48 protein-coding genes and 1 pseudogene (1 of these 49 only partly in view) are annotated in these 50778 nt (G+C 69.2%); 21 read left to right on the top strand and 28 right to left on the bottom strand.

What is annotated here, in order from left to right; translation table 11 throughout:
• The 5 genes and pseudogenes from QZV97_RS02110 to pbpG all read left to right on the top strand — a co-directional run.
• Positions 1–320 (top strand): annotated as a pseudogene (locus QZV97_RS02110) (ketol-acid reductoisomerase); the annotation flags it as partial.
• A gap of 83 nt (positions 321–403) precedes the next feature.
• Positions 404–1045, top strand: coding sequence for a phosphatidylserine decarboxylase (locus QZV97_RS02105; RefSeq protein ID WP_295637602.1), 642 nt, complete (start codon positions 404–406; stop codon positions 1043–1045).
• A 7-nt stretch (positions 1046–1052) separates the two neighbouring features.
• Positions 1053–1901: a CDP-diacylglycerol--serine O-phosphatidyltransferase gene (gene pssA, locus QZV97_RS02100; RefSeq protein ID WP_295637642.1), complete on the top strand. Its 849-nt coding sequence runs from the start codon at positions 1053–1055 to the stop codon at positions 1899–1901.
• 182 nt (positions 1902–2083) lie between these two features.
• A complete protein-coding gene (locus QZV97_RS02095; RefSeq protein ID WP_295637566.1) occupies positions 2084–3625 on the top strand; it encodes a 2-isopropylmalate synthase in 1542 nt (513 codons plus the stop codon).
• A 146-nt stretch (positions 3626–3771) separates the two neighbouring features.
• Positions 3772–4752, top strand: coding sequence for a D-alanyl-D-alanine endopeptidase (gene pbpG, locus QZV97_RS02090; protein WP_295637563.1), 981 nt, complete (start codon positions 3772–3774; stop codon positions 4750–4752).
• Positions 4753–4772: 20 nt separating this feature from the next.
• Here the strand turns inward: pbpG and QZV97_RS02085 are convergent, their stop codons facing one another.
• Complete coding sequence (locus QZV97_RS02085; RefSeq protein ID WP_295637560.1) at positions 4773–5540, bottom strand: IclR family transcriptional regulator; 768 nt, start codon at positions 5538–5540, stop codon at positions 4773–4775.
• Positions 5541–5700: 160 nt separating this feature from the next.
• Between QZV97_RS02085 and QZV97_RS02080 the strand changes: the two genes are divergently transcribed.
• On the top strand, positions 5701–6561 hold the full coding sequence (locus QZV97_RS02080) for a 2OG-Fe(II) oxygenase (RefSeq protein ID WP_295637557.1): 861 nt from the start codon (positions 5701–5703) through the stop codon (positions 6559–6561).
• A gap of 132 nt (positions 6562–6693) precedes the next feature.
• Positions 6694–6900, top strand: a complete 207-nt coding sequence (locus tag QZV97_RS02075; RefSeq protein WP_295637554.1) for a hypothetical protein — start codon at positions 6694–6696, stop codon at positions 6898–6900.
• Positions 6901–6961: 61 nt separating this feature from the next.
• Here the strand turns inward: QZV97_RS02075 and QZV97_RS02070 are convergent, their stop codons facing one another.
• The 5 genes from QZV97_RS02070 to QZV97_RS02050 form a co-directional block, all read right to left on the bottom strand.
• Entirely contained in the window at positions 6962–7495 is a 534-nt protein-coding gene (locus tag QZV97_RS02070; RefSeq protein WP_295637551.1) for a hypothetical protein, read from the bottom strand.
• Between the two features lie 125 nt (positions 7496–7620).
• A complete protein-coding gene (locus QZV97_RS02065; protein WP_295637548.1) occupies positions 7621–8973 on the bottom strand; it encodes a DEAD/DEAH box helicase in 1353 nt (450 codons plus the stop codon).
• A gap of 164 nt (positions 8974–9137) precedes the next feature.
• Positions 9138–9677 (bottom strand): cytochrome c, encoded by a 540-nt coding sequence (locus QZV97_RS02060; protein WP_295637545.1) that lies wholly within the window; start codon positions 9675–9677, stop codon positions 9138–9140.
• Positions 9664–10941: a sulfite dehydrogenase gene (gene soxC / locus QZV97_RS02055; RefSeq protein ID WP_295637542.1), complete on the bottom strand. Its 1278-nt coding sequence runs from the start codon at positions 10939–10941 to the stop codon at positions 9664–9666. Before soxC ends, QZV97_RS02060 begins: the two co-directional genes overlap by 14 nt.
• Position 10942: 1 nt before the next feature.
• Positions 10943–11764, bottom strand: coding sequence for a quinoprotein dehydrogenase-associated SoxYZ-like carrier (locus tag QZV97_RS02050; protein ID WP_295637539.1), 822 nt, complete (start codon positions 11762–11764; stop codon positions 10943–10945).
• A 174-nt stretch (positions 11765–11938) separates the two neighbouring features.
• On the opposite strand from QZV97_RS02050, the gene ettA reads away from it, so the two are divergent.
• The 4 genes from ettA (at position 11939) to QZV97_RS02030 (ending at position 18479) form a co-directional block, all read left to right on the top strand.
• Positions 11939–13606, top strand: coding sequence for an energy-dependent translational throttle protein EttA (gene ettA / locus QZV97_RS02045; protein WP_295637536.1), 1668 nt, complete (start codon positions 11939–11941; stop codon positions 13604–13606).
• 142 nt (positions 13607–13748) lie between these two features.
• Positions 13749–16499 carry a zinc-dependent metalloprotease gene (locus tag QZV97_RS02040; protein ID WP_295637532.1) on the top strand — a complete coding sequence of 917 codons (2751 nt, stop codon included), beginning with the start codon at positions 13749–13751 and terminating at the stop codon, positions 16497–16499.
• A 118-nt stretch (positions 16500–16617) separates the two neighbouring features.
• The gene (locus tag QZV97_RS02035) at positions 16618–17706 is read left to right on the top strand and encodes a histidine kinase (RefSeq protein WP_295637529.1); all 1089 of its coding nucleotides are present in this window, start codon (positions 16618–16620) and stop codon (positions 17704–17706) included.
• Positions 17703–18479 (top strand): LytTR family DNA-binding domain-containing protein, encoded by a 777-nt coding sequence (locus tag QZV97_RS02030; protein WP_295637526.1) that lies wholly within the window; start codon positions 17703–17705, stop codon positions 18477–18479. The genes QZV97_RS02035 and QZV97_RS02030 overlap by 4 nt, the downstream gene beginning before the upstream one ends.
• Here QZV97_RS02030 and QZV97_RS02025 read toward each other — a convergent pair.
• A complete protein-coding gene (locus tag QZV97_RS02025) occupies positions 18442–18630 on the bottom strand; it encodes a hypothetical protein (RefSeq protein WP_295637523.1) in 189 nt (62 codons plus the stop codon). The genes QZV97_RS02030 and QZV97_RS02025 overlap by 38 nt on opposite strands.
• Before the next feature lie 138 nt (positions 18631–18768).
• Positions 18769–19710 carry an ROK family protein gene (locus QZV97_RS02020; RefSeq protein WP_295637520.1) on the bottom strand — a complete coding sequence of 314 codons (942 nt, stop codon included), beginning with the start codon at positions 19708–19710 and terminating at the stop codon, positions 18769–18771.
• 134 nt (positions 19711–19844) lie between these two features.
• Here QZV97_RS02020 and QZV97_RS02015 point away from each other — a divergent pair, with 134 nt between their 5' ends.
• The 10 genes from QZV97_RS02015 to QZV97_RS01970 all read left to right on the top strand — a co-directional run bounded on the left by QZV97_RS02015 (position 19845) and on the right by QZV97_RS01970 (position 29929).
• Positions 19845–20825: a beta-propeller fold lactonase family protein gene (locus QZV97_RS02015; RefSeq protein WP_295637639.1), complete on the top strand. Its 981-nt coding sequence runs from the start codon at positions 19845–19847 to the stop codon at positions 20823–20825.
• Positions 20809–21600: a polysaccharide deacetylase family protein gene (locus QZV97_RS02010; protein WP_295637517.1), complete on the top strand. Its 792-nt coding sequence runs from the start codon at positions 20809–20811 to the stop codon at positions 21598–21600. Before QZV97_RS02015 ends, QZV97_RS02010 begins: the two co-directional genes overlap by 17 nt.
• 7 nt (positions 21601–21607) lie before the next feature.
• On the top strand, positions 21608–22582 hold the full coding sequence (locus tag QZV97_RS02005) for a sterol desaturase family protein (RefSeq protein WP_295637515.1): 975 nt from the start codon (positions 21608–21610) through the stop codon (positions 22580–22582).
• 31 nt (positions 22583–22613) lie between these two features.
• Positions 22614–23486, top strand: a complete 873-nt coding sequence (locus QZV97_RS02000) for an EI24 domain-containing protein (RefSeq protein ID WP_295637512.1) — start codon at positions 22614–22616, stop codon at positions 23484–23486.
• A gap of 14 nt (positions 23487–23500) precedes the next feature.
• Positions 23501–24313, top strand: a complete 813-nt coding sequence (locus tag QZV97_RS01995) for a molybdopterin-binding protein (RefSeq protein ID WP_295637636.1) — start codon at positions 23501–23503, stop codon at positions 24311–24313.
• Positions 24314–24526: 213 nt separating this feature from the next.
• Positions 24527–25942, top strand: coding sequence for a type I glutamate--ammonia ligase (gene glnA / locus QZV97_RS01990; RefSeq protein WP_295637509.1), 1416 nt, complete (start codon positions 24527–24529; stop codon positions 25940–25942).
• A gap of 183 nt (positions 25943–26125) precedes the next feature.
• Positions 26126–26626 carry a hypothetical protein gene (locus QZV97_RS01985; RefSeq protein WP_295637506.1) on the top strand — a complete coding sequence of 167 codons (501 nt, stop codon included), beginning with the start codon at positions 26126–26128 and terminating at the stop codon, positions 26624–26626.
• 43 nt (positions 26627–26669) lie between these two features.
• A complete protein-coding gene (gene glnL, locus QZV97_RS01980) occupies positions 26670–27755 on the top strand; it encodes a nitrogen regulation protein NR(II) (protein WP_295637503.1) in 1086 nt (361 codons plus the stop codon).
• A 49-nt stretch (positions 27756–27804) separates the two neighbouring features.
• Positions 27805–29292, top strand: a complete 1488-nt coding sequence (ntrC, locus tag QZV97_RS01975) for a nitrogen regulation protein NR(I) (protein ID WP_295637500.1) — start codon at positions 27805–27807, stop codon at positions 29290–29292.
• Positions 29293–29392: 100 nt separating this feature from the next.
• A complete protein-coding gene (locus tag QZV97_RS01970) occupies positions 29393–29929 on the top strand; it encodes a DUF3617 domain-containing protein (protein ID WP_295637497.1) in 537 nt (178 codons plus the stop codon).
• Positions 29930–29941: 12 nt separating this feature from the next.
• Here the strand turns inward: QZV97_RS01970 and xth are convergent, their stop codons facing one another.
• The 20 genes from xth to traE form a co-directional block, all read right to left on the bottom strand.
• Positions 29942–30712, bottom strand: coding sequence for an exodeoxyribonuclease III (gene xth, locus QZV97_RS01965; protein WP_295637494.1), 771 nt, complete (start codon positions 30710–30712; stop codon positions 29942–29944).
• A 350-nt stretch (positions 30713–31062) separates the two neighbouring features.
• Positions 31063–31665 (bottom strand): RES family NAD+ phosphorylase, encoded by a 603-nt coding sequence (locus tag QZV97_RS01960; protein ID WP_295637491.1) that lies wholly within the window; start codon positions 31663–31665, stop codon positions 31063–31065.
• Positions 31652–32296 (bottom strand): integrase, encoded by a 645-nt coding sequence (locus tag QZV97_RS01955; protein ID WP_295637488.1) that lies wholly within the window; start codon positions 32294–32296, stop codon positions 31652–31654. The genes QZV97_RS01960 and QZV97_RS01955 overlap by 14 nt, the downstream gene beginning before the upstream one ends.
• A 486-nt stretch (positions 32297–32782) precedes the next feature.
• Positions 32783–35557, bottom strand: coding sequence for a conjugal transfer protein TraG N-terminal domain-containing protein (locus tag QZV97_RS01950; protein WP_295637485.1), 2775 nt, complete (start codon positions 35555–35557; stop codon positions 32783–32785).
• Positions 35558–35581: 24 nt separating this feature from the next.
• Positions 35582–37021, bottom strand: coding sequence for a conjugal transfer protein TraH (locus QZV97_RS01945; RefSeq protein WP_295637482.1), 1440 nt, complete (start codon positions 37019–37021; stop codon positions 35582–35584).
• Positions 37022–37043: 22 nt separating this feature from the next.
• Entirely contained in the window at positions 37044–37880 is an 837-nt protein-coding gene (gene traF / locus QZV97_RS01940) for a conjugal transfer protein TraF (RefSeq protein WP_295637633.1), read from the bottom strand.
• Between the two features lie 29 nt (positions 37881–37909).
• Positions 37910–38251: a hypothetical protein gene (locus QZV97_RS01935; protein WP_295637479.1), complete on the bottom strand. Its 342-nt coding sequence runs from the start codon at positions 38249–38251 to the stop codon at positions 37910–37912.
• Positions 38252–38292: 41 nt separating this feature from the next.
• Positions 38293–40686, bottom strand: coding sequence for a type-F conjugative transfer system mating-pair stabilization protein TraN (traN, locus tag QZV97_RS01930; protein ID WP_295637476.1), 2394 nt, complete (start codon positions 40684–40686; stop codon positions 38293–38295).
• 4 nt (positions 40687–40690) lie between these two features.
• Positions 40691–41281: a type-F conjugative transfer system pilin assembly protein TrbC gene (gene trbC / locus QZV97_RS01925; protein WP_295637472.1), complete on the bottom strand. Its 591-nt coding sequence runs from the start codon at positions 41279–41281 to the stop codon at positions 40691–40693.
• A 40-nt stretch (positions 41282–41321) separates the two neighbouring features.
• Positions 41322–42308 carry a TraU family protein gene (locus tag QZV97_RS01920; RefSeq protein WP_295637630.1) on the bottom strand — a complete coding sequence of 329 codons (987 nt, stop codon included), beginning with the start codon at positions 42306–42308 and terminating at the stop codon, positions 41322–41324.
• A 32-nt stretch (positions 42309–42340) separates the two neighbouring features.
• Positions 42341–42970, bottom strand: coding sequence for a type-F conjugative transfer system protein TraW (gene traW, locus QZV97_RS01915; RefSeq protein ID WP_295637469.1), 630 nt, complete (start codon positions 42968–42970; stop codon positions 42341–42343).
• A complete protein-coding gene (locus tag QZV97_RS01910; RefSeq protein ID WP_295637466.1) occupies positions 42967–43218 on the bottom strand; it encodes a hypothetical protein in 252 nt (83 codons plus the stop codon). The genes traW and QZV97_RS01910 overlap by 4 nt, the downstream gene beginning before the upstream one ends.
• A gap of 135 nt (positions 43219–43353) precedes the next feature.
• A complete protein-coding gene (gene traF, locus QZV97_RS01905; RefSeq protein WP_295637463.1) occupies positions 43354–43905 on the bottom strand; it encodes a conjugative transfer signal peptidase TraF in 552 nt (183 codons plus the stop codon).
• Positions 43902–44231: a hypothetical protein gene (locus QZV97_RS01900; RefSeq protein ID WP_295637460.1), complete on the bottom strand. Its 330-nt coding sequence runs from the start codon at positions 44229–44231 to the stop codon at positions 43902–43904. The genes traF (QZV97_RS01905) and QZV97_RS01900 overlap by 4 nt, the downstream gene beginning before the upstream one ends.
• Before the next feature lie 35 nt (positions 44232–44266).
• The gene (gene traC / locus QZV97_RS01895; protein ID WP_295637457.1) at positions 44267–46819 is read right to left on the bottom strand and encodes a type IV secretion system protein TraC; all 2553 of its coding nucleotides are present in this window, start codon (positions 46817–46819) and stop codon (positions 44267–44269) included.
• Positions 46820–46826: 7 nt separating this feature from the next.
• Complete coding sequence (locus QZV97_RS01890) at positions 46827–47417, bottom strand: TraV family lipoprotein (protein ID WP_295637454.1); 591 nt, start codon at positions 47415–47417, stop codon at positions 46827–46829.
• A complete protein-coding gene (locus tag QZV97_RS01885; protein ID WP_295637451.1) occupies positions 47414–48169 on the bottom strand; it encodes a DsbC family protein in 756 nt (251 codons plus the stop codon). Before QZV97_RS01885 ends, QZV97_RS01890 begins: the two co-directional genes overlap by 4 nt.
• A 43-nt stretch (positions 48170–48212) precedes the next feature.
• On the bottom strand, positions 48213–49565 hold the full coding sequence (locus QZV97_RS01880; RefSeq protein ID WP_295637448.1) for a TraB/VirB10 family protein: 1353 nt from the start codon (positions 49563–49565) through the stop codon (positions 48213–48215).
• The gene (locus tag QZV97_RS01875) at positions 49562–50413 is read right to left on the bottom strand and encodes a type-F conjugative transfer system secretin TraK (RefSeq protein WP_295637445.1); all 852 of its coding nucleotides are present in this window, start codon (positions 50411–50413) and stop codon (positions 49562–49564) included. The genes QZV97_RS01880 and QZV97_RS01875 overlap by 4 nt, the downstream gene beginning before the upstream one ends.
• On the bottom strand, positions 50400–50778 hold the 3' portion of the coding sequence (traE, locus tag QZV97_RS01870) for a type IV conjugative transfer system protein TraE (protein WP_295637442.1). It continues 188 nt past the right edge of the window; the window shows 379 of its 567 coding nt (coding positions 189–567); the start codon falls outside the window, past its right edge; it ends in the stop codon at positions 50400–50402. The genes QZV97_RS01875 and traE overlap by 14 nt, the downstream gene beginning before the upstream one ends.

Here is a 50778-nt window from a genome sequence, read left to right as displayed (position 1 = left end):
TGATCGTCGACCTCATCTACGAGGGCGGCATCGCGAACATGAACTACTCGATCTCGAACAACGCCGAGTACGGCGAGTACGTGACGGGGCCGAAGATCGTGACCGACGAGACCAAGGCCGCGATGAAGCAGACGCTCAAGGACATCCAGACCGGCGAGTACGCCAAGAGCTTCATCCTCGAGAACCGCGCCGGCGCGCCGACGCTGCTGTCGCGTCGCCGCCTCACGGCCGAACACGACATCGAGGTCGTCGGCGAGAAGCTGCGCGCGATGATGCCCTGGATCAAGGCGAACAAGCTGGTGGACAAGAGCCGCAACTGAGCCGCGAGCACGCCGGATCGAGGCCGCGACGCCGTGAGGCGCGCGGCCTTTTTCGTCGAGTCGCTGCGGTATCCTTCGCGCCCATGGACTATCCGCATCCCATCCTTGCCAAGGAAGGCTGGCCTTTCATTGCCATTGCCTTCTTCGTCGCCGTCTTCGCCTCGTTCTTCCTGCCTGCCGTGCTGGCCCTGCTGTGCTGGCTGGCGCTGGCTTTCGTCGTGCAGTTCTTCCGCGACCCGCCGCGTGCGGTGCCGAGCGAGGCGGGCGCCGTCTTGTCACCCGCCGACGGCCGGATCGTGAAGATCGAGAAAGTGCGGGATCCCTATGCGGATCGCGACGCGCTGCTGATCAGCGTGTTCATGAACGTCTTCAACGTGCACAGCAACCGTTCCAGCGTCGACGGCACGGTGCAGAAAGTCCAGTACTTTCCAGGCAAGTTCGTCAACGCCGATCTGGACAAGGCGTCGACGGAGAACGAACGCAACGCGATCGTGATCTCTGCGGGCGGGCACACGATCACGCTGGTGCAGGTGGCCGGGCTGGTCGCCCGGCGCATCCTGTGTTACGTCAAGACCGGCGACGTGCTGACGCGCGGTCAGCGCTACGGCTTCATCCGCTTCGGCTCGCGCGTCGACGTCTACCTGCCTCCCGAAGCGACGCCGCGTGTCGCGGCGGGCGATACGGTGTCCGCGACTTCAACGGTGCTGGCAATCCTGCCGGGCTGACGTGACCATGCACGACGGAACGCACGACGACCGCGGCGGCGATGCCGCGCACGATGACGTCGACGAGCCGCCCGTGCCGCGTCCGCGACGCAAGGGCATCTACATCCTGCCGAACCTGTTCACGCTGGCAGCACTGTTCGGCGGCTTCTACGCCATCGTGATGGCGATGAACGACCGCTTCGAGCAGGCGGCGATCGGTGTGTTCTGCGCGATGGTGCTCGACAGCCTGGATGGGCGCGTGGCGCGGATGACCAACACGCAGAGCGCCTTCGGGGAGCAGATGGACAGCCTCTCGGACATGGTGTCATTCGGCGCGGCGCCGGCGCTGATCGTCTACGAGTGGGCGCTCAAGGGACTCGGGCGCTGGGGCTGGATCGCGGCCTTCGTCTATTGCTCGTGCGCGGCCTTGCGGCTCGCCCGGTTCAATACCAACATCGGCGTGGTCGACAAGCGCTTCTTCCAGGGCTTGCCCAGCCCGGCCGCGGCGGCGCTGGTGGTGGGGTTCATCTGGCTGATGGACGATGCCGGCTTCAAGGGGAGCGGCGGCACCGACTGGCTGGCTTGGCTGGCGTTCGCGTTCACCCTGTATGCCGGCCTGACGATGGTGACGAACGTTCCTTTCTACAGTTTCAAGGACGTGAGTTTCAAGCGGACCGTGCCTTTCATCGTGATCGTGGCGATCGCGCTGTTCATCGCGGTCATCAACCTGCATCCACCGCTGGTGTTGTTCAGCCTGTTCATCTGCTACGGCGTGTCGGGGTATGCGGTCTATGCGTGGCGGAAGACCCAGGGCAAGCCGGTCAGCGTGATCGCGACGTCGACCACGGAGCCCGACGAAGAAGGCTTGCATCGCTGACGCGCCGCCGCCCGGCCGTGCTATATTGAAACCATGTTGTTTCGTGCCCAGTCCTCGCTGCTGCTACTTCTAGGAGTGCCCTGCGCGCGCTGACTGCACACGTCCCACGTCCTGCATCCACGGCCCGCGCGCATCCCGCCCGGGCCGTTTGTTTTTGTTCCTGCCAATCGCTGGAGAGTCCCATGTCCGACAAGCTGATCATCTTCGACACGACCTTGCGTGACGGCGAGCAGTCGCCCGGTGCCTCGATGACCAAGGACGAGAAGCTGCGCATCGCGCGTCAGCTGGAGCGCCTGCGGGTCGACGTGATCGAGGCCGGATTCGCGGCGTCGAGCAATGGCGACTTCGAGGCCGTGAAGGCGATCGCCGATGTCATCAAGGAGTCGACGGTGTGCTCGCTGGCACGCGCCAACGACCGAGACATCTCGCGAGCCGCCGAAGCCCTGCGGGGCGCCAGTCGCGCGCGCATCCACACCTTCATCGCGACCAGTGAACTCCACATGGAGAAGAAGCTGCGCATGACACGCGAGCAGGTGCTGGAGCAGGCCCGGTTGTCGATCCGCTTCGCGCGCAATCTGCGCGACGACATCGAGTTTTCGCCCGAGGACGGCTATCGCAGCGACCCGGACTTCCTGTGCCGCGTGCTCGAGGCCGTGATCACGGAAGGTGCGACGACCATCAATATCCCCGACACCGTCGGCTACGCGGTGCCCGAGCTCTATGGGCAGTTCATCCGCCACCTGCGCGAGCGTGTGCCCAACTCGGACAAGGCGGTCTGGTCGGTGCATTGCCACAACGATCTGGGCATGGCGGTTGCCAACTCGCTGGCCGGCGTCAAGCTGGGTGGTGCGCGCCAGGTCGAGTGCACCATCAACGGCCTGGGCGAGCGCGCGGGCAACTGCTCGCTGGAGGAGGTCGTCATGGCGGTGCGCACGCGCCGCGACCACTTCGGCCTCGACGTGAACATCGACGCCACACAGATCGTGCCGGCCTCGCGGCTGGTGTCACAGACCACCGGCTTCATCGTGCAGCCCAACAAGGCCGTGGTCGGCGCGAACGCCTTTGCGCATGCCAGCGGGATCCACCAGGACGGCGTGCTGAAGGCCCGCGACACCTACGAGATCATGCGCGCCGAGGACGTGGGCTGGAGCGCCAACAAGATCGTCCTGGGCAAGCTCAGCGGTCGCAACGCCTTCAAGCAGCGCCTGCAGGAGCTCGGCATCGAGCTCGAGAGCGAGAGCGACATCAACGCGGCCTTCGCGCGCTTCAAGGACCTGGCCGACCGCAAGAGCGACATCTTCGACGAGGACATCATCGCCCTCGTCGGTGACGAGAGCGTCACGCACGAGCAGGAGACCTACCGCCTGCTGTCGCTCGAGCAGCAGTCGGCGACCGGAGAGCGACCGCACGCACGCGTGGCCTTTACCGTCGGCGACAGCGAGTTCCACGCCGAGAGCGACGGCAACGGCCCGGTCGACGCCAGCCTGAAGGCCATCGAGTCGAAGCTGCAAACCGGCGCGGAAATGCTGCTCTATTCGGTCAATGCCATCACCAGCGGCTCGACAGAATCCCAGGGCGAGGTCACGGTCAGGCTTCAGCACGGTGGACGGGTCGTGAACGGCGTGGGAGCCGATCCCGACATCGTGGTGGCGTCGGCCAAGGCCTATCTGTCGGCCCTGAACAAGCTGCACAGCAAGAACGAGCGCGTCGCCGCCCAGGGCTGACACCTGAGGCATTCTTCACGTGGAATTGAGGAAGAGCGCGTAAGTTTTTGATCTTGCGCGCTTTTTTCCTTTACCCTAGACTCCGGCCCGATCGGGTGGGGGACCACGTGTTGAATCTGTTTCCAGTGTTCAGATGGCGTTTGGCGATGGCCGGCTTGATGGCCGTGCTGGCGCTCGGGCTGGCGACCCCCAGTGCCGACGCAGCCACCAAGCGCAAGAGCGCGTCCATCTCCAGCGGCAAGCCCAAGGCGAAAGCCAAATCCAAGACCAGGCGGATCGTGATCGCCCGGCCTTCGGTCGGTGAACTGGTCGGCTTGCGCCGGACCGAGGATCCGCTGGACCTGCGCTCCAGCGTCGCGCTGGTGGTGGACCAGGACACGCAGGAAGTCCTGCTGAACAAGAACTCGCAGGCCGTGCTGCCGATCGCCTCGCTGACCAAGCTGATGACCTCGGTCGTCGTCCTCGAGTCGGGCGCTCCGCTCGACGAGATGCTGTCGATCACGCAGGACGACGTGGACATGGAGAAGGGCAGCGGCTCGCGCCTGGCCGTCGGCACGCGCCTGACCCGCGAAGAGATGCTGCACCTGGCGCTGATGGCCTCGGAGAACCGTGCTGCCCATGCGCTGGGCCGCCATCATCCGGGTGGCATGGCAGCCTTCGTGTCGGCGATGAACGCCAAGGCGGCGCTGCTCGGCATGGGCGACACCCGCTACGTCGAACCGACCGGCCTGTCGAGCCGCAATCAATCGAGCGCGCGCGACCTCGCCGCGCTGGTCGGGGTCGCCTACGAGCATCCGCTGATCCGAGAACTCTCGACCTCGCACGAGTACAGCGTCGCCGTCGGGCGCCGCACACTGCAGTACCGCAACACCAATCGCCTCGTGCAGAACCCGTCCTGGGATATCGGCCTTCAGAAGACCGGCTACATCGTCGAGGCCGGCCGTTGCCTCGTGATGCAGGCACAGCTCGCAGGCCGCAAGCTGATCATGGTGTTCCTCGATTCCACCGGCAAGTACTCGCGGCTGGGCGACGCCGAGCGCGTTCGCCACTGGATCGAAGCCGCCCCGGCCCCGGAGATCGCACCGCCGGCCGTGCGCGGCGCGGCCGCGCTGCAACTCGCTTCCTGAGTTGGTCGATCGCCGCGGCTTCAGCCGCGGTGCCCCAGCGCCGATGAAATCTGGGCGGCCGTCGCGCGCAGTCGCTCGAGCCAGGCCTCCTCGAGGCGGTCGGCGGGCGCCGAGATCGACAAACCCGCGATGAGCTTGCTCTGGTCGTCGAAGATGCCGGCGGCCATGCAGCGCACGCCCAGTTCCAGTTCCTCGTTGTCCCGGGCGCTGCCGTACTGCAGCACCTTTGCCAGTTCGCGCTCCAGCACCGCCAGGTCGGTGATGCTGTTGCGGGTGTGGCCGGCCAGGCCCGTGCGCGTGGCGTAGGCGCGGACGCGCGGCGCATCGTCGTGAGCGAGAAAGAGCTTGCCGACCGAGGTGAGGTGCAGCGGAGCGCGTCCGCCGACCGCGCGCACGACCTGCATGCCGGAGCGCTCGCTGTAGGTGCGCTCGATGTAGACGATCTCGTCGCCCTGGCGCATCGACAGGTTGACCGGCTGATGAGTCAGCTTGTGGAGCTCCCGCATCGGTCCCAGCGCCGCGTCGCGCACGTCCAGGCGAGCCTTCACCAGGTTGCCCAGTTCGAGCAGTCGCATGCCCAGCCGGTAGCTGCCGGCCTCGGGTCGGTCGACGAAGCGGCCGATCGCCAGGTCGTTGAGGATGCGATGCGCGGTCGACGGATGCAGGCCGGTCTGTTCGCTCACATGCTTGAGCGACACCGGGTCGGGATGGGCAGCCAGCACGTTCAGCAGCGAGAACATGCGCTCCATCACCTGGATCGTCGGGGTCTGGCCCTCAGTGCGTTTCATAGCGTGGATTCTCGCTCGGTTCGGGTGCTTCCTGCATCGTGAACCTGAGGCCCGGCGGCGGCGGCCTGCTTGTATCGACTTGAATCCGCCGGCCGGTGGGCCTCGGTCTTGCCTGGGCGCGCTGGTACGCTTGGCGCCCGTTCGTCCCACCGACTCCGTCATGAGCGCTACCTCCACCCAGCATGTCACGCCGGCGCTGCGCGACTGGATCATCGAGCAGGCGCGTGCCGGGCATCGGCCCGAGGCGCTGCTCGAGTCGATGAAGTCCAGCGGCTGGAAGGAGGACGTGGCGCTCGACGTCCTGGAGTCCGTCCTGTCCAGTCTGCTGAAGGAGCACGCGCAGAGCCCCAGCCTGCCGCCGCCGAACGTCGTGCCGGAGCCGGCGCTCGCCGCTTCGCCGGTCGCGCTCTGGGCGCACGACCGCGAAGTGCAGGTCGTGATGGCGATGCGCGATCCGCGTGTCGTGGTGTTCTCGAACCTGCTGTCGGACGAGGAGTGCGACGAGATCGTCGACCTCGCGCGCGTGCGGCTGGCACGTTCGCACACGGTGGATACCGCGACGGGCGACAGCGAGATCAACGCGGCCCGCACCAGCGACGGCATGTTCTTCAACCGCGGCGAGCACGCCGTCGTCGCCCGTTTCGAGGCGCGGCTCGCGGCGCTGGTCAACTGGCCGCTCGAGAACGGCGAGGGCCTGCAGATCCTGCACTACCGGCCTGGCGCCGAGTACAAGCCGCACTACGACTACTTCGACCCGGCACAGCCCGGCACGCCGACCATCCTCAAGCGCGGCGGCCAGCGCGTCGCCACCATCGTGACCTACCTGAACACGCCGCTGCGCGGCGGCGGCACGACGTTCCCGGATGTCGGTCTGGAGGTCGCGCCGCTGAAAGGCCACGCGGTCTTCTTCAGCTACGACCGCCCGCATCCGGTGACGCGCAGCCTGCATGGTGGTGCGCCGGTGCTCGAAGGCGAGAAGTGGGTTGCCACCAAGTGGCTGAGGGTCGGGCGCTTCGACTGACCGGGCGGGCTGCGCGGACGCGTCCTGATTGACAGCCGGCTGACCGGCGCGGCGGATGGTCGGCACGCTCTTGTCCGCGGACGTTGTGCAGGCGAGCATCCCGCTCGTCACTGCCTCTCGAGGAGTTCGTTCATGAACAAGCTGATCGCCGGTCTCGTTGCTTCGATGTTTGCGCTGGGTGCCTACGCCCAAGCCGCTGCCCCGGCGGCGCCGGCCGCTCCGGCGGCGCCTGCGGCGCCGGCAGTTGCCGCCAAGGTCGACAAGAAGGCCGACATGAAGGTCGAGAAGAAGGTCGCCAAGAAGAAGAAGGCCAAGAAGGCCGCCAAGCCCGCGGCCTGACGTCGCGGCCCTGCGGCCGGCCCGAGAAACCCGGCTGCGGCCGGGTTTCTCGTTGCCCCGATCAGCCCTGAGGCGCGCCGGCCTGCGGCGGCGGCACGTGCACCGTCGTGTCGATGCGGGCAAAGGGCCGGGAACGCTGGATGCGTTGCCAGCGGCGCTCGTCCCAGCTGTGCGGTCCTTCGAGCAGCCAGTGCTCCAGCACCGGTTGAAGCTCGTCGCGTGGTACGCGGCCATAGCTGGGAGCGCGCCGGACGAGCGCGAAGCCGCGGCGCGCCAGCAGGTGGCCCGGCAGCCGTGCCGACAGCGAGTCGGCCCAATAGATGCAGGCCTTGGCGGCCCAGAAGGACTGGCGCTCGAAGTTCACCCGACCCGCGAAGCCTGTCTCGGGTGGAAAGACGATGAACTCGTCGTCGAGCTCGACCAGCGCGAACGACAGATCTCCGGCGCTTTCGGTCTCGACCGGCTGCACGAACACGATGCGGCGGATGTCCGGAGCACTCACCCGGTCCACTTCGGCGTCATTGCGCAGCACCAGGATGTCGGTGCCGGACCATGCCGTGCTCCATTGGGTCGACAGGTCGAAGGCAGATCGCATCGCCTGCACTCTAGGAGCGCGCCGACCGACACACTGTGTCGAGGCGCGTCCAAATGCAATGCCTGTGTGCGTTGGCGAGAGTCGCTTGCCAACGCCGCCGCGCCGTTGCTGCGCGGCGCCGTGGCTCAGCGGCTCCGGCCGCGTCCCCCGCCGCCACCGCCACCGCTGCGCGGGCGGCCACCACCGGCGCCGGCCGGCCGCGCGCCGCGATCGCCGCCGCGGCCACCACCACCGCCGCCCGGCCGGGCGCCGCCGCCGCTGCGACCCGCGCCGGACCGCAGGCCGCCGTTGAGCGTCTGGCGGCCGATCTGGATCGGCTGCGCGACCGCCCCCGGATCCGGCTCGTAGCCCGGCACCACCTCGCGCGGGATGCTGCGCTTGATCAGCTTCTCGATGTCGCGCAGGAAGCCGAACTCGTCGACGCACACCAGCGAGATCGCCTCGCCCTGCGCGCCGGCGCGGCCAGTGCGGCCGATGCGGTGCACGTAGTCCTCGGGCACGTTCGGCAGCTCGAAGTTCACGACGTGGGGCAGCATGTCGATGTCGATGCCGCGCGCCGCGATGTCGGTCGCCACCAGCACCTGCAGGTCGCCGGCCTTGAAGTCGGCCAGCGCCTTGGTGCGCGCGCTCTGGCTCTTGTTGCCGTGGATCGCCATCGCAGTGACGCCCTGGTCGTTCAGGTAGTCGGTCAGGCGGTTGGCGCCGTGCTTCATGCGGCAGAACACCAGCACCTGGTGCCAGTCCTGGCGCTTGATCAGGTGCGCCAGCAGTTCCTTCTTCTTGTCGCGGTCGACCGGGTGCAGCTTCTGCGCGATGGTCTCGGCGGTCGTGTTGCGGCGCGCCACCTCGATGACCTGCGGGCTGTTCAACAGCCGGTCGGCCAGGGTCTTGATCTCGTCGCTGAAGGTGGCGCTGAACAGCAGGCTCTGCTTGGCCTTCGGGACGATCGCCAGGACCTTCTTGATGTCGTGGATGAAGCCCATGTCCAGCATGCGGTCGGCCTCGTCGAGCACGAAGATCTCGATCTTGCCGATGTCCAGCGTGCCTTGCTGGTGGTGGTCGAGCAGGCGGCCGGGCGTGGCGACGAGGATGTCGACGCCGCGCTTCAGGCGGTCGACCTGCGGCTGCATGCCGACGCCGCCGAACATCACCATCGACGTGAGCTTGGCGTGCTTGCCGTAGACGCGCACGCTTTCCTCGACCTGGGCCGCGAGCTCGCGGGTCGGGGTCAGGATCAGCGCGCGGATCGGGCTCTTGCCGCGCGCGTCCTTGACGGCCGGCTTGGCCATCAGGCGGTGCAGCATCGGCAGCACGAAGCCGGCGGTCTTGCCGGTGCCGGTCTGGGCGCCGGCGAGCAGGTCGCCGCCCAGCAGGACGGCGGGAATCGCCTGTTTCTGGATCGGTGTCGGCGTGTCGTAGCCGACGTCGGCAATGGCTTGCAGCAGGGGCTCGGCGAGCCCCAGTTCTTTGAAGGACATGAAGTGGCGCCCGTGGGGCGTCTAGGTCGGCCTGCCGCCGCGTGCGGGGCACGGGCGCCAGTCGAAGGCCAGGAGGCGGAGGAAGGTCGGGATCGACTGCAGCGCAAGGACTGGAACTGCGCGCTGCCCTCGGATTGTAGGCGAGCCCCGCTGCGCGCGTCCTCTCAGCGCGGTGGGCGCGCGTCGATACCGACGAATCCGTCGCGGTTGGGCATGCGCACGCGCGGCAGCGTGCTCGCGTTCATCTCGTCGCGCTCGCCGATCACGCCGTTGGCAAACAGCAGCCAGGCCGTCAGCGCGTAGACCTCGTCGGCGCTCAGCGAGCCGGGTGCGCCCATCGGCTTGGCCCGCCGGGTGAAGTCGAAGATCGTCGTCGCGTAGGGCCAGTACAGGCCGATGGTCTTGTCCGGCGTGGCGCTGGTCAGCGGCTCCGAGCCGCCGGCCAGCTCTTCGGCGCTGGCGCCGCGCGCGCCGGCGCCGTGGCAGGCGGCGCAATGCCGGTCGAAGAGAGGACCACCTTCGACGGCGCTGCCGCGGCCGGCAGGCAGGCCGCGGCCATCAGGGAAGACGCTGCGGTCCCAGGTGGCAGCCTGCTCGGGGCTGACCGGTCGGCCCAGGCGCGGCGTGGATTCGGCGGCCGCGGCGATGGCGGCCAGACCCAGCAACACCGCGGCGACGAGTGCGCGCGAATCACGCGTAGACATGCGTCACCGCCCCTTCCTCGTCGATCGCCCAGGAGACGATCGCGTTGTAGTGGAAGTAGCCGTTGATGCCGCGCTGCGCGACCAGCGCGGCGCGCGCCGGTTGCACGTAGCCGGTCTCGTCGATGGCGCGGCTCTGCAGCACCACGGGTCGGCCATCCCACTGCCATGCGGCGCGGAATCGCGTCATGCACTTGGCCAGCACCGGCTCCTGCAGTGCGGCCGCGGCCCAGCTGCGGCCACCGTCGGCCGACACCTCGACCTTGCGCACGCGCCCGCGGCCGCTCCAGGCCAGGCCGCGGATCTCGTAGTAGCCCGGCCCGCGCAGCCGTTGCCCGTGCGAAGGCGAGGTGATCAGCGACTTGGCCTCCATCACGAAGGTGAACTGGCGCGCCTTGCCATCGGGCAGCAGCTCGGTGTACTTGGCGGTCTCGTTGCGTGCCATCGCCGGCTGCTCGGCGAGTTGCAGGCGACGCAGCCACTTGACGTTGAGCACGCCTTCCCAGCCCGGCACGATCAGCCGCAGCGGGTAGCCGTGCTCGGGGCGCAGGCGCTCGCCGTTCTGGAAGAGCGCGACGATCGCGTCGTCCATCAGCTTGGCGACCGGCAGGCTGACATTCATCGCGAAGGCATCGGCGCCCTCGGCGATGCACCAGCCGGCCTGGCGGTCCACGCCGGCCTCGTCCAGCAGCAGCGACAGCGGCACTCCCGTCCACTCGCTGCACGACACCAGGCCGTGGAAGGAGCCGGGCGGCCGCTGGATGGGCTCGGGGTGCCAGCCGGCATTGCTGTTGCCGCCGCACTCCAGGAAGATCAGGTGCGAGCGCAGCGGGTAACGCAGCAGGTCCTCGACGCCGAAGCTCAACGGCCGCTTCACGCGCCCGTGGATCAGCAGCCGGTGCAGTGCCGGGTCGATGTCGGGCACGCCGTTGTGGTGACGCTCGAAGTGCAGGCCGGTCGGCGTGATGAAGCCCTCCAGGTCCTCCAGCGGCGTCAGCGAGACGCCATTGCCGGGCAGCAGCCGATTGCCGCTGATGCGGCGGATCACCTGTTCCTCGTGCTTCGAGGGCTGGCCATAGATGCTGAAGGGCTTGCCCGGTGTGCGCATCCACGGCGGCGCCGGGTCGCCGGGCACGGCCGGTTCGGCCGCCGGGGCCGTGGCGGCCGCACCGGCCGAGGCCAGCACCAGCCCGCGCGTCAGCAGGGCCCGCCGATGCAGCAGGCCGTTGCCCGCCACGGGCCGCAGCGCGTCGCGCTCGCGGCCCACGTCAGAGTTGCGACCGGACGGCGAGGGCGCTCTCGAACTTCTGGTCCTTGCTGTCGACCACCTGGACCTTGAGCTCGCCTTCGGCCTTGGGTACGAAGTAGAAGCGGAACGATGGGTTCTCGCTGATCGTGAAGTCGACGTCGGCGCTGAGCACCGGCTTGCCGCCATAGCTGACCTCCACGCTGCGCACGAAGTACGGCGCCGGGGCCAGGCGCGTCAGCTGGTCGATCGCGAGGCCGGAGATGTTGGGGTGGCTGACCAGCAACTGGGCCAGGATCGGCTTGCCGGCGACCGGCTCGCCTTCGACCTTGAGCTTCATCTTGCCGATCGAGGCCAGCGCCTCCGCGAGATCTTTGCCGGCCGGCGCCGAGCAGCCGCCGGACGCCTTGACGTAGCGCTTGGCCATCACCAGCTGGCCGTCGCTGAGTTCGGCGATCGCTCGCACGTGCGTGTACTCCTCGATGCGCACGCGGGTCTCGATGTCGGCCCGGCCGCTGTCGGGCGTGAAGCTGAAGGTCGCGCCGACCGGCGAGGGGTTGCCGTCGATGACCAGCCAGACCTTGCGCACGTGGCGCGGCGAGGCCTGCGGCAGGCGCGAGCGGATGGCCACGGGCACCAGGGCGGCATCGAAGGCCCGGACCGGCGCCTCGAGCTCGAGCACGCCGCTCGCGTCCTCCGAGATCGGCCGGTCCGCGAACAGCCCCTTGCGCACGGACTCCCAGCGTTCGTTCTGGGCCTTGAGGTCATAGGCCGCCGCCGGGCCGGCCAGCAGCCCCGACAGGATCAGCAGGCTGGCACCGAGGAAGCGTGGGAAGGTCGTCATGCAGGTCTCCGGTCGCGGCTCGACGGCTCGCCAGGGGTGAATCATGCGCCGAACGCCGGCACTTGTCAGTGGCCTGGTCGCGGGGCGGGCAGCCCCGGCGAGGCTCTCGGCGACAATCCGTGGGTCGCGCGGCACGTGCCGTGCCTTACGCCCATTCCCAGGAACACCCGCCCCATGGCCCAGTACGTCTACACGATGAACCGCGTCTCGAAGACGGTTCCTCCCAAGCGCCAGATCCTCAAGGACATCTCGCTCAGCTTCTTCCCGGGCGCCAAGATCGGCGTGCTGGGCCTCAACGGCTCCGGCAAGTCCACGCTGCTCAAGATCATGGCCGGCCTGGACAACGAGATCGAGGGCGAGGCCGTCCCGATGCCCGGCATCAAGATCGGCTACCTGCCTCAGGAACCCCAGCTGAACCCGGAACAGACGGTGCGGCAGGCGGTCGAGGAGGGCATCGGCGGCGTCCTGGCCGCCAAGAAGCGGCTGGAGGAGGTCTACGCTGAGTACGCCGAGCCGGACGCCGACTTCGACAAGCTGGCTGCCGAGCAGGCCGATCTGGAGGCCCAGATCGCCGCCGCCGGCAGCGAGAACACCGACCTGCAGCTCGAGATCGCCGCCGATGCCCTGCGCCTGCCGCCCTGGGACGCCGAGATCGGCAAGCTCTCGGGCGGCGAGAAGCGCCGGGTCGCGCTGTGCCGCCTGTTGCTGAGCCAGCCCGACATGCTGCTGCTCGACGAGCCGACCAACCACCTGGACGCCGAGTCGGTCGACTGGCTGGAGCAGTTCCTCAAGCGCTTCCCCGGCACCGTGGTGGGCATCACCCACGACCGCTACTTCCTCGACAACGCCGCCGAGTGGATCCTGGAGCTGGACCGCGGCCGCGGCATTCCCTGGAAGGGCAACTACTCGGACTGGCTGGAGCAGAAGCAGTCCCGCCTCGAGCAGGAGCAGAAGGCCGAGGACGCGCACACCAAGGCGATGAAGGCCGAGCTCGAGTGGGTGCGCAAGAACACCAAGGGCCGACAGGTCAAGAGCAAGGCGCGCCTGGCGCGCTTCGAGGAGCTGTCCGACGTCGAGTACCAGAAGCGCAACGAGACCAACGAGATCTTCATCCCGGTGGCCGACCGCCTGGGCAACGAGGTGATCGAGTTCGAGAACGTCACCAAGAGCTTCGGCGACCGCGTGCTGATCGACGACCTGAGCTTCAAGGTGCCGGCCGGCGCGATCGTCGGCATCATCGGACCCAACGGCGCCGGCAAGTCGACGCTGTTCCGCATGATCGCCGGCAAGGAGAAGCCGGACAGCGGCACGGTCAAGGTCGGTCCGACCGTCAAGATGGCCTTCGTCGAGCAGACGCGCGAGTCCCTGGAAGGCGACAAGACCGTGTGGCAGGACATCTCCGGCGGCCTGGACAACCTGGTCATCGGCAAGTTCGTGATGCCTTCGCGCGCCTACCTGGGACGCTTCAACTTCAAGGGCAACGACCAGCAGAAGCTGGTCGGCAACCTGTCGGGCGGCGAGCGCGGCCGCCTGCACCTGGCCAAGACCCTGGCCACGGGCGGCAACGTGCTGATGCTCGACGAGCCGTCGAACGACCTCGACGTCGAGACCCTGCGCGCGCTCGAGGACGCGCTGCTCGAGTTCGCGGGCTGCGTGATGGTGATCTCGCACGACCGCTGGTTCCTCGACCGCATCGCGACCCACATCCTGGCCTGCGAGGGCGACTCGAAGTGGTTCTTCTTCGACGGCAACTACCAGGAGTACGAGGCCGACAAGAAGAAGCGCCTGGGCGAAGAAGGCGCCAAGCCGCACCGCCTGCGCTACAAGGCCCTGACGGTCTGAGTTCGCGGCGACGGCGCGGGTCACTCCCGATGGCCGGCCCCCGGGGCACCGGGCATGCTTCTCGCAGGGCGGAGACCACCGCCGCTGCAGACGGCCGACCCGACCGGTCGGCCGTCGTCATTCAACGCCACCTCCGTCTGCCATGAGCCGTACGTCGACCTCGTTCCTGTCCACTCCCCTGATTCCGCTCGCCGCCTTGGTGCTGGCGGGTTGTGCCACCACGCAGGCACCCGGCCCGACCGCCTCGGCGGCCACGCCCGCCGCCGCCCCGGCGGCCGCCAAGCCGCCGGCCGGTGCCGCCTCGGCCGCTGCGCCGGCGGCCCCCGCGCCCGGCAGCCCCCCGGCCTTCGCGACCGTGATCAAGGACGCCAAGTCCAGCGACGGCCTCTTCACGGTCTGGCGCAAGGACGACAAGGTCTGGCTCGAGCTCAAGCCCGAGGACTTCAGCCAGATCTTCTTCCTGAGCCCCAAGCTCGCGACCGGCATCGGCGAACGCATGCTCTACGGCGGGCTGATGTACGGCGGCTGGCTGCAGACCCCGGCCGGTGCGCAGGCGGTGCAGTTCCGCCGCATCAACAACCAGATCCAGCTGGTGGCGGTGAACTTCGACTTCGCTGCCAAGGCCGGCACGCCCGAGGCGCAGGCCGTGAAGTCGGCCTTTTCGCCCAGCCTGGTCGGCAGCACGGTCGTGGCGAGCGGGGCGCATCCGGAACGCAAGTCGGTGCTGGTCGATGCCGGCAGCCTGTTCGTCGGCGACTGGCCGGGGCTCGGCATTTCGCTGAACCGCCTGTATCGCCAGAACTACGGCTTCGATGCGCGCAACTCGGCCATCACGGCGGTGCGCGGCACGCCGGACCAGCTGGTGATCGAGGTGCAGGGCCACTACGCGACCGCGGCCATCGCCGTGCCGCAACCGAACCAGCCGCCGGGCACGCCCGCGCCGAGCCTGCCGCAGACGCTGCCCGACCCGCGCAGCATGTTCCTGACGACGCACTACTCGCTGACGAAGTTGCCGGCCGAGCCGATGCGCCCGCGCAAGGCCGATCCGCGCATCGGCTACTTCCAGACGCTGGTGCAGGATTTCAGCGACGACCTCGCACGCACCCCGAAGCAGCGCTACGTGAACCGCTGGCGGCTCGACAAGAAGGACCCGGCGGCCGCGCTGTCCGAGCCGGTCAAGCCGATCACCTTCTGGCTCGACCGCAACATCCCCGAGAAGTACCGCGGCGCGATCGCGGCCGGCATCCTCGAATGGAACAAGGCCTACGAGCGCATCGGCTTCAAGAACGCGGTCGTCGTGCTGCAGCAGCCGGCCGACGCCGACTTCGATACCCTGGACACCAACCGTGCCTCGGTGCGCTGGATGACCAACGCCGGCGCCAGCTTCGGCGCCATCGGGCCGAGCCACGTCGACCCCCGCTCCGGCGAGATCCTCGACGCCGACATCGGCTTCGAGAGTCTCAGCTCGCGCAACCTGCGCGCGGTGCGCTCGCAGATCCTCGGCCCGCTGGCCGGCGAGGGCGGTGCGTCGGGCGGCGAGGGGCTGCCGCACGTCCACGATCCGCGGGTCTGCACGCACGCCGCCGAGGCGGCCGAGCAGCTGAGCTACGCGCTCGACGTGCTGGAGGCGCGCGGCGACCTCGAGCCCGACGGTCCGGAGGCCAACCAGTTCGTGCTCGACTACCTGAAGGACGTGACGATGCACGAGGTCGGCCACACGCTCGGCCTGCGCCACAACTTCCGCGCGTCGCGCCTGCGCACCGACGCGCAGCTGAGCGACCCCGCCTTCACGCGCAGCCAGTCGCTGACCGGCTCGGTGATGGAGTACTCGCCGGTCAACCTGGCCGCGCCCGGCCGTCCGCCGGTCGCCGGCTTCGAGGTCACGCTCGGCCCCTACGACTACTGGGCGATCGAGTACGGCTACAAGCCGATCGCGGCGCAATCCGAAGACGGCGAACTGGCCCGTATCGCCGGCCGCAGCGCCGAGCCCGACCTGGCCTACGCGACCGACGAGGACAACATCCTCGGCGTCGACCCCGAGGCCGTGCAGTTCGACCTGGGCAACGACACCGTCGGCTTCGCGAAGAAGCGCTTCGCCATCGCGCGCGACCTGCTGGCGCGCCAGGAGGCGCGCGCGCTGAAGCCGACCGAGGACTACGCGGTGCTGCGCCGCTCGGTGGCTTTCGCGCTGCGCGACATGGGCCGCGCGGCCAACGCGCTGGCGCGCCAGATCGGCGGCGTGGTCACGCTGCGCGACTACCCGGGCAGCGGCCGTGACCCGCTGCAGCCGGTGCCGGCTGCGACGCAGCGCGAGGCGCTGGAGCTGCTGTCGCGCAACCTGTTCTCGGCCGACGCGCTGCAGCTGTCGCCGGCGCTGCTGCGCCGCATGGCGCCGGACTATGCCGAGCGGCTGGAAGCGCTCGGCACCGGCGACGCCTCGGTGGCGACCGACTTCTCGTTGACGCAGACCCTGCTCGACCTGCAGCGGGGACTGCTGGGCCAGTTGATGAGCGACGCCGTCGCGGCCCGCATCCTCGACAGCGAGGCCAAGACCGACAAGCGCGCCGGGGCCTTCCGCCTGTCCGAGCTGTACGGGCGCCTCACGCGCGACGTCTGGAGCGAGATCGGCAGCGCGGGCGATATCGCCGCTGTCCGCCGCGGGCTGCAGCGCGAGCACGTGAACCGGCTCTCGGCGCAGCTGCTGCGGCCGTCGCCGTCGGTGCGCGCCGACGCGCGCAGCCTGCTGCGTGCCGAGGCCCGCGACCTGCTGGCGCGCGTCGAGGCGGCCTCGCGCCGCGGCGGCCTGAGCGCCGAGGCGCGGGCCCACCTGCAGGACAGCGCCGAGACCCTGCGCCTCGCGCTCGAGGCCAAGGTCGTGCGGCCGACCGCCTGAGTCCGGCCGGGGCCGCGGCGCGGCACCGGCCGCCGCTCGCTCCCCGGAACCCGTGCTTCGTCGCACGGCCCCGGCCCGGCGCTTGGCGCGCTCCGACGGCGGGGCTATCGTCGCGGCCATGCAGATTTCCGAGTCGAACGTCGCCCAGCGATCCTGGCGCGACTGGTTCGCCGGGCTGAGTGTCGAGCGGATCGCGCTCGTCCTGGGCCTGGTCACGCTGGTCGTCGCCGCGGTCAACCCGCTGTTCAAGAACACCTTCCTGGAGCTGTGGTCGCGCGGCTTGCTGATCGGCTGCGTGCTGATGCTCGCCTACACGCTGGCCGGCAACTGGCCGCAGACCTACGTGGCGCGCTGGCACGTGCAGATCCTCGCGGTCGTGCTGCTGGCGCCGTTGTGCGCCGTGATCGAGGCCATCGTCGACACGCACGGCAACATCGACGCGGTCCTGAACGACCGTCACCGCGTCGCCGGCTTCTTCTGGGTGCTGTTCCTCTGTCTCGGCGTCGGCCTGATCGCGACGCTGGTCGCACTGGTGCGCGAGCGCGAGGCGCTGGCCAATGCCCAGGCGCTGCGCTTCGCGCTCGAGAAGGAAACGCTGGAGCGCCAGGCGCTGGACGCGCAGCTGCGAGTGATGACGGCTCAGATCGAGCCGCACTTCCTGCTGAACACCCTGGCCAACGTGCAGGCCCTGGTCGAGACCGGCTCGGCGCGCGCCGCGCCGGTGCTGCGCAGCCTGATCGGCTACCTGCGCGCCGCGCTGCCGCGCCTGCGCGAGTCCGAGGGCACGCTGGGCGGCGAGCTCGCGCTGGCGCGCGCCTACCTGGACGTGATGCAGATGCGCATCCCGGATCGCCTGCAGTTCGACATCGCCGTGCCCGCGGAGCTGGAGTCCGTGCGCTTCCCGTCGATGGCGCTGCTGACGCTGGTGGAGAACGCGGTCCGCCACGGCATCGACCCGGCCGAGCAGGGCGGCCGCATCGAGATCGGCGCCCGGCGCGAAGGCGACGGCCTGCGCGTCTGGGTCGGCGACAGCGGCGTCGGGCTGAATCCGAGTGCGCCGCCGGGAAGCGGGCTCGCCAATCTGAAGCAACGCCTCGCGGCGTTCTACGGCCCCGGCGCGCGGCTCGATCTGCTGGACGGCGACGGCCGCGGCGGCCGCGGCCTGCGCGCCGAGGTCGTGCTGCCGTCGACGGAGCGGCGCGCATGACTTCGAGGCCGCGTGCGCTGCTCGCCGACGACGAGCCGCTGCTGCGCGAGCACCTGGCGGTGCTGCTGGGGCGCCTGTGGCCGGAGCTCGAGATCGTCGCCCAGGCACGCAACGGCCGCGAGGCCGTCGAGCTGTTCGACGAGCACGAGCCCGAGGTGGTCTTCCTCGACATCCACATGCCCGGCGTCAACGGCGTCGAGGCGGCACGGGCGATCGCGCGACGCGCGCAGGTCGTCTTCATCACCGCCTACGACCAGTACGCGGTGCAGGCTTTCGAGCAGGGCGCGATCGATTACGTGGTCAAGCCGCTCGATGCGCAGCGCCTGGCCGACACCGTGCAGCGCCTGCAGCAGCGCTTGGCGTCGGCGCCGCCCGACGGCGCTGCGCTCGACGCCGTGCTCGAGCAGTTGGCCGCCCGGCTCCAGCAGGGCGGCGCGCCGGGCAAGCCGTGGCTGCAGTGGATCAAGGCGTCGGTCGGCAGCAACGTGCGGCTGATCCCGGTCGAGCAGGTGCACTACCTGCGCTCCGACGAGAAGTACACGCTGGTCGTCTGGGAGGGCGGCGAAGTGCTGATCCGCCGCTCGATCCGCGAACTGGCCGACGAGCTGGACCCCGAACGCTTCGCGCAGATCCACCGCTCCACCATCGTCAACCTGCACCAGGTCGTGCAGGTCATCCGCGGCGCGAACGAAACCGCGGAGGTGCAGCTGAAGGGCCGCACCGAGCTGCTGTCGGTCAGCCGCAGCTACCTGTCGCTGTTCCGGCAGATGTAGCGCAGGGCGCGGCATGGGCCGGCGCCGGCTCGCCTTGCGAGACGCGCGCCACCGGCGCGTGGCTCAGCATGCCGAAGCTGGTCGCCATCGCCAGCACCAGGGCCACCAGCACGGTGGCGGGCAGCAGGCTGTCGAGCAGGCGCATGAACATGAGGGGCTCCCTGGTTGTGGATGTCGTTGCATGCACTCTAGGAAGTCCGTCCCCGTTGCGCGAGCGCCCTGCGATGAACGGCTGTCTGCGCGTCGCGAGCCGCCGTCGGCGGTGATGAACCGGTCCGATCGGCGGCGATCAGCGCATGCCGTGACCGCGCCCGAGCCAGGCCGCGCCCCGCACACCCGAGGCATCGCCATGCTGCGCGCGGGCCACGCGAGTGCGCACTGGCAGGTCGTCGCGCGCACCGAACACCCGCGCGGACCAGCGCGCCGGCAGGCCTTCGACCAGGCCGGGCAACTGCGACAGCCCGCCCCCGAAGACGATGACGTCCGGGTCCAGCAGGTTGACGACCGACGAAAGCGCGCGGGCCAGGCGCTCGGCATGGCGCTCGAGCGTTGCGCGGCAGGTGGCATCGCCACGCAGTGCGGCCTGCGCGATCGCGGCGGTGTCGATCGAGTCGCCGCCACGGCGCCGATGGTCCGCCGCGACCGCCGGCCCGCTGAGCCAGGCCTCGACGCAACCACTGGCGCCGCAGTAGCAGCGCGGCCCGGGCCGTTCGTCGTCGACGGGCCAGGGCAGGGGGTTGTGGCCCCACTCGCCGGCCAGTCCGTTGGGTCCCTGCAGCACGCGGCCGTGCACGGCGATGCCGGCGCCGACCCCGGTGCCCAGGATGACCGCGAAGACCACCGCGGCCCCGGCTCCGGCGCCATCGGTGGCCTCGGACAGTGCCAGGCAGTTGGCGTCGTTGGCCAGGGCGACCGGCTGACCCAGCAGCGCTTCGAGGTCGGCCTGCAGCGGCCGGTGGTTCAGGCAGGTCGAGTTGGCGTTCTTGATCCGGCCGTCGGCCGTCGTCGTGCCGGGGCCGCCGATGCCGATCGTCAGCGCGCCACCAGCCGACGTGCGGGCTTCGCCGACCAGCGCGGCGATGGCGGCCAGCGTGGCGGCGTAGTCGCCCTGGGGCGTCGCGATGCGGCGCCGCCAGCGCTCGGCGCCTTGCGCGTCCAGCAGCAGGGCTTCGATCTTGCTGCCGCCGAGGTCGATGCCGAGCGCGGGCGGGTGAGAGTCAGCAGGGCTCATGCTGCCGGCTAGTGTGCCTGCCGGCGAAGCCGCCGCGGCCTCCTAGAATTCGCGCTCATTCGACATCGGGGCAGGGCTTGAATCGTTTCGGGAGCAGGGGGCGGCGAGGGTTGCGGGGTGGCCTCGCGGCCTGGGTGGGTGCGCTGGCGCTGGCGGGGCTGCCAGCGCTCGTGGCTGCCGCCGAGCCGGCGCCGATCTTCGTGCTGAACTCGCTGGACGCGAGCATCAGCGTCATCGACCCCGCGAGCTTCACCGAGCTGCGTCGCCTGCCCACCGGCAAGGAGCCGCACCACCTCTACCTGTCGCCGGACGAGCGCTCGCTGCTGGTGGCCAACGCGATGGCGGATTCGCTGACGCTGGTCGACCCGAGGACCGGCGAGATCCAGCGCACCATCACCGGCGTGCCCGATCCCTATCACCTGCGTTTCTCGCCCGACATGAAGTGGTTCGTCACGGCCGCCAACCGGCTCAATCACGTGGCGATCTACCGCTGGAACGGCGACGCCGAGGGCGCCGAGCTGACGCTCGTCAAGAAGGTGCCGGCCGCCAAGACGCCCAGCCACCTGGCGATCGACGGCGCGAGCCGCGTGGTCTACGCCTCGCTGCAGGACAGCGACCAGCTGATGGCGATCGAGCTGGCGACGCAGACGCCGCGCTGGACCGTGTCGACCGGCAAGCTGCCGGCCGACGTCTATCTGACGCCGGACGATCGCCACCTGCTGGTGGGCCTGACGGGCGACGAGTTCGTCGAGGTCTACGACGTCGTCGCCAACCCGGCCCGGCTGCTGAAGCGCATCCGGACCGGCACCGGAGCGCATGCCTTCCGCGCCTGGGGCGACGGGCGCCACGTGCTGGTCAGCAATCGCGTCGCCAACACCATCAGCCGGGTCGACCTGCAGACGCTGGAAGTCGTCGACACCTACCCGGCGCCGGGCGGGCCGGACTGCATCGACGTGATGGTCGATGCCGCCGGCAACAAGAGCATCCTCGTCACCTCGCGCTGGGCGCGCAAGCTGACCGTGATCGATCCGGTGAAGCGCCAGGTGGTGCGGCAGGTCGCGGTGGGCCGCTCGCCGCACGGCGTCTGGACCCTGGACCATGCACCACGGCGCTGAAGCCATCCTGCGGTACATGCTCGTCGCGCTGCTGCCGGCCCTTGCGGCGACGGCAGCGGCTTGCGAGAAGCCGGTCTACCTCACCTTCGACACCGGCCACATGGGCGTCGCGCCGCTGGTGGCCGACGTGCTGCAGCGGCAGCAGGTCAAGGCGACCTTCTTCCTCGCCAACGAGCCGACCCGCAGCGGCGGCGCCAGCCTCGACGACGACTGGGCGGCCTGGTGGAAGGCACGCGCGGCCGAAGGGCATGCCTTCGGCTCGCACACCTGGGATCACTGGGTCTGGCGCGCCGACGGCAAGCCGGGCTTCGCCGTGCGGCCGACTGCCGGGCCGCAGGCCGGGCGCACGCTGAAGGTCGATGCCGCGGCCTACTGCGAGGCGCTGCGCCGGCCGCTCGATCGGCTGCGGCAGATGAGCGGCGAGCGAGGCCTGCCGCTGTTTCGTGCGCCGGCCGGCCGCACGTCGCCGGCGCTGCTGAAGGCGGCCGAGGCCTGCGGCTTCAGGCACGTGCCGTGGACGTCCGCCGGCTTCCTGGGCGACGAGCTGCCGAGCGAGGCGTATCCGAACGCGACGCTGCTGGCCCAGGCCCTGCGCGAGATCCGGCCCGGCGACATCCTGCTGGCCCATCTGGGCATCTGGTCGCGCCGGGATCCGTGGGCGCCGGCGGTGCTGGAGCCGCTGATCGAAGGCCTGAAGGCCCGCGGCCTGTGCTTCGCGACGCTGCGCGAGCATCCGGACTACCGCGCGTGGATCGCCGCGCACCCGCGACCTTGAGGCCACGGTGGACTCGCTGATCGACCTGTTCGGGCGCGCGCAGCAGGTGCTGTTCGAGAGTCTCGTGCAGCCATTGCTGTTCGCGGCCGGGCTGGGCAACCTGCTCGAGGACGGCTACGACGCGACCGGCTGGCTGCTCGTCGGCCTGCTGCAGCTGGCGATCATGCTGGCCGTGATCGCGCCGCTGCAGCGCTGGCGCCCGGTCGAGCCGGTCACCGACCGGCAGGCCGTGCGCGTCGACGTGATCTACACCCTGCTGCATCGCCTGGGGCTGTTTCGCGTCGCGATGTTCTTCGCTGTCGACCCGCTGTGGGACGCGCTCTTCGGCACGCTCGGCCTCCAGGGCTACGCCGGCTGGCAGCTCGACCAGTGGGCCGCGCCCTGGTGGCCCGGCGTCACCGACAGCGCGTGGTTCGCCTTCGGCCTGTACCTGCTGGTGTTCGACCTGGTCGACTACTGGATCCATCGCGGCCAGCACGGCTTCAAGGCGTGGTGGGCGCTGCACGCGCTGCACCACAGCCAGCGGCAGATGACGATGTGGAGCGACAACCGCAACCACCTGCTCGACGACGTGCTGCGCGACAGCCTGCTGGTGCTGCTGGCGCACGCGATCGGCGTTGCACCCGGGCAGTTCGTCGCGGTGGTGGCGCTGACGCAGCTGCTCGAGAGCCTGCAGCACGCCAACCTGCGGCTCGACTTCGGCCGCGTCGGCAGCCGGCTGCTGGTCAGCCCGCGCTTCCATCGCGTTCACCATGCCATCGGCGTCGGCCACGAATCGCGCGGCCCGGGGTCCCTGGGCGGCTGCAATTTCGCGGTGCTGTTCCCGGTCTGGGACATCGCCTTCGGCACGGCCGACTTCCGATCGCCCGTCGAGCCGACCGGCGTGCGCGACCAGCTGCCGCAGGCCGGCCCTCGCGACTACGGTCGCGGTTTCTGGGCGCAGCAGCGGCTCGGGCTGCTCAGGCTCTTCGGGCGCGGCTGAGGCCTTCGGCGCGCGCCGCTATGCTCGGCTCATGAAGCTCATCGTCGATGCGTTCTGGCGGGCCGCCGCCTACTGCCTGCACCCGCGGGTCATCCTGCTGTCGCTGCTGCCCTTCGTGCTGACCGGCGTGCTGGCGGGCGGGCTGGGCTACCTGTTCTGGGAGGCGGCGCTGGCGGCCGTGCGTTCGCGGCTCGACGCCTGGTCGCTGACCGGCGCGGCGCTCGACTGGCTCACCGGTGTCGGCGCCGACGGCCTGCGCACGCTGATCGGTCCGCTGATCGTGCTGGCGCTGACGCTGCCGGTGCTGGTCATCGTCTCGTTGCTGGTGGTGGCGCTCTTCATGATGCCGCGGCTGGTGGATCTGGTGGCCAGGCGTCGCTTCGCCGATCTGGAGCGCAAGCATGGCGCGGCTTGGTGGCAGGCTGCGGCCTGGTCGCTCGCGGCGACGGCCGTGGCCTTGCTGGCGCTGGTGGCGTCGGTGCCGCTGTGGCTGATCCCGCCACTGGCGCTGGTGCTGCCGCCGCTGATCTGGGGCTGGCTCGGCTACCGCGTGATGAGCTACGACGCGCTGGCCGAGCATGCCTCTGCCGAGGAGCGTCGCGAACTGATGCGCGAGCACCGCCTGCCGCTGCTGGGCATCGGCGTCGTCACCGGCTACCTGGGCGCGGCGCCGGCGCTGGTGTGGGCGGTCGGCGCGGTCGCGCTCGCATTCGCACCGCTGCTGATCGTGGTGTCGATGTGGCTGTACACGCTGGTGTTCGCGTTCTCCGCACTCTGGTTCAGCCATTACGGGCTGGCGGCGCTGCAGGCGCTGCGTGCGCGGCGAGCCGTGCAGGCGCCGGCCGCCGAGATCGTCGACGTGCTGCCGGCACCGGCGGGCCCGGTGTCGCAGGGGTCTCCGTGAGCAGCGAGGCGCGCATGCAGTTCGGCATCCTGATCGTCGGCGACGAGATCCTCTCCGGCAAGCGCAAGGACCAGCATCTCGCCAAGGCGATCGAGCTGCTGGCGGAGCGCGGGCTGCAGCTCGCGTGGGCGCGCTACGTCGGCGACGACCGCGCGGCGATCACCGCCGAGCTGCGGCAGGCCTTCGCGAGCGGCGCGGTGGTGTTCTCGTGCGGCGGCATCGGCGCGACGCCCGACGACCACACCCGCCAGAGCGCCGCCGCGGCGCTGGAGCGGCCGCTGCGGCTGCATCCGCAGGCGCGCGACTTCATCCTCGAGCGCATGCGCGACATCGCCGCCGAGCAGGGCCTGCCCTATGAGCCCGATCGCGACGACAACGTGCACCGCCTGAACATGGGCGTCTTCCCGGAAGGCGCCGAGATCATCCCCAATCCGTACAACAAGATCGCCGGCTTCAGCCTTGCCAGCCCGGGCGGGCAGGGCGCCGTGCACTTCGTGCCCGGCTTCCCGGTGATGGCGTGGCCGATGATGGCCTGGGTGCTGGACACGCTGTACCCGCAGTTGCACGGCAGCGCGCACCAGGCGGAACGCTCGGTCGTCGTCTACGGCGCGATGGAGGCCGCGTTGACGCCGCTGATGGAGGCGATCGAACTCGGTCACCCCGGCGTCAAGGTGTTCAGCCTGCCGAGCGTGGACCATCCCGAGCATGGCCGGCACATCGAGCTGGGCGTGAAGGGCGACGCGGCCCTCCTGGCGGCGGCCTACCGCCAGCTGATCGAGGGCCTGGCGCAGCACGGCGCCCGCATCGGCCCCGAAATGGTGCGATGAGGACGCCCCGAGTCGGGGCACGATGCGCATCATTCGGGTGCCTGCTTCGGTCGATATGACCGCTCGGGCCATGCAGCCCGTGTTCTACGCCCCGGAGCTGCCCTCGTCTTGGGCATGCTTTCTGCTAAATTTCCGCGAGCCTTTCTGGCCATGACCGGGGTCGCTTTCGCCCCCAAACCCCCGAAACACCAACGTCCCCGCTAGGAGAACCTGATGGCCAAGACCGTCGCCGACGTGATGAAGATGGTGAAGGAGAACGAAGTCAAGTTCGTCGACTTCCGCTTCACCGACACCCGCGGCAAGGAACAGCACGTGTCCGTGCCCGTTTCCGCGTTCGATGAAGACAAGTTCACGTCGGGCCACGCTTTCGACGGCTCGTCGATTGCCGGCTGGAAGGGCATCGAAGCCTCCGACATGCTGCTGATGCCGGACCCGATCACGGCCAACATCGATCCGTTCTTCGAAGAGCCGACGCTGATCCTGACCTGCGACGTGCTCGAGCCGGGCGACGGCAAGCCCTACGAGCGCGATCCGCGTTCGCTGGCCAAGCGCGCCGAGGCCTACATGAAGGCCTCCGGCCTGGGCGACGCGGCCTACTTCGGCCCCGAGCCCGAGTTCTTCGTCTTCGACAGCGTGCGCTGGGGCACCGACATGTCGGGCTGCTTCGTGAAGATCGAGTCCGAGGAAGCCGCCTGGAACTCCGGCAAGGACTACGAGCACGGCAACTCCGGCTACCGCCCGACGGTGAAGGGCGGCTACTTCCCCGTGCCGCCGGTCGACAGCTTCCAGGACATGCGCTCGGAGATGTGCCTGATCCTCGAATCGCTGGGCATCCCGGTCGAGGTCCACCACCACGAGGTGGCGACCGCCGGCCAGATGGAGCTGGGCACGAAGTTCAGCACCCTGGTCCAGCGCGCCGACTGGCTGCAGCTGCAGAAGTACGTGATCCAGAACGTCGCGCACTCCTACGGCAAGACGGCGACCTTCATGCCCAAGCCCATCGTGGGCGACAACGGTTCGGGCATGCACGTGCACCAGTCGGTGTGGAAGGACGGCAAGAACCTGTTCGCCGGCGACGGCTACGCCGGCCTGAGCGAGTTCGCGCTGTTCTACATCGGCGGCATCATCAAGCACGCCCGCGCGCTGAACGCGATCACGAACCCGGGTACCAACAGCTACAAGCGTCTGGTGCCGGGCTTCGAGGCGCCGGTGAAGCTGGCCTACTCGGCCAAGAACCGCTCGGCGTCCATCCGCATCCCGTATGTGGCCAACCCGAAGGGCCGTCGCATCGAGGCGCGCTTCCCGGACCCGACCGCCAACCCCTACCTGGCCTTCACGGCGCTGCTGATGGCGGGCCTGGACGGCGTGGAGAACAAGATCCACCCCGGCGAGGCCGCCACCAAGGATCTGTACCACCTGCCGCCGGAAGAGGACGCGAAGATCCCGACCGTCTGCCACAGCCTGGACCAGGCGCTGGACTACCTGGACAAGGACCGTGCCTTCCTGACCAAGGGCGGCGTGTTTACCGATGCCTACCTCGACGCCTACATCGAACTGAAGATGCAGGAAGTGACGCGCTTCCGCATGACGACGCATCCGGTCGAGTTCGACATGTACTACAGCCTGTGATCCGGCTCGCGCGGGCCCCGGTGCCTGCGCTCCGGCTCACGTCGTGCGTGAAAAAGGGACGGCCTGCGCCGTCCCTTTTCCTTTGGCTCGTGTGCACGGGCCGACGCTGCGCCGCGTTGCCTGTCGTATGCCGGATACTCGGCAGCGAAGGTGCGCCGCGCGCGCCGCGACGAGGAGCAGCGGATGGGGTCATCGGGGTCGGGCAAGCTCTTGCTGGCAATGCTGCTGGGCCTGTCGGCGGCGGAAGTCCTCGCTCAGACGGTCTACAAGTGCCCCGGCAACCTCTACACCGACAGCATCAGTGCCAAGGAAGCGGCGGCCCGCAACTGCAAGACGCTCGAAGGCGCGCCGGTGACCGTCATCCAGGGACCGGCCCGGCGGCCGCCGGCGACGAGCGGTGGCGACAGTGCCTCGCGCCCCGCCGACACGAAGGTCAATCCGGGCGATCAGGCGGCCCGCGACGCCGACAAGCGCCGCATCCTCGAGACCGAACTGCGGCGCGAGGAAGACCGGCTGGCCACGCTGAAGGCCGAGTACAACAACGGCCAGCCCGAACGACGCGGCGACGAGAAGAACTACCAGAAGTACCTGGACCGGACCGCCGAGCTGAAGGCCAATCTCGAGCGCTCCGAGAGCGACGTCGCCGCCCTGCGTCGCGAGCTCGGCAAGCTCAACAACAACTGACCGGGCACCGCGAGTCTCGCGGTCCCGCCGGCATGCTGCTGTGATGAGCCTGCCGCCTCCTGCACCGCAACGCTCCGGCCACGAGGCCTTCGACCTGCTGGCCACGATGGTGGCGCTGGTCCGCCCGGACGGCGTCTGCCTGTTCGCCAATGCCGCCTTCGAGAACGTGCTGGGCCTGTCGCGCCGCAGCGTGCTGCGGCGCGAGTGGTTCGACTGGTTCGTCGAGTCCGACCTGCTGCGCGAGACGGTGGCCGCGGTCGCGCGCAACGAGTTCTCGACCAGCCGGCTCGACGCGCAGCTCAAGCGCCCGTTCTCCAGCCCCGGCGAGCCGCTGCTCGTCCACGTCATCGTCAACCAGCTCGAGGACAGCGACGCGACCCTGGTCGAACTGATCGAGATCGAGCAGCAGACGCGCCAGGACCGCGAAGAGCGGGCCCGCGGCCAGGTGCAGGCGAACAAGGAGCTGATCCGCAACCTGGCGCACGAGATCAAGAACCCGCTGGGCGGCATCCGCGGCGCGGCCCAGCTGCTGCAGATGGAGGTCGAGTCCAAGGCGCTCGGCGAGTACGCCCAGGTCATCATCCACGAGGCCGACCGTCTGCAGGCCCTGGTCGACCGGCTGCTGGCGCCGCACCGCCGGCCGCACGTGGTGGGCGACGTCAACATCCACGAGGTCTGCGAACGGGTCCGCTCGCTGATCCTGGCGGAGTTTCCGCGCGGCCTGACGATCGAACGCGACTACGATGCGTCGATTCCCGACTTCCGCGGCGACCGCGAGCAGCTGATCCAGGCGGTGCTGAACATCGCGCACAACGCCGCGCAGGCGCTGTCCGAGCGGATCGCCGCCGGCGATGCGCGGCTGAACCTGCGGACGCGCATCGCACGCCAGGTCACGCTGGGCAAGCGCCGCTATCGATTGGCACTGGAATTGCATATTGAGGACAACGGCCCGGGCATCCCCGAGGCGATCCGCGATCGCATCTTCTACCCGCTGGTATCGGGGCGCGATGGCGGGTCGGGACTGGGGTTGACGCTGGCGCAGACCTTCGTGGCGCAACATCAGGGCACGATCGACTGCGACAGCGAACCGGGCAGGACGCTGTTCAAAATCACGATGCCGCTGCCCTGACCATCCGTCGGGGGTGCGGTGCGCAAGATGCTCAGGATCACGGGGCCGCATGAAACCCATCTGGATCGTTGACGACGACCAATCCATCCGCTTCGTGCTCGAGAAGGCGCTGGTGCGCGACGAGCTGCCGGTGCGCAGCTTCTCCAATCCGCGCGACGTGCTCGCGGCGATCGAGGCCGGCGACGCCCCCCAGGTCCTGGTGAGCGACATCCGCATGCCCGGCGGATCCGGCCTGGATCTGCTGGCCACGGTGAAGGAGCGCCTCCCCGGCCTGCCGGTCATCATCATGACCGCCTACTCCGACCTGGACAGCGCCGTCTCGGCCTTCCAGGGCGGCGCCTTCGAGTACCTGCCCAAGCCCTTCGACCTGCCCAAGGCGGTCGAACTGATCCGCCGTGCGCTCGAGGAAAGTCTGCGCGAGGACGAGGGCGACGAGCGCCTCGCGCAGGTGCCCGAGATGCTGGGCCAGGCGCCGGCGATGCAGGACGTGTTCCGCGCGATCGGCCGCCTGAGCCAGAGCAACGTCACGGTGCTGATCACCGGCGAGAGCGGCTCCGGCAAGGAGCTGGTGGCGCGCGCTCTGCACAAGCACAGCCCGCGCGGGGATGGTGGCAGCAAGGGCCCGTTCGTCGCGATCAACACCGCGGCGATCCCGAAGGACCTGCTGGAGAGCGAACTCTTCGGCCACGAGCGCGGTGCCTTCACCGGCGCGCAGACCACGCGGCGCGGGCGCTTCGAGCAGGCCGACGGCGGCACGCTCTTCCTCGACGAGATCGGCGACATGCCCTTCGACCTTCAGACGCGCCTGCTGCGCGTGCTGAGCGACGGGCAGTTCTACCGCGTCGGCGGCCACAACCCGCTGAAGAGCAACGTGCGCGTCATCGCCGCGACCCACCAGGACCTGGAGCAGCGCGTCAAGCAGGGCGCCTTCCGCGAGGACCTGTTCCACCGCCTCAACGTGATCCGCCTGCGCCTGCCGGCGCTGCGCGAGCGGCGCGAGGACATCCCGGCCCTGGCACGCTCCTTCCTGCAGAAGAGCGCCAAGGAGCTGGGCGTCGAGGCCAAGCGCCTGAGCGAGGCGGCACTGGCGCGGCTGCTGAGCTTCGACTACCCGGGCAACGTGCGCCAGCTCGAGAACATCTGCCACTGGCTCACGGTCATGGCACCGGCGCAGCTGGTCGATGCGAAGGACCTGCCGCCCGAGATCGTGGCCCCGGCGCCGAGGCCGCCGGTGCCGGCCGATGCCGCTCCCGCGCCGTCGACCGAGGTCGGCATGGCGGCTGCCGTCGCTGCACCAGCGGTGGCCGCTCCGCCGACCCCGGGCCTGTGGCTCGACGACCTCGAGCGCGAGGCGCGCAGCCTGCTCGAGGCCGGCGTGCCCGATGTCTGGGAGGCGCTGACCCACAAGTTCGAGGCCCAGCTCATCCATACCGCGCTCGACATCACCCGCGGCCGCCGCATCGAGGCTGCGCACAAGCTCGGTATCGGGCGCAACACGATCACGCGCAAAATCCAGGAACTCGGCTTGGACGAGTGAGGCGTGCGGTGCACGCCGCGTCGTGCCGGACGACGAAGCTGTCCGGCGCTCCTGGAGAGCGAACGTGACGCAACATCGAAGGTCTTCGAAGGCGCGGCGCTTGGCCGCCTTCGCGATCGGCCTCGTGGCCATCGCGCAGCCTGCCGCGGTCGGGGCGCAGGCCAGCAAGCCCGGCCTGTGGGAGATCCGCCAGCAGGTCCAGGGTGACCCGGCCCAGCAGAAGCAGATGGACGAGATGCGCAAGCAGATGGCCGCGATGCCCGAGGCGCAGCGCAAGCAGGTCGAGCAGATGATGGGCAAGCACGGCGCCGGCATGGACCCCGCCAGCGGCGGGACCGTCGCAAGGATCTGCCTCACCAAGGAAGATGCCGCGCGGGACGGCGTGCCGGTGGACAAGCGCGCCGACTGCAGCTACGAGCCGCAACGCAGCGGCAACACGACACGCCTCAAGTACGTCTGTACCAAGCCGCCATCGCAGGGTGAGGTCGAGCTGACGGCGCTGAGTCCCGAGCGCTACACGATGAAGATGAAGGGCAGCGACGACAAGGGCCGCGCGATGGCAATGCAGGGCGAGGGCCGCTGGCTCGGCGCCGACTGCGGCGACGTCAAGCCGCTGAAAGCGCCGGCCAAGCCCTGAGCGCGGCGCGGCTCACGCCGCAACCAGCTCGACGATCACCGGCGCGTGGTCGCTCGGCCGCTCGTTCTTGCGCGGCAGCTTGTCGATCGTGCAGGCGGCGACCCGCGGCTTCAGGGCCTCGCTGACCAGGATGTGGTCGATGCGCAGGCCCTGGTTCTTGCGGAAGGCGAGGTTGCGGTAGTCCCACCAGCTCCAGCTCCTGGGGGGCTGCTCGAACAGCCGGAAGGCGTCGTGCAGGCCCAGGCCCAGCAGCTGGCGGAAGTGCTCGCGCTCCTCGGGCGTGCAGTGGATCTGGCCTTCCCAGGCGACCGGGTCGTAGACGTCGCGGTCGTCCGGAGCGATGTTGTAGTCGCCCATCAGCACCAGACGCGGATGCGCGGCCAGTTCCTCGCGCACCCAGTCGCGCAAGGCGCGCAGCCACTGCATCTTGTAGTCGAACTTCTCGCTGCCGGGCGCCTGGCCGTTGGGGAAGTAGGCACCGATCACGCGCAACTCGCCGACTGTCCCGGCGATCACCCGCGCCTGCGCGTCGTCGAAGCCGGGGATGTTGCGCACGATGCCGGTGGCGGTCGGCTTCGACAGCAGCGCCACGCCGTTGTACGTCTTCTGGCCGTGCCACTGGACCTGGTAGCCGGCAGCCTCGATCTCGGCGTGCGGAAACTTGTCGTCGGTGAGCTTGGTTTCCTGCAGCACGATCGCGTCGACCGGATTGGCGAGCAGCCAGTCCAGCAGCTGCGGCAGGCGCACGGCGAGCGAGTTGACGTTCCAGGTGGCGAGTTTCATGTTATCTCTACGCTGTTGATTTTTATAGTGTTTTCAGAGGGTTGCGGCGCTTTTTTTCTTCTGGCTACCCGTCTAGCTACCCACTTTCGTCGAGCCGGCATGACCTCTCCAGGGATCGCCTGATACGGAGCAGTGCCAACCATCTACCGCCGACAAGCCGTGGTGGTCGTGCAAGGCTGCAGCATCTGGGGCAATCGTACTTGCCGCTCGAGAAGAGTGCGGCAAGCAACCCCAGCCGAACTGGGAGGGCTGCGTGGTTGGTGAGGTTCTCCGTGACGGCGTCGACAACCTGAGTGCGCAGTTGCCTCTTGTACTGATTGGCTCCTGCAGAACGGGACAACTGACGGCCCTCAAGCGGGCAGGACGACGACTTGGTACGTCATGAGGAAACTCGGCCAGTCGACGTGGTCGCGCAGCGCGATGTCGTCGACGAGCGAGAGCTTCTCGGCTGCACGGTCGAACAGTGCGGCGCACGCGGCCGGGTGATTGTTGCGCGACGGGTAGAGCACGCCGTCGAATCGAGGCGCGCCACCGGGCTCGGCGAGCGCGTGTGCCAGCGCAGCGATTCGCTGCGTGTGAACGTAGCGACGGCTGGCCAGCTGTGCCAGGTTCAGTCCGAACTGCGATGCCATCACGCCGGACGCAGTGAGATCGGCGAGCGACAGCGGCTCGAGGACGCCGATCGCCCTGACCATGCGCGCGTACACCTCGGTTCGCGTGATCACGCGCTTGACGCGGCGGCTCCAACGGTGCTGGCGGAAGACCGACTCCATGAGCGCGGTTGCCAGGTCGAAGCCGACGTAGAGCGTGCCAAACCGGTGAGCCCGGTCGTCGTAGCGATTGCCACCCGAGCGGCCGAAGTGAAGGGCCGTGCCGCGATAGGCAGCACGACTCACGTGCTGGAGCAGTTCCCCTGCTGGGATGATTCGGGTCGGAACATCAGGCGTCGGCACCGGCACGCTCCGCCCGCTGCACGCCGAGCGAAGCAAGCACCACGCGCACCGTCGCGTCGACATTGCCTCGGTTGACGCTCGCCACCGGAGATTGGCTGCCAAGGGCTTCGGAGGGCTCCACCAAGGAGCGGTACACCGTCCAGGCATCGACATCTTCCGCGGCCTGGAGAACGATGCGCGTCAGCTGCAGCCCCGGTGCCTCCAACTGCCAGTCTGGGATGCGCTGGCCGCGACGGCCGACGTCCAGCGCAAGCAATCTGCGGGCGGCGATGTCTTTGTAGATCTGCTGGCGGGACTTGTGGGCCAGGCGCACGAAGTCGGCCAGTGGCAGGTTGTGCGGTCGCTCGAACTCGCGCAGCAGTTCAGCGCGGCCACGCTGGACGTCGGCGGCCGTCGGCGCCCAGGACGTGGCCGCGCGCAGCGACGCGGCCTTCCGGCCCAGTGTTTCTGTCAGAGGTGACTTATCGATGGTGGTGTTCGTGGCAGCCGCCAGCTTTTCTCGAACAAGGCGGTCAAGCTCGAACAAGAATGCGCCACGGTCGCGAACGGTGACCGCCTTGTCGAAGCGGCGAACTTCCGTCGCGGTGACGAGTGGCTTGTCCACAGCCACCGCACCCTGTGCCTTGCGCATGGCGAACTCCGCGTGCGAGGTGAGGTACGGCAGGGTAGTCTCGTTTGTCTCGTATGTCAACTTTGACAACCTATGGGATCGTGCGGTGCAGTGGCGAATCTCGGCGCGCGGGTATGCGTTCGCCCGAGAGCATTGCAACGGCGGCCCATCGGCGCTACCTTGCGAACCAGAGGCATGTGATGCTGCGGAAGGCAATCTTTCTCACTCTCGTCGGGGTTGGCGCCCTGGTTGGCGTTGTCGCTGCGATCAACGGGGACTGGGGTCTTCGCGTGGTGATGGCGGGGCTTGGTGCGCTTGTCGGTGCTGCGGTGGGTGGTGCCGCGGTCAAGCTTGGGCAACGGCCTCCGGAGCGCCGAGAGATCCCAGGCATGGGCACGACGACGGCAGACATGGCAGCGAACTTCTGGCGCGACAAAGGCCGTCCGCCCGTTTAGGCCAACGAGAGCCCAGGTCCGGCGCAAGTCGTTCGTCATCCCCTGCCGTTTGCTACTTCTTCTTGAGCACTCCTTTCACCGTCTCTTTGGCCTCGTCCAGAGTGGCGCCGGCATCGGCCGCAACCTGCCGCCCGGACTGCAGAAGCAGCGACTTCTTGGTGGAAACGGTCCCGTCGGCGGACCTGCTGACTTCCGCCTCGGCGTCGAATCCGCGACGTGACCGGTCCGCCTGTTCGCGGATGGCTGCTCCACTGAGGGCGACCTCTGGCCTGATGCCGGGTCGCGGCTGCTCGGAGGCGGGCGGCGGTTCGCTTCCGAGTGCGCGCGCAACGGCGCCGCGGTTCTGGGCGTTGCGCGCGACCAAGTCGGGATTCAAGGCGGGGTCGGACGCCGACGCGGCCCACCGATTGCGCAGGTCCTCGAAGGACGTGGGCAGCGCGGCTCCGTCGGAGAAACTGCGTGACGGACGAAGCCCCTGCCGCGCCAACTCCGCGTCGAGCAATGTGGCAGCCGCCGCGCTGTCACCGCCGTAGCGCTCGGCGTAGCGCAGGAACATCGCGAGGTTGTAGGGATCCTGGGCGATGTCGATAGCGATGGACTCGCCACGCTCGCGGGCCTCTGAGACGCGCTCAGCCAATGCGCTGCGCTCGCCGTATGAGGCCTGAGCCTGCTGGGCTCGCGACGCGGTAGTCGCCAGGCGGCTCCCCAATTCCCGCGCCTGGCGCGCATCGTCGGATATCGCGCTGACCAAGGTGGCGTCACGCGAGACGCGGTCTCCGAACTGCTTGAACTCGGCGATCTGATCGCTTGTCATGGATCCGAGCACCTTCCTTTGCTCCGCGGAGAGGCCGCTCATGTAGGCCTTGTCCCCGCTGGCATCGACCTGCGCTCCTGCTACGCCCGCGTTGAAGCCGAGGCGGCCGGAGGCACCGAACGCTATGCGGGCTACCTGCGACTGCGTGAGCCCGGTGTTGTCCGCGACGCTCTTCGTGATCTGGTCCAGCCGCGTCAGCGTCTCACCCAGTTGCTCGAAGCTGCTCGTCGAGGTGCCCGAGGAACTGCGCGAGGACTTGAGCTTGGCCAGCCCCTTGGTGAAAGCCTCGGTCAAGACGGCGGATCGCTCGTTGCTCGCGGACACCATCTCGCCGCGCGCGGTGTCGGCCTGACGGCTCGCCTCGGTGACGTCCTGTTCGCTGACCCGCATCGACACCACGCGCGAGGCGAAGCCCTGGTTGCGCAGCAGGTTCGCAGCCGTGCGTCCGGTGAGTGCGCTCGACGTGAAGGTGTTGCCGCTGAGATCGCTCTGCCACGAACTCATGAACGCCGACGTGCGGTTCGGCGCCAACTGCAGCTGATCCATCGCGACGTTGCCCATAGCCACGTTGCCGACGGCGGCTCCTGCGGTGCTGCCGGCCAGCATGCCCTGCAGCCCGGACAAGCCGCCGACGAGCGCGGTGCCGAAGTTCTCCATGCGCTTGAGCGCGGCCCAGGCGATGAAGGGGATGCTGATGGCCAGGTAGCCGACAACCGCTTCGCCGGAGATCGCCCGCGAGTAGATCATCGATGCAGTCTGCAGCGCGAGGGCCTTGGTGCCGGTGCCCAGGTCCGACGCGGCGGCCAGGTCGTAGGCGGCATACACCGAAGCCATGTAGTTGAGCACCGCGTACAGCGGCGGCCAAAGCTGGATCCAGATCAGGATCGCCGCATAGCCCTTGAAGGCAATCATCGACTCGCGTCCGCTGGTCAGTAGGAGCAACAGCACGAAGAGCGGGAACAGGGCGTAGGTGAGGGCCTCGATGACATTGCGGAACACCGGCAGCGACTGTTCGGCGACCTTGCCGTAGTTCATCCAGGTCGCGTTCTGCTGCGCCACCGCCTGCGCCCGGCCGACCGCGAGCACCATCGCCGCCGGGTCGTTCACCTTCTGGCCGATGATGTTGCTGGTGTCGCTGATGGCATTGAGCACGGCGTTCTGCCGGATCAGGTCCGTTGCCGTCGCGGCCGCCGTCGCGATGCTGTTGCGGATGTAGGCCTGCTGGATCTGGCCGGCGATCGCCGCAGTCGCCGCCGCGCTGGGCAGCGTGGGGTTGAGCTGGAAAGCCAGCCGGCCCTCGATGCGCGTCACCTGCGCCGGCAGGCGGCCGTTCAGGTTGCCGTAGACGTTGGGGCAAGTGTCGACGGTGACCGCCCCGCCGGCACCGGTCACCGTGCTGAAGCGGGCCGGGTTCGGCGTGGCCATCAGCGCCCACACGTCGTCGGACGTGGAGAACGCTGCCGGATCGACGGTGCCGTCGATCAGGTCGTACATGGTGCAGTTGTGGATGAAGTTGATCAGGTCGGTGCGGAAGGTAGGGTCCTGGAAAACGACGTTGCCGGTCTCGCGGATCAGGCGGTTGCCGAACATCAGGCCGTTGCGTTCGTAGCTCAGCTCCGCGGGCATTGCGCCCGCGCCGGGGATGACCTGAAACGCGGTCTCGAAGAGGCCAGTCAGTGTGTGGCCGATGGTGCTGGTGATGCTGCCGAGCATCGCCACGCCGAACGGGACGTTGGCGACCACCTTCACCGCCGAGCCGCCGGTCTTGTCCACGATGCCCACCGTCACGCGGGGCACGATCAGCACCGAGAACACCAGCAGCACGGTGGCCAGCCACTTCCAGCCCTGCAGCTTGTCGGGGGCGAAGGCGTAGGCGAGCAGGGCTGCGATGAACCCGCAGAAGGCGACCGCCGCGACAGCGGCCGCGTAGTCGCTCGACGCATGGATGGCGGCCGCGGCATTGAAGATGCCGAACAGGCTGTCCGCGTTCTGGTAGGCGAAGATCTCCCACATGGCCGCCTCGAGGCATCGGAGCGGCTACCGGGCCACGTAGGCCGCGCGCTGCCCCAGCATGTCCATCACGTGCTGCGGCATGCTGGAGCGCAGTTGCCGCTCGAGTTGCTCCAGGTGGCTGGAGACGGCGCGGAAGGAGCCGACCTTCTGGTACAGCAGGTTCTTCTCCTGCGACAACTGCAGCAGCATGGCCTGGGCACGCTGGCGCACCTGGTTGGCGAGTTCGCGCTGGCTCTGCTGCAGCGTGTAGCCCTTGTCGAGCGCGGCCATGCCCAGCCGCAGGTTCCGTTCGAGGAAGACGTAGGCATAGTCGGCCGCGATCACGTCGCGGTACTGGCCGATCAGGCTGTCGGCCAAGCCCGAGCCAGGGATGGTCGCGCCGATCGACAACATGCGGTACACCGGCTCGGTGGTCTGGTTGACGAAGCCGACCTCGGCCGAGTTGTTCGGGATCGCGGTGCGCGTCGCGATCTTGTCGGCGATCGACCGCATCATGGTCTCGACGCGGGCCGTGAAGGGCGTGTGCGTGTAGCCCGTGTTCAGCGTGACGACATCGCAGTTCGTGTAGTCGTTGCAGCGCAGCAGGTGCTGGGTGACGTTCGTGCCGGTCCCGGCCGCCTGGCCGTAAAGCAGCTGGCTGATGGAGGTGATCGTCGGCGGCACGGGCTCCGGGTCGCGGTTCGCGCTCTCCGGATGGAAGATGACCGTGCCGACGATGCTCATGATGAGTTCGCGCTCGGCGTCGTCCAGCGCCGTGCCGGTGCGCTGCAGAGCCTTCCAGGTGAGGTTGCCGACGAACGGCGCCTTGTTGCGCACATTGGGATCGGCGGAACTGCGCGCCGAGGCCAGGATGCCCGGCCGGTCGCTGGCGCATCGGCGCCGGGCCGCGTCGCGGTCACTCTCTAGCCCCATCTCGATCGCCAGGTCGGCACAGGCCTCCTGCGAGCTGTAGCCCGTGGCCTCGGCCGCCGTGCTGACGATGGCCTTGGCGGTTTCGCAGGAGTTGATGCGCGCGTTGTTGATCCAGGTCTCCAGGCCCTTCGCCCACTTGGTCAGGCCGCCCAGCAGCGGCGAGACCGACTCCAGCGCGAGCTGGAAGGCGATGCCGGGCAGCGCGGCCGTGATGTTGCGCAGCATGTTCTTGAACTCCTCGGCCGAGATGTGCGAGAACGAGCCGCCGAAGACGTCGATGCCGCCGCAGCCGGCCTTGGCGCTGGGGAACTGGATCGCGGCGAGCTGGTAGACCTTGTTCGGCGAGCGCATGAACAGGCTGCCGCCGGTATAGGTGTTGAAGGTCTGCCCGCGAAATGCGCCCGGCGCGGTGTAGTTCCCGATCGTGCCCAGGTTGTTGAACATCGTGTTCACCTCGGCGTTGAGGTCGCCGGCTCGTGCGGAACCCGCGTGCCACGCGATGGCCATGGCGACGAGGGTGGCACAGGTGCGTTGGGTGAAGCGGGTGGGCATGACGATCCTCCAGCGAAAGGAGTCAGGGCATCCCGAGCTGACGCACGGCACTGGGCACCATGGCCTCGAAGCCGGGTGCCGCGGCGGCCGAGATGCGCTCGAGCAGTTGCGACTCGGACAGCACACCGAAGCCGATCGGCACGATGCGGCCGGTGAAGGGCTGCGCCAGGTAGACGGCGGGCACCTGGGTCACGCGAAGCGCGGTGGCCGCACCGTTGTCGCGGCGCGCTGACGCGAAAGCCGGCAGCGTGCCGCCGTCCAGGCTGACGGCTTCGACGCGGATGCCGTGGCGCCCCTGAAATGCTTCGAGCGTCGGCGCGAAAGCATGGCAGTAGGGGCAGTCGCCGCGGAAGAAGAACAGCAGCACATGGTCGCGACCCAGCTCGGCGATCGAGCGCGAGCGTTCGCCCAGTTGCCGGGCTTCGAAGACTTCCAGCGCCTTGGCGTTGACCGGGCGGCCCTGCAGCGAAGGATCGAGCTCGGGCGTGGTCCAGGCGACCCGTTGCGCCACGTCGGCGAAGGTCGAGGCCTGGGCGACGACCTTGGCCTCCAGCTCCATGTAGCGCCGCACGTTGGCCTCGGTGGGCCGCATGACCGCGATGCCGCGAAGATCCTCGACCCGCTGGCGCAGGCGTTCGAGTTCCACGAGTTCGGGCGGCCGGGTGTGTCGGAGTGGACCGCGCGCCGTGACAGGTGGAGTCGAGGGCTTTGGCGGAACGGATCGAGGTGGCTCGGCTTCGGGCACCGGTTCTTCGTAGAAGTGCCACCCGCGCCAAGTGTCACCCCAGAAGCGGGGTGAATCGTTCTCGGCCCCGCTTGCTGCCGATGAAGCACATGCGCCGGCAAGCACGAGCAACATCAGGCGGTGGGTGCCATGCATCGCGCACCTCAGGACAGCGAGCGCGGCGGCAGGCCGTCGCGGCAGTAGTTGATGCCGAAGTCGATGGTCCGCCGGCGAGGACCCGGCCCTCCGGGAAGCTGCACGCCGTCCTGCCAGAAGCTCACCTTCAGGCGCCGGCAGCCCGGCTGCGCATAGCGGCGCTCCGTGCTGACGTCGATGTAGACCGGCGAGGTGGCCTTGAAGCGCGCCGTGATGGCATCCGCCATCGGTCCCGACAGCACGCCGTGTGCACGCCCATCCGCCGCGTCGATGGCCGCCAGCAGCAGCGGGCGCGCGTCGGGTACCGCGAGGCGTTCCTGGGCCGTGGCCACGGACGAGAAGACGGCCATGGCAAGCCCCAGCGGCAATGCCCGACGGACGTGCTGGCGGCTCATTGGCACCTCCCCTGGCCGTAGTAGCAGGTCGGGATGCGCCCGCTGCTCTGGCCCTGCAGCGTGGCCACGTTGGGCAGGGTTGGCACCAGCGAGGCGTAGAACTCGCTCAGGTCCATCGCCGCGAAGTCCAGGGACTGCAACTGCGCGATCGTGAAGCCCGAGCAGTCCGGGTTCCGCGCGCTGCCCCAGCCCTTGCCGACCTGCGTTCGTCCCTGCTCGTTGACGATGCGGGCCAGCATGCTGTTGAAGCAGCACTTGCGCGTGGTGTGCGTGATGCACGAGACGCAGGAGCCGAGGACGCGGATGCAGGACGAGCAGTAGGTGCCGACGGAGTGGCAGAGCCCGGCGCCTTCCTTCATCGCCAGCTTGCCTTCCTCCTCGTCGCAGGACATCGCCGACATCACGACGTAGATGACCACCGCGATAGCAAGGCTCCACGGATCGAAGGCGACCACCAAGCTGTCGCCGGCGTAGAGCACCGCCGAGCCGGCGGGCAGCGCCGCGCCATTGACCGCCACGGTGACGCCGTAGGTGGTGAAGGTGCCGCTGAAACCGCCCCCGAGCAGCAAGGCCTGCATGCCCTGGTAGATGAACTGCCTGTTCTCCGCGTTCATCAGCACGTCGTAGACCAGCCTCGAGCCCACGCCGAACAGGCTCTGGTTGGTCATGCCGGCGCCGGCGCTGTCGGCGTAGCAGCAGTTGTTCAGCAGCCGGTCACGGCAGCGGTTCTCCTCGCCCTTGAACACCTGCATGCGGTCGGTGTCGAGGTAGACGCCGGCTTCGCGCGCGGCCTCGAGCATCGACATGCTGCGCGCGAAGTCGGCGTCGTTCGCGTGGCTGATGTCGTAGCAGTTGCCCTGCAGGCAGAAGACGTTCGACGGGCAGTTGCTGGCACTTGTTACCGTCTGCGCCGGCACCGGGCAGCTGTAGCTGTCCTCGTACACCTCGCAGGCGCTGGTGACGGAATTGCTGCGCCGGCAGACCGAGCCCGAGGGCGTGCAGCCGGCGGCGGCCAGCGGTCCGCACTGGCTGGCCGGCGCCGTGCCGCTGCAGTTCATCGTGCTCTCGTACTGCCAGCAGTCGCGGGTCACCGATGCCCCGTCGATCACCTTGGTCGCCGGGCCGTCGGCGCACACAGCCGCGGTCTGCACGGTGCAGCGGCTGCCGTCGGCGACGGCGAGGCATTGGTCGTCCCAGCGGTCAGTTTCGGCGAGGGTGGTGCGGGGTCGGGTGTACGACATCCGCATCGTCGGGATCGGACCGTAGGCCGGGTTCGGGTCCCAGCCGACGACCGTGCGCTCGCTGTCGAGGTTCCAGTAGTAGCCGGGCAGGCTGCCCGTCACGTCGTAGCCGGTCAGCGCCGTAGCGCCGCCGGCCGGCGCATAGCAGCGCGTGCTGTCGAGCGCCGTCGTCGTGCAGCCGTTGTCGCCCTGGCAGATGGTGTCCTGGACCAGGTCGCCGCTTTGCGTACCAGCCGGGCAGGCCGCGTAGCGCCTCAGGAAGGGCTCGACGCTGGTGCAGCTGTAGCCAGAGTCGCCGCCGCCGGTGCAGATATCGGCCCGCTCGGCGGCGATCATGGCCGTCAGTGCGCAGGCGTCGCCGGTGCAGGCCTTGTCGGCAACCCAGACGCCGGTGCGGATCTCCGTGCCGGTGCTCCAGGAGTAGCTCGTGCCCAGCACCGCGACCATCTGCGGGAACACCACCGGTGTCGTCATGTCGACGTCGAAGAAAGCCAGCGGCGATGCGTCCTGCGTGACGCGGAAGTGCTGCGCCGTCTCCGGGCGATCGGGCAGGCATTGCACGTCCACGCCGGTGCGGCCCGCGCCGGCGTGGGCGAACCAGTCACCGGGCGTGCAGTTGGTGCTGCGCTCAATGCCAACCGTGAGGCTGCGTGTGCAGCGGTAGCTGCCGATGCCTTCGTAGCGCAGGCAGCTGCGGGTCTGCGTGCCGGCGGGGACGGATGTTGTCGTGGTCGTGCAGCCGCTGTAGTACGACGCCAGGTTCTCGAGCACGCTGGACGGCGCACGGGCAATACCATGTGCCGCGGACACCGAGGGGTCGCCGGGACCGATGGCCGGCCGTGGCAGGTTCGCTGACCCCATAGCGCCACGCTGCGCGTGGCACACCGGATCGTTCGGCAACGTGGCGCAGAGTGACAGACGCGCGCTTCCCTGCGACGACAGGTTGGGCTGCCGGTAGTACGCGGACTCGGGCGGCGTGGCGGTGTATCCCGGCACGACGCTGGTGGCGCTGGGCGCGTTGACGGTGGCTCGGGCGGCCGGGTTGGCGGCCTGGCCTGCCGCGACACCTTCCTCGTGCGGGCCGGCTGGCGCCGTCACCGGGGTCACAGCTACGCAGAACGCGGTGAAGCAGGCGATCAGCTTGCGCATGGCGTCACTCCCGGCGGCCGAGGCGGGTCAGGAAACGGTCGGCGTCCTTCGCGAAGGTCGGCGCCGAACGCTGGAAGTGGGCCAGCGCATAGTCCAGGCTGACGTCGCCAGTCGCCATGACGTGCTCGTCGGACCGCGTACATTGGTCGCCGCTGCAGGCGGTGTTCGGTTTGCCGCCTCGGGTGAGCACGAACGACGGCACGCGCTGGATCGCATAGCGATCGAAGGCCCGCGGATCGATTTGCACGGCCACCGGACGTGTGCCGATCAGTTGCTGGATGCGCGCAGCGGTGCGTGGCAGCGAACCTTCGGACAGTCCGCGCAGCAGCAACTGCGCCCGAGCACGCGCGGCCTGGTCTACAAGGCGCGCCAACGTGGCTTCGGGCATGGACAGGCTGATGAAAACGATCAGACGCGGCTCGTCGGCGCCTGGCAGCGCGGGCGCGCCTGTCGCGCTGGCGAATCCCCGCGCCAGCGCCTCCAGGTCCAACGGAACCTGCGTGGCCGGTGCGGGCAGGGCATCGATCCGCGGCATCACTTTGGAGGGAGGTAGACCGACGGGGGCTTGCGCGCGCACCGCCTCGGCAGCGAACAAGAGCCCGGCCGCGGCCACGCGTGCGGCGAGGCGAGGGAATTCAGTAGCCCACACAGCAGTTCCTCTTGCGGAACAACATGAAGGCGAAGTCCTCGCCGCGCACCGGGTACTCCTTGCCGGCGCCCCAGACGATGGTGCTGCGGCCGAAGGGCTGGCAGCAACGCCCACCGTCCTTGGCGGTGTTCGCCACCGGGTAGGTCAGCTGGGTCTTGTAGGCGGTCTTGTCCATCGCCGGCAGGAAGTAGGGGCCGCAGAGCCCGGCTCTCCCGTGCCAGCCCCAGGCCAACAGTTCGCGGTGCATCTTGGCGGTCAGGCGCTGGGCGATCAGCGCCGCCGTGCGCACGCCGCCCAGGTGGTAAGGCACGTGGCCGTCGAGCGGATAGAGGCCGCCCTGGCAGCCGGCACACCAGAACAGCTCGGGCATGCCGAAGCCGACGGTCGCCGCGACGCAGTCGGCCGCGCAGGCCGCCACCGCCACCGGATTGGCGAACAGCACCGCCTCCGGGTTGAGGATGAGTGTCAGTTCGTCGTCGTTCCACAGCGGGTCGACTTCGGTGAGGTACGCGAGATCGAACGAGCCGCGTTCCAGGCACGGAAAATCCGTCACGACCTCCAGCCAGTACAGCACCGGGTTCATGTAGAAGTGCGCCTGGTAGAAGCTGCCGCCGTCACCGTCGCCCTCGGGCCGCGTGAAGCGCGCGGCAGTCGGCGCATCGATGCCGGGATCCAGGTCGACGCCGCCGAGCGACGCCAGACAGAAGGGCTTGCGCACGGCCTCGACATGGCGGGCGGGCTCCCAGAAGCCGATCGACAGGCCGACCGTCGGGTTCACGCCGCAACTGCAGACGGGGCTGGAAGGATTGGCGATGTCTTCCTGCCCGTCGAGGTTGGCCAGCGTGGTACCGCCCAGCGTGATCGGCAGGATGCAGCTCCAGCAGATATCGGTGATGGGGTTCGGGAACCGGCCGGTGCAGGTCAGGCTGTCGCCGGCCAGCCCGGGGCCGGTTGCTAGTGCGGCGGCCAGCATCGCGGCGCAGGCACGCAGGTATCGGCCGATGTTCATGGCAGCCCCAGTTCGTCGATGCGCAGGCGCAGTCCGTCCTGCGAGACCAGGGCCGGCACCTGGCGGATGCCGAAGCGGCGCGTGAGGGTGCCGGACTGGTCGTAGTACACGGGCACGCGCCAGGCCTTCATCAGGTCGAGGTAGGAGCCTCCCGTCAGGATCGGCTTGATGCGGCCCGCGAAGCGACCGCTCAGCTCGCGCGCGTGTTTCACCTGCCGCGGATCGCGGGCGTCGAAGAACAGCAGGTGGCGCGACAGCGACACGACCTCGAGCGGGTTCTTGCGCGTGCCGGCGGCGAACATCAGGCGGCCTTGCGGGTCGGTGATGTTGCGGTCGAGCGTGAAGCTCGGATCGACGTAGAAGGTGCGCGGGCGCTCGGTGGTCCGCAGGCCTTCGACCGGCGGCGGCTGGCGCACGGTGTCGATGCCGCGCGCCCGTGCCGCCTCCGCGAGCCGCTGCAACTCGCCGCTGCGTTCTTTCTCGCGCAGCCGCTGCTCGATGAAGGCCAGCAGGTGCGGCTCGGCGATCTCGTAGGTCGGACCGATGGCGCCGAGATCGACTGCGCTGGCCTTGCCACAGACGATCAACAAGGCCGCAACCAGCAACGACGTGGTGGCCCGGCTCATCGCGCCCCCCGCGTGCAATCGATCTGGGCCGTGAGGCTGGCGAGCGCCGCGGCGTCGCGCAGATGGCTCGCTCGGATCATGCCCATCAGCACCGGGTTGCCGTCTACCACCGCCATCGCCACGCGCAGTTCCGCGGTCGTCAACGAACGGCCGCAGCGCTGCAACCAGGCCTGCTGGTACGCACGCGCACCGTCATGAGCGGCCGGCGCGATGCGCGCCAGCAGTGCCAGGTAGTCCTCGATCGGCATCTCGCCGGTCCCGGGAGTACCTGGCTGTGCGGGTGAGGTTTGAGCGCGTACAGAACCGAGTCCAGCCGCTGCGAGAGCGAACACGGCCAACAGGGTGGCGGCAAGGTGTCGAGCGTGTTGCATCGCCGTGCCTCGTCAGAACAGAGGGATCACGGTGCCGAGCACTTGGTCCGCGCGCACGAGGCCGCTGGCCCGGTAGCGCGAGTCGAAGGAATCCGGACTGGTGCCCTGCACGTAGTAGTGGCCGGCTGGAATCACGGCGGCAAGGATCGGCTCGAGCGCTTGCCGGTCGTGGGTGTGGGTCTTGGCCCGGCCGACGATCTCGCCGTTGATCGCGACGGCGCGGCCTTCCACTGTGATGCGGTCACCGGGCAGGCCGCGCACGATCTTGAAGAATGGCTGGCCACGCAGACCCGGATAGCGCGCCTGGGCTTCGCCGTCGAAGGCGAACACCACGTAGTCGCCGCGCTTGAGCGCGTTCGGGCCGTACTGCAGCAGCGCCACCCGGCAGGGCAGGCTCGGTGTCCAGTTGAAGAGCACCGGCAGCCGCGGCGTGGGGTCGATGAACAGGCGCGTGTAGGCGAAGCCCCAGATCGCAAAGACTGGCAGGTACAGGTACCAGCGCTGGCGCAGGTGGGCGCCGAAATCGCGGGCGCCGATGCGGAGGCGGTCGATGCGCCGGGTCATGGCGCCTCCACCTTGCGGCGCAGATGCGCCGTCAGGTCGACGGTCCGCGGCGCGGGCGCCGCGACAGCGGTCTTCAGCACGACGAGGCAGCCGCAGTCGCGCGGTAGTTCCTCCAGCGCCAGCGGCAGGCGCTGCGCGAAGCTGCGCGCCATGCGCATCGCCTGTTCGCGCTCGCCGTCGCTCGCGGCGCGCGTGAGGATCAGCGTGAACTCGGCTTCCTTCTGCCGGTAGACCTCGGCGACATCGACCACGCCGATCAGCTGCGCCGGTCGGACTACGACGCGGTCGTAGGCGGCCAGCGTGCCGAGCACGATCGCGCAGGCCATGCCCGCGTTCAGCAGAAGCGACTTCGCGCCAGGGCTCACGACACATGCCCCCGGCGACGCAGCAGTTCCGCGATCGCCTCGTCGATCGACAGGCCCTGTGCGCGCAGTTCGTCGATTGGTGCGTTGTCTTCGAGCTTGTTCGAGAACAGCAGGTGAGTCGCCGGATCGAGGATGTTGCGCGCCACGCCCTCGCCGACGGGCGACGAGATGTAGACCTCCGAGAACACACCGGGCTCGGTGCGCAGCGAATTCAGCAGCCGCTTCTTCGGCTCGTCCATCGACAGCCGCCCCTGGCGGTCGAGCATCTCAATGGACTCGGGTTTCTGGCGCAGCAGGAACACCCAGTCCGAGCAGTTGAAGGCCGCTTCCATCTGCGCCGAGCCGTAGTAGTCGTCGGCGCTCTGCGTCGCGGTGCCGAGCGAGCCGCCGTACTTGCGGGCGCGCCGCGCGGCCTCTTCGACGACGGCGGCCTTGACCGGATCGTCGGCGCCGATGTCGCCCAGCTGCTGCTTCAACTCGTCGATGAAGAGCACCTTGCGCCGGTTGCGCGTCAGGTACATCTCGCCGGTGATCTGGTGCAGCAGCAGGATGTTGACCACCGCGTGCAGGTCGGGCCGGCGCTTCAGCTCCTCGTTCTCGATGACGACGAAGTCGTTCTCGAAGTCGATGCTGTTGCGGCCCTCGAAGAAGCGCTCGTACTGCCCGCCCCGTGCATAGGGGTTAAGCATGATCGCCAGGTCCTTGATGCGCGGATCCTCGCGCACGCCCAGTTCCTCGATCGTTCCGGCCTTGAAGGCGTCGCGCAGCGCGGTGACGGTCAGCTCGTTGCCGTGCGCGCGGAACAGCTTGAGCACCATCGCCGAGATGGCCTTGTACTGAACTTCGTCCAGTGGCCGCGACATCGAGGCCATCTTCGAGATGGCCGGCACCAGCATGTCGATGTCTTCGTTGATGTCGACGATGTGGGTGAAGGGGTTCAGACAGATGGCGACATCGGGCTTGAACTCGATGTAGGTGCCCTTGGCCTTGCGGCACAGCTTCTCGAACGAACGTCCGAGGTCCAGCATCCAGACCTTGGCGTCGATGGCGCGGTAGGACCAGGCCATCTCGTTCATCAGCACCGACTTTCCCGAGCCCGGCGCGCCGATGATCGCGAAGTTGTAGTTGCCGAGGTCGTTGTCGAAGATGTCCAGCGTCATCAGCTGGCCGCGCCGGCCGCCGAAGACCAGGGCCGGCGTGCGCGTGCCGCGCCACTCGGCGATCAGCGGCGCCAGGTGGATGGCATTGGCCATCGTCTTGCGCGACACGCGGCGCATCTTGGCCAGGTCGCGGTGAAAGCGCTCGGACAGCGTCATCGGCAGGCTGGCCAGCAGCGCCTGTCGGTGCATGTAGACATCCGCGTTGAGCTGGAAGCCGCGGCCGCGCCAGATCGCGTTTGCGGTCTCCTGCGCGGCGACTGACTTGCCGGGTGGCGAGAAGATCGCGAGCTGGTGGTACAGGCTCACCAGGTTGCTGCCGACGTCGATCGCGTTGGCCGCCGCGGTCCAGTCCTGCAGCTTCTTGCCCACGTCGGGCATCACCTCGGCCATCTTGCTGCGTGCGTTCTGCGTCGCGCGCACATGGTTGGCCGTGACCACTGACTTGGTGACGTTCGGGTCGAGCACGTGTACGCCCATCGTCAGCAGGAAGGGTGCGCTGTACTGCAGCGCGGGCTGCATCAGGTCGCCGATCAGAGAGCCCATCTGCCAGAGTGCGAAGCGCTCGGGAAAGGACTTGATTGAATAGAAGCGGGCTTCGAGCCGGTGCTCGCTGCCTTCCTTCCACAGGGTCAGGCCGCCGGGCTGCGGATCCTGGATGGTGTCGAAGTCGACGATCTGGTCGCGGATCTCGCGGCCGTCGTCGTAGTGCAGGTTCGGAGCGTCAGCCTGCGAGATGCGGTCCGGGTTGGTGAACAGCGCGCACCAGTTGATCAGGTCGGCAGCGTCGCACACGCGGTTCGGCAGCGAGGCCGAGCGCAGCGTCGAAGCCATCGACTCGCGCAGCGCCACCAGTTCGTCGCGGCGGTTGAGCTGACCGGCATCGCCGGGCAATGCCACGCTCATCATCAGCCGGAAGTCGCGGATCGTGTAGTGGAAGCCCGACGTCAGCGACCGCTGGGCGCCGCCCAGCAGATGGCCGACGCGCTGGCGTGCCAGACGGTGGAAGAGGTTGTCGTTGCGCGCTGGCCGGCCCCAGTGCTTGGCCTTCTCGGCCTGATCGCTGTCCTCGACGCGCAGGTTGGCATAGCGGCACAACTGCTCGCGGATGTGCGGCGAGGCGAACAGGTGGAACTGAACCCCGGTGCCGGGCGGGCAAGTCGCGTAGAGCGACACCAGCACCTCGGCCATGCGTTCGTCGGCACCGGACTGCGGCATCAGCTCGAGCAGGAAGCCGAGGCCGTCGCGATTGACGAACAGCTTCTCGTCGGCCAGGTAGGCCGAGTAGGGCAGCCAGGCGGCGAACTGTTCGGCGGGCGAGTCGGCCTCCGCGCCGAAGGGCAGCCAGTCCGCGAGGCCGGCGCGTTCGACATGGGGCAGGCGGGCGTTCATCGCGGCCTCAGTCGGGGTTGTCGCCAGTGGCAGGCGCGGCGGGCCGCAGGCCAGGGATCAACTGGTCGAGACCGGGCGGACGCTGCACACCCGTGGCGGGCGCTCGGGGTGCGGGGTCCGCGGCTGCGCGTCCGGCGGGTGCACGCACGGGTGCGTAGGCTTCGCGGATCGCCCGCTGGGCGTGGTCGACGAGCCAACGGCCGCCGTCGACCTGCACGTACACATAGCCCTGGTCGTAGAGATCGCGGTCGGCGTCCTCCCAGGGCTTGAACCAAAGCCGCAGGATGCGCGGTGCGGAGCGCAACGGGAGCACCTGCGCGGCGTCGGCCGGTGCGTTGCGCGCGGTCGGTGTGCTTGCTGCCGCCGCAGGGGGTGTCAAGTCGGGCGTAGCGGCCGGCGTCGCGCGAGCCCGCTGTGCTGGCAGGTTGTTCGCTACCGCGTTGGCATAGGTTCCGGACACGGACTGGCAGGTGACGCCGTCCGGAGCCTTGCAGGCATAGCTGGAGTTGCCGCTCAGGCCGGACAGGCTCATGCAGCCCGCGAGCGACACCGCGCTGCCGAGCGCGGCCGCAAGGCGGCCGATGTGGTGCGCGTTCATGGCCTGGCCTCTGGCGAAGTGCGCGCCAGACGGTCCTCGATCACCGGCCGGGTGACGAAACCTTCGGTGCGCGTCCCGTCTGCCCAGAACAGGGTCGGCGTTCCGTTGACGCCCAACTGGCGGGCGAGTGCGAGGTTGCGGTCGACCGGGTGCTCGCAGGAGGACGCTGATGCCGCAGCTGGCGCAACGCCGTCGTGCATCGCCTGTCGCCATGCCTGTGCGCGATCTGGCGCGCACCAGATCGCGACGGGTCGCGCCATGCCCTGGAAGGGCAGAAGGAAGGTGTGGATCGTGACGTCATCGAGGCCATCGAGTTCGGGTTCGAGCCGGCGGCAAAAGCTGCAGCCGGGGTCGCTGAAGACCGCGAGCTGGCGGCGGCCGTTGCCGCGCACCGTCGTGATCGCGTCCGCGACGGGCAGCGAGCCGAAAGCGATGGTTGCCGCCGAAGGGGACTCGGTCGCCGCCGGTTCGGCGCGGGCAGCGGCCAGCAGGCGCGGCCCGGTCAGGTCGGTCATCGTGCGCGTGTCGAAGAGGCGACCGAAGATGAAGTAGCGCGGGTCGCGGGCGGCGACGAAGGCCACGTTGCCGTTCATCCAGACCTCGTAGACGCCGGGCACGGGCGAACGCGCGACCTCGGTGAAGCGCGTGCCGGGATGGGCCTTGCGTAGTGAGGCGAGCAGTCGGGCCTCGTCGTCACTCGGGCCAGCCGCCACGGCTGCAGGCAGCGGCGACAGCAGCGCGAAGCTCAGCATTGCGAGTGTTGCGGGCCGGGCCAGCGGCCTGCGGCGGAGCGGGTCAGTAGGAGCCATCGTCGTCGGCCTCCGGGCTGCGGGTGGTTGAAGGCGGGTTCGCTCCGGAGCGCTGCTCGGCGCCGGACGGGGGCAGGTCGATGCGCACGCCCTTGGTGATCACGACGTCGATCTCGCGGCCGGCATCGACCTCGATCACCGGAAAGGTGTTCTCGGCGAGCTTGATGTAGTACTGCGCCAGCCGGTCGAGCGCGCGCCCGACGCCGGTGCCCAGGCCGGCGCGGTAGGCATCGGCGCCCGAGGCGGTGGCAATCGTGCCCAGCGCCGACGTGCTATAGCTGGTTGACGAGGTGGCCAGCCCCTGGCCGATGCCGCTGACCACGCCGGCCAGCAGCGCGTTGGCCAGCATCTGCCCCTGCTTGGTGACCAGACGGCCGCGCATGCCGACCTTGCCGTCTTCGCCGTACACGCTGCCCTGGATGCGAACCTCCAGCGCCGCGCCATCGGCACGTACGCAGGAAAGGTTCTCGGTGCGCAGGTAAGCGCGTTCGGAGCTGATGTCGCCATAGCCCGCCGCGATCACGAAACAGTCGCGGTACTCGCCGCGGAAGCGGTTGGGCAGCACCGAGTTGTCCGAGAGGCGGATCAGCACCGGGTGGGGATTCGATTGCGACTGGCCGCCGGTGGGCGCGTCCAGGCCGCCGAGCAGCGTGCCGCGCGTGAAGCTCACGGGCAGGAAGGTCGACACCGTGCGTGCGTCCGCGGTCGCAGGAGGCTGCGCGCTGGTGGCAGCGCGATCGGCCACCGCGATGCGCATCAGGACCGGCGCGGCCGGTGCCTGAAGAGGCAGCGCCGAAGAGAGCGGTGCCGGCGGGACGCCGGGCGGCATCGCCGGTACCGCCCCTGCAGCCGGCCCGCGTGGCGCAGGGGGCGGCGGAGGCAGGGCCGAAGGCGGCGGCAGCGGCGGTGCTGCCGCAGCCGGACTCGGAACGGGCGCCGGCACGGGCGGCTGCACCGCCTGCGTGGTCGCGGTCAACCGCTGCTCGAGTTCGGCGAAGCGCTGCATCGTGCGCGCCTCGAAGGCCTGGCGATCCTTGTTCAGCCGGCCCTGCTCCTCGCGCTCGCTCTCGTACTGCGCGAGCTTGCTGCCGGCCGTGCCGACCCACTGATCCACCGGGTTGACCTGCTGGCCGGGCGGCATCACGCCGATGTTGGTGACCGGGCCGGGCGTGCCGCCGCTGGCCTTGCCTGCCTGGCCCGAGGGCGCGCTTTCGGCGAAAGCGAAGACCAGCCACAGCAGGCCGACGCCGCCCAGCAGGATCGCGCCGAGCATGGCGTATTGGCGCTGCCGGGGCGTTAGGCGCTCGACGAGCGAGCGCATCGGTACGGGCAGGTTCATCGTTCGCCTCCGCGGCGGATCACGTAGACGCTGGTGCTCTCGCCGGGCCGCAGCTGGTGGTGCTCGACCGCGACACCCAGCACCTGGCCGCCGGCCTTGCTGTCGGGGCGGTCGAACTCCTGTTCGGCGAGCACCATCACGGCCGCGCCGATGTTCTGCAGCAGGTACTTCTCGCCGCTCAGGCCGCGGCCTTCGTAGCGGCGCATCAGCGCGAAGCGCACCTCGGCCCACAGTTGCACCGGCTGGTTGAGTTCGTCCACACGCAGGTCCGGTGGCACGCGGTCCGACGCCATCGCCACCAGCAGCGCTTTCATGGCGCGCACGTGGTGCGCCGACGTACTCGACGGGCCAGCCGCGGCGGGAGGGGCGCTGCGGTCGCGGATCAGGATGGTGTCGGCCGGCGTGTCGGCCCGGCGCAGGATCAGCGTGTAGGTGGCGTGCGCCGACGAGATGAACAGGTTGACCGGCTTGGCCGCGGCGGCGCTGCCATCGCTGGCGGTGGCGACGGGCCGCACGTAGATCTCGCCCTTGTCGCGGTCGCACTCGACGACGATCTCGCCGGCGGGGTTGACCACCGGTGAGAGTGGTGCCACCGGTGAGCCGGGCGAGCCGGACGTACCAGCGGGCATGCCGCCGCAAGAGCTGGAGTGGATGTTGCCGAAGACATCGGTGATCGGCGCACCCTCGATGCGGATGCGCGTCGGCTCCTTGATCGAGAGGATCGCTTCCACCGCCACACCGTCGCGCGCTTCGACGATCTGCAGCGCGTGGCTTGCGGGAGTGCAGACCAGCGCGATCAGCGCAGCCGAGACGTGTCTCCGCGCGCCCGTGAGACTACGAGGCGGCATGGGGAAGCTCCTTGAAGGTCTTGAGATGCACGCGGCCGCCGGCGTAGCTGAACTCCACGAGGTAGGCCTTCAGGTCGTTCGCGGTTTCGACGCCGTTGACCAGCGTGCGCAGCCGGCCGCGCACCACCACCGACTGGCCTTCCTCGCTGGGCACCAGCTGCTGCGGCGCGAACGCAGTGCTGGCGTTGATGCGCTTGAGCCGCGCCGCCTCGAGCTCCTGCCGGGTCTTCAGACCGCCGTGCTGTTCGGGCTCGACGTAGCCGAGCAGGATGTCTTTCTTCCAGTCGATGGATGCGGGTGTCACGTCGAGCACCAACCAGGCGACGAAGCTGCCCATCTGTTCCAGGTACTCGCCGCTGGCCTTG

The sequence above is a fragment of the uncultured Methylibium sp. genome (assembly GCF_902826655.1).
GTDB lineage: Bacteria > Pseudomonadota > Gammaproteobacteria > Burkholderiales > Burkholderiaceae_C > Methylibium.
Note: the sequence above shows the minus strand (reverse complement) of the source record. Positions and strands in the feature narration are given on the sequence as shown.

Bases quoted from the DNA above. Each gene is read 5' to 3' on its own strand.
- QZV97_RS02085 (WP_295637560.1), bottom strand. From the start codon at position 5,540: ATGAAACGCACTGAGGGCCAGACCCCGACGATCCAGGTGATGGAGCGC.
- QZV97_RS01995 (WP_295637636.1), top strand. From the start codon at position 23,501: ATGCAGTTCGGCATCCTGATCGTCGGCGACGAGATCCTCTCCGGCAAG.
- QZV97_RS02020 (WP_295637520.1), bottom strand. From the start codon at position 19,710: ATGAGCCCTGCTGACTCTCACCCGCCCGCGCTCGGCATCGACCTCGGC.
- traF (WP_295637463.1), bottom strand. From the start codon at position 43,905: ATGACCCGGCGCATCGACCGCCTCCGCATCGGCGCCCGCGATTTCGGC.
- pssA (WP_295637642.1), top strand. From the start codon at position 1,053: ATGCACGACGGAACGCACGACGACCGCGGCGGCGATGCCGCGCACGAT.
- glnA (WP_295637509.1), top strand. From the start codon at position 24,527: ATGGCCAAGACCGTCGCCGACGTGATGAAGATGGTGAAGGAGAACGAA.
- ettA (WP_295637536.1), top strand. From the start codon at position 11,939: ATGGCCCAGTACGTCTACACGATGAACCGCGTCTCGAAGACGGTTCCT.
- QZV97_RS01920 (WP_295637630.1), bottom strand. From the start codon at position 42,308: ATGCTGGCCGCCGCACTAGCAACCGGCCCCGGGCTGGCCGGCGACAGC.
- QZV97_RS01880 (WP_295637448.1), bottom strand. From the start codon at position 49,565: ATGAACCTGCCCGTACCGATGCGCTCGCTCGTCGAGCGCCTAACGCCC.
- QZV97_RS01910 (WP_295637466.1), bottom strand. From the start codon at position 43,218: ATGCCGATCGAGGACTACCTGGCACTGCTGGCGCGCATCGCGCCGGCC.
- xth (WP_295637494.1), bottom strand. From the start codon at position 30,712: ATGAAACTCGCCACCTGGAACGTCAACTCGCTCGCCGTGCGCCTGCCG.
- ntrC (WP_295637500.1), top strand. From the start codon at position 27,805: ATGAAACCCATCTGGATCGTTGACGACGACCAATCCATCCGCTTCGTG.
- QZV97_RS02095 (WP_295637566.1), top strand. From the start codon at position 2,084: ATGTCCGACAAGCTGATCATCTTCGACACGACCTTGCGTGACGGCGAG.
- QZV97_RS01900 (WP_295637460.1), bottom strand. From the start codon at position 44,231: ATGGCCTGCGCGATCGTGCTCGGCACGCTGGCCGCCTACGACCGCGTC.
- QZV97_RS01955 (WP_295637488.1), bottom strand. From the start codon at position 32,296: ATGCGCAAGGCACAGGGTGCGGTGGCTGTGGACAAGCCACTCGTCACC.
- traF (WP_295637633.1), bottom strand. From the start codon at position 37,880: ATGTTGCTCGTGCTTGCCGGCGCATGTGCTTCATCGGCAGCAAGCGGG.
- QZV97_RS01935 (WP_295637479.1), bottom strand. From the start codon at position 38,251: ATGGCCGTCTTCTCGTCCGTGGCCACGGCCCAGGAACGCCTCGCGGTA.
- QZV97_RS02075 (WP_295637554.1), top strand. From the start codon at position 6,694: ATGAACAAGCTGATCGCCGGTCTCGTTGCTTCGATGTTTGCGCTGGGT.
- QZV97_RS02050 (WP_295637539.1), bottom strand. From the start codon at position 11,764: ATGACGACCTTCCCACGCTTCCTCGGTGCCAGCCTGCTGATCCTGTCG.
- QZV97_RS02070 (WP_295637551.1), bottom strand. From the start codon at position 7,495: ATGCGATCTGCCTTCGACCTGTCGACCCAATGGAGCACGGCATGGTCC.
- QZV97_RS02105 (WP_295637602.1), top strand. From the start codon at position 404: ATGGACTATCCGCATCCCATCCTTGCCAAGGAAGGCTGGCCTTTCATT.
- QZV97_RS02060 (WP_295637545.1), bottom strand. From the start codon at position 9,677: ATGTCTACGCGTGATTCGCGCGCACTCGTCGCCGCGGTGTTGCTGGGT.
- QZV97_RS02035 (WP_295637529.1), top strand. From the start codon at position 16,618: ATGCAGATTTCCGAGTCGAACGTCGCCCAGCGATCCTGGCGCGACTGG.
- glnL (WP_295637503.1), top strand. From the start codon at position 26,670: ATGAGCCTGCCGCCTCCTGCACCGCAACGCTCCGGCCACGAGGCCTTC.
- pbpG (WP_295637563.1), top strand. From the start codon at position 3,772: ATGGCCGGCTTGATGGCCGTGCTGGCGCTCGGGCTGGCGACCCCCAGT.
- QZV97_RS01890 (WP_295637454.1), bottom strand. From the start codon at position 47,417: ATGAACGCGCACCACATCGGCCGCCTTGCGGCCGCGCTCGGCAGCGCG.
- QZV97_RS01945 (WP_295637482.1), bottom strand. From the start codon at position 37,021: ATGCCCACCCGCTTCACCCAACGCACCTGTGCCACCCTCGTCGCCATG.
- QZV97_RS02025 (WP_295637523.1), bottom strand. From the start codon at position 18,630: ATGTTCATGCGCCTGCTCGACAGCCTGCTGCCCGCCACCGTGCTGGTG.
- traC (WP_295637457.1), bottom strand. From the start codon at position 46,819: ATGAACGCCCGCCTGCCCCATGTCGAACGCGCCGGCCTCGCGGACTGG.
- QZV97_RS01950 (WP_295637485.1), bottom strand. From the start codon at position 35,557: ATGTGGGAGATCTTCGCCTACCAGAACGCGGACAGCCTGTTCGGCATC.
- QZV97_RS02080 (WP_295637557.1), top strand. From the start codon at position 5,701: ATGAGCGCTACCTCCACCCAGCATGTCACGCCGGCGCTGCGCGACTGG.
- traW (WP_295637469.1), bottom strand. From the start codon at position 42,970: ATGAGCCGGGCCACCACGTCGTTGCTGGTTGCGGCCTTGTTGATCGTC.
- QZV97_RS01875 (WP_295637445.1), bottom strand. From the start codon at position 50,413: ATGCCGCCTCGTAGTCTCACGGGCGCGCGGAGACACGTCTCGGCTGCG.
- QZV97_RS01885 (WP_295637451.1), bottom strand. From the start codon at position 48,169: ATGCTGAGCTTCGCGCTGCTGTCGCCGCTGCCTGCAGCCGTGGCGGCT.
- QZV97_RS02000 (WP_295637512.1), top strand. From the start codon at position 22,614: ATGAAGCTCATCGTCGATGCGTTCTGGCGGGCCGCCGCCTACTGCCTG.
- QZV97_RS02040 (WP_295637532.1), top strand. From the start codon at position 13,749: ATGAGCCGTACGTCGACCTCGTTCCTGTCCACTCCCCTGATTCCGCTC.
- QZV97_RS01985 (WP_295637506.1), top strand. From the start codon at position 26,126: ATGGGGTCATCGGGGTCGGGCAAGCTCTTGCTGGCAATGCTGCTGGGC.
- QZV97_RS02030 (WP_295637526.1), top strand. From the start codon at position 17,703: ATGACTTCGAGGCCGCGTGCGCTGCTCGCCGACGACGAGCCGCTGCTG.
- traN (WP_295637476.1), bottom strand. From the start codon at position 40,686: ATGCGCAAGCTGATCGCCTGCTTCACCGCGTTCTGCGTAGCTGTGACC.
- QZV97_RS02010 (WP_295637517.1), top strand. From the start codon at position 20,809: ATGCACCACGGCGCTGAAGCCATCCTGCGGTACATGCTCGTCGCGCTG.
- QZV97_RS02065 (WP_295637548.1), bottom strand. From the start codon at position 8,973: ATGTCCTTCAAAGAACTGGGGCTCGCCGAGCCCCTGCTGCAAGCCATT.